47 protein-coding genes (1 of these 47 only partly in view) are annotated in these 57,671 nt (G+C 46.6%); 22 read left to right on the top strand and 25 right to left on the bottom strand.

Annotated elements, in window-relative coordinates:
* Positions 1-334: 334 nt before the first annotated feature.
* The 8 genes from H6F73_RS01350 to H6F73_RS01315 all read right to left on the bottom strand — a co-directional run bounded on the left by H6F73_RS01350 (position 335) and on the right by H6F73_RS01315 (position 8,015).
* Positions 335-478 (bottom strand): hypothetical protein, encoded by a 144-nt coding sequence (locus tag H6F73_RS01350; protein ID WP_190757023.1) that lies wholly within the window; start codon positions 476-478, stop codon positions 335-337.
* Positions 479-481: 3 nt separating this feature from the next.
* Entirely contained in the window at positions 482-3,583 is a 3,102-nt protein-coding gene (locus tag H6F73_RS01345) for a CHAT domain-containing protein (protein ID WP_190757022.1), read from the bottom strand.
* Positions 3,584-3,715: 132 nt separating this feature from the next.
* Positions 3,716-4,306 carry a hypothetical protein gene (locus H6F73_RS01340; RefSeq protein WP_190757021.1) on the bottom strand — a complete coding sequence of 197 codons (591 nt, stop codon included), beginning with the start codon at positions 4,304-4,306 and terminating at the stop codon, positions 3,716-3,718.
* Positions 4,303-4,686, bottom strand: a complete 384-nt coding sequence (locus H6F73_RS01335; RefSeq protein ID WP_190757020.1) for a hypothetical protein — start codon at positions 4,684-4,686, stop codon at positions 4,303-4,305. Before H6F73_RS01335 ends, H6F73_RS01340 begins: the two co-directional genes overlap by 4 nt.
* A gap of 59 nt (positions 4,687-4,745) precedes the next feature.
* Positions 4,746-5,498 (bottom strand): helix-turn-helix domain-containing protein, encoded by a 753-nt coding sequence (locus H6F73_RS01330; RefSeq protein ID WP_190757019.1) that lies wholly within the window; start codon positions 5,496-5,498, stop codon positions 4,746-4,748.
* Positions 5,498-5,902, bottom strand: a complete 405-nt coding sequence (locus tag H6F73_RS01325) for a type II toxin-antitoxin system RelE/ParE family toxin (RefSeq protein WP_190757018.1) — start codon at positions 5,900-5,902, stop codon at positions 5,498-5,500. Before H6F73_RS01325 ends, H6F73_RS01330 begins: the two co-directional genes overlap by 1 nt.
* 340 nt (positions 5,903-6,242) lie before the next feature.
* On the bottom strand, positions 6,243-6,650 hold the full coding sequence (gene cdd, locus H6F73_RS01320) for a cytidine deaminase (protein WP_190757017.1): 408 nt from the start codon (positions 6,648-6,650) through the stop codon (positions 6,243-6,245).
* Positions 6,651-6,689: 39 nt separating this feature from the next.
* Positions 6,690-8,015: a hemolysin family protein gene (locus tag H6F73_RS01315; protein ID WP_190757016.1), complete on the bottom strand. Its 1,326-nt coding sequence runs from the start codon at positions 8,013-8,015 to the stop codon at positions 6,690-6,692.
* Between the two features lie 369 nt (positions 8,016-8,384).
* On the opposite strand from H6F73_RS01315, the gene mfd reads away from it, so the two are divergent.
* A complete protein-coding gene (gene mfd / locus H6F73_RS01310; protein WP_190757015.1) occupies positions 8,385-11,861 on the top strand; it encodes a transcription-repair coupling factor in 3,477 nt (1,158 codons plus the stop codon).
* 48 nt (positions 11,862-11,909) lie between these two features.
* On the opposite strand, the gene H6F73_RS01305 is transcribed toward mfd, so the two are convergent.
* Positions 11,910-13,073 (bottom strand): carbonate dehydratase, encoded by a 1,164-nt coding sequence (locus H6F73_RS01305; RefSeq protein WP_190757014.1) that lies wholly within the window; start codon positions 13,071-13,073, stop codon positions 11,910-11,912.
* Between the two features lie 815 nt (positions 13,074-13,888).
* Here H6F73_RS01305 and H6F73_RS01300 point away from each other — a divergent pair.
* The 6 genes from H6F73_RS01300 (at position 13,889) to H6F73_RS01275 (ending at position 17,514) form a co-directional block, all read left to right on the top strand.
* The gene (locus H6F73_RS01300) at positions 13,889-14,251 is read left to right on the top strand and encodes a Mo-dependent nitrogenase C-terminal domain-containing protein (RefSeq protein ID WP_190757013.1); all 363 of its coding nucleotides are present in this window, start codon (positions 13,889-13,891) and stop codon (positions 14,249-14,251) included.
* A 477-nt stretch (positions 14,252-14,728) separates the two neighbouring features.
* Positions 14,729-15,370, top strand: a complete 642-nt coding sequence (locus H6F73_RS01295) for an S-layer homology domain-containing protein (RefSeq protein ID WP_190757012.1) — start codon at positions 14,729-14,731, stop codon at positions 15,368-15,370.
* A gap of 58 nt (positions 15,371-15,428) precedes the next feature.
* Entirely contained in the window at positions 15,429-15,713 is a 285-nt protein-coding gene (locus tag H6F73_RS01290; protein WP_347239444.1) for a cupin domain-containing protein, read from the top strand.
* A 233-nt stretch (positions 15,714-15,946) separates the two neighbouring features.
* Positions 15,947-16,831 carry a DUF1963 domain-containing protein gene (locus H6F73_RS01285; protein WP_190757011.1) on the top strand — a complete coding sequence of 295 codons (885 nt, stop codon included), beginning with the start codon at positions 15,947-15,949 and terminating at the stop codon, positions 16,829-16,831.
* 67 nt (positions 16,832-16,898) lie between these two features.
* Entirely contained in the window at positions 16,899-17,084 is a 186-nt protein-coding gene (locus H6F73_RS01280; protein WP_190757010.1) for a hypothetical protein, read from the top strand.
* A gap of 157 nt (positions 17,085-17,241) precedes the next feature.
* On the top strand, positions 17,242-17,514 hold the full coding sequence (locus H6F73_RS01275; protein ID WP_147683968.1) for a Mo-dependent nitrogenase C-terminal domain-containing protein: 273 nt from the start codon (positions 17,242-17,244) through the stop codon (positions 17,512-17,514).
* A gap of 113 nt (positions 17,515-17,627) precedes the next feature.
* On the opposite strand, the gene H6F73_RS01270 is transcribed toward H6F73_RS01275, so the two are convergent.
* Positions 17,628-18,344, bottom strand: coding sequence for a heme oxygenase (biliverdin-producing) (locus tag H6F73_RS01270; protein WP_190757009.1), 717 nt, complete (start codon positions 18,342-18,344; stop codon positions 17,628-17,630).
* Positions 18,345-18,470: 126 nt separating this feature from the next.
* On the opposite strand from H6F73_RS01270, the gene H6F73_RS01265 reads away from it, so the two are divergent.
* The gene (locus H6F73_RS01265; RefSeq protein ID WP_190757008.1) at positions 18,471-18,635 is read left to right on the top strand and encodes a hypothetical protein; all 165 of its coding nucleotides are present in this window, start codon (positions 18,471-18,473) and stop codon (positions 18,633-18,635) included.
* Between the two features lie 20 nt (positions 18,636-18,655).
* Here H6F73_RS01265 and H6F73_RS01260 read toward each other — a convergent pair whose 3' ends face one another.
* The 5 genes from H6F73_RS01260 to H6F73_RS01240 form a co-directional block, all read right to left on the bottom strand.
* Positions 18,656-19,837: a DUF4340 domain-containing protein gene (locus tag H6F73_RS01260; protein ID WP_190757007.1), complete on the bottom strand. Its 1,182-nt coding sequence runs from the start codon at positions 19,835-19,837 to the stop codon at positions 18,656-18,658.
* Between the two features lie 134 nt (positions 19,838-19,971).
* The gene (locus tag H6F73_RS01255) at positions 19,972-21,738 is read right to left on the bottom strand and encodes a Gldg family protein (protein ID WP_190757006.1); all 1,767 of its coding nucleotides are present in this window, start codon (positions 21,736-21,738) and stop codon (positions 19,972-19,974) included.
* A gap of 63 nt (positions 21,739-21,801) precedes the next feature.
* Positions 21,802-22,614: an ABC transporter permease gene (locus tag H6F73_RS01250; protein WP_190757005.1), complete on the bottom strand. Its 813-nt coding sequence runs from the start codon at positions 22,612-22,614 to the stop codon at positions 21,802-21,804.
* A 73-nt stretch (positions 22,615-22,687) separates the two neighbouring features.
* Positions 22,688-23,809 (bottom strand): ABC transporter ATP-binding protein, encoded by a 1,122-nt coding sequence (locus tag H6F73_RS01245; RefSeq protein WP_190757004.1) that lies wholly within the window; start codon positions 23,807-23,809, stop codon positions 22,688-22,690.
* An 81-nt stretch (positions 23,810-23,890) separates the two neighbouring features.
* On the bottom strand, positions 23,891-24,613 hold the full coding sequence (locus H6F73_RS01240) for a GDSL-type esterase/lipase family protein (RefSeq protein ID WP_190757003.1): 723 nt from the start codon (positions 24,611-24,613) through the stop codon (positions 23,891-23,893).
* A gap of 441 nt (positions 24,614-25,054) precedes the next feature.
* Here H6F73_RS01240 and H6F73_RS01235 point away from each other — a divergent pair, with 441 nt between their 5' ends.
* From H6F73_RS01235 to H6F73_RS01210, 6 genes are all read left to right on the top strand, one after another.
* Positions 25,055-25,327, top strand: a complete 273-nt coding sequence (locus H6F73_RS01235) for a DNA-directed RNA polymerase subunit omega (protein ID WP_190757002.1) — start codon at positions 25,055-25,057, stop codon at positions 25,325-25,327.
* Positions 25,328-25,347: 20 nt separating this feature from the next.
* Positions 25,348-26,007, top strand: a complete 660-nt coding sequence (locus H6F73_RS01230; RefSeq protein ID WP_347239443.1) for a hypothetical protein — start codon at positions 25,348-25,350, stop codon at positions 26,005-26,007.
* Between the two features lie 296 nt (positions 26,008-26,303).
* Positions 26,304-27,791 (top strand): DUF1565 domain-containing protein, encoded by a 1,488-nt coding sequence (locus tag H6F73_RS01225; RefSeq protein ID WP_190757001.1) that lies wholly within the window; start codon positions 26,304-26,306, stop codon positions 27,789-27,791.
* Between the two features lie 141 nt (positions 27,792-27,932).
* The gene (psb28, locus tag H6F73_RS01220; RefSeq protein WP_190670908.1) at positions 27,933-28,268 is read left to right on the top strand and encodes a photosystem II reaction center protein Psb28; all 336 of its coding nucleotides are present in this window, start codon (positions 27,933-27,935) and stop codon (positions 28,266-28,268) included.
* Between the two features lie 117 nt (positions 28,269-28,385).
* Complete coding sequence (locus H6F73_RS01215) at positions 28,386-28,895, top strand: MogA/MoaB family molybdenum cofactor biosynthesis protein (protein WP_190757000.1); 510 nt, start codon at positions 28,386-28,388, stop codon at positions 28,893-28,895.
* 285 nt (positions 28,896-29,180) lie between these two features.
* On the top strand, positions 29,181-30,248 hold the full coding sequence (locus H6F73_RS01210; RefSeq protein ID WP_190756999.1) for a CAP domain-containing protein: 1,068 nt from the start codon (positions 29,181-29,183) through the stop codon (positions 30,246-30,248).
* A 106-nt stretch (positions 30,249-30,354) separates the two neighbouring features.
* On the opposite strand, the gene mutY is transcribed toward H6F73_RS01210, so the two are convergent.
* From mutY to gor, 5 genes are all read right to left on the bottom strand, one after another.
* Complete coding sequence (mutY, locus tag H6F73_RS01205) at positions 30,355-31,509, bottom strand: A/G-specific adenine glycosylase (protein WP_347239442.1); 1,155 nt, start codon at positions 31,507-31,509, stop codon at positions 30,355-30,357.
* A 17-nt stretch (positions 31,510-31,526) separates the two neighbouring features.
* On the bottom strand, positions 31,527-31,871 hold the full coding sequence (locus H6F73_RS01200; RefSeq protein ID WP_190756997.1) for a DUF760 domain-containing protein: 345 nt from the start codon (positions 31,869-31,871) through the stop codon (positions 31,527-31,529).
* 247 nt (positions 31,872-32,118) lie between these two features.
* Complete coding sequence (locus H6F73_RS01195; protein ID WP_190756996.1) at positions 32,119-33,075, bottom strand: RNA polymerase sigma factor, RpoD/SigA family; 957 nt, start codon at positions 33,073-33,075, stop codon at positions 32,119-32,121.
* Between the two features lie 627 nt (positions 33,076-33,702).
* Positions 33,703-36,954: a carbamoyl-phosphate synthase large subunit gene (gene carB, locus H6F73_RS01190; RefSeq protein ID WP_190756995.1), complete on the bottom strand. Its 3,252-nt coding sequence runs from the start codon at positions 36,952-36,954 to the stop codon at positions 33,703-33,705.
* Positions 36,955-37,367: 413 nt separating this feature from the next.
* Complete coding sequence (gor, locus tag H6F73_RS01185; protein ID WP_190756994.1) at positions 37,368-38,720, bottom strand: glutathione-disulfide reductase; 1,353 nt, start codon at positions 38,718-38,720, stop codon at positions 37,368-37,370.
* 851 nt (positions 38,721-39,571) lie between these two features.
* On the opposite strand from gor, the gene H6F73_RS01180 reads away from it, so the two are divergent.
* From H6F73_RS01180 to H6F73_RS01170, 3 genes are all read left to right on the top strand, one after another.
* A complete protein-coding gene (locus H6F73_RS01180; RefSeq protein WP_190756993.1) occupies positions 39,572-40,069 on the top strand; it encodes a chemotaxis protein CheW in 498 nt (165 codons plus the stop codon).
* 189 nt (positions 40,070-40,258) lie between these two features.
* Positions 40,259-42,895, top strand: a complete 2,637-nt coding sequence (locus tag H6F73_RS01175; protein ID WP_190756992.1) for a methyl-accepting chemotaxis protein — start codon at positions 40,259-40,261, stop codon at positions 42,893-42,895.
* A gap of 25 nt (positions 42,896-42,920) precedes the next feature.
* Positions 42,921-45,440, top strand: a complete 2,520-nt coding sequence (locus H6F73_RS01170; protein ID WP_190756991.1) for a response regulator — start codon at positions 42,921-42,923, stop codon at positions 45,438-45,440.
* 144 nt (positions 45,441-45,584) lie between these two features.
* Here H6F73_RS01170 and H6F73_RS01165 read toward each other — a convergent pair whose 3' ends face one another.
* Positions 45,585-46,166, bottom strand: coding sequence for a Uma2 family endonuclease (locus H6F73_RS01165; protein WP_190756990.1), 582 nt, complete (start codon positions 46,164-46,166; stop codon positions 45,585-45,587).
* Positions 46,167-46,525: 359 nt separating this feature from the next.
* Here H6F73_RS01165 and H6F73_RS01160 point away from each other — a divergent pair, with 359 nt between their 5' ends.
* Together H6F73_RS01160 and H6F73_RS01155 are read left to right on the top strand one after the other, a co-directional pair.
* Complete coding sequence (locus tag H6F73_RS01160) at positions 46,526-46,693, top strand: hypothetical protein (RefSeq protein WP_190756989.1); 168 nt, start codon at positions 46,526-46,528, stop codon at positions 46,691-46,693.
* Positions 46,694-46,774: 81 nt separating this feature from the next.
* Positions 46,775-46,978 carry a hypothetical protein gene (locus H6F73_RS01155; protein WP_190756988.1) on the top strand — a complete coding sequence of 68 codons (204 nt, stop codon included), beginning with the start codon at positions 46,775-46,777 and terminating at the stop codon, positions 46,976-46,978.
* Between the two features lie 228 nt (positions 46,979-47,206).
* On the opposite strand, the gene H6F73_RS26300 is transcribed toward H6F73_RS01155, so the two are convergent.
* Positions 47,207-50,494 carry an EAL domain-containing protein gene (locus tag H6F73_RS26300; protein ID WP_242072293.1) on the bottom strand — a complete coding sequence of 1,096 codons (3,288 nt, stop codon included), beginning with the start codon at positions 50,492-50,494 and terminating at the stop codon, positions 47,207-47,209.
* Positions 50,495-51,142: 648 nt separating this feature from the next.
* Here H6F73_RS26300 and H6F73_RS01145 point away from each other — a divergent pair.
* From H6F73_RS01145 to H6F73_RS01135, 3 genes are all read left to right on the top strand, one after another.
* A complete protein-coding gene (locus H6F73_RS01145) occupies positions 51,143-51,787 on the top strand; it encodes a metalloregulator ArsR/SmtB family transcription factor (RefSeq protein WP_190756987.1) in 645 nt (214 codons plus the stop codon).
* Positions 51,788-52,068: 281 nt separating this feature from the next.
* The gene (locus tag H6F73_RS01140) at positions 52,069-53,481 is read left to right on the top strand and encodes a DUF2157 domain-containing protein (protein ID WP_190756986.1); all 1,413 of its coding nucleotides are present in this window, start codon (positions 52,069-52,071) and stop codon (positions 53,479-53,481) included.
* Positions 53,478-54,191 carry a GDYXXLXY domain-containing protein gene (locus H6F73_RS01135; protein ID WP_190756985.1) on the top strand — a complete coding sequence of 238 codons (714 nt, stop codon included), beginning with the start codon at positions 53,478-53,480 and terminating at the stop codon, positions 54,189-54,191. Before H6F73_RS01140 ends, H6F73_RS01135 begins: the two co-directional genes overlap by 4 nt.
* A gap of 117 nt (positions 54,192-54,308) precedes the next feature.
* Here H6F73_RS01135 and sppA read toward each other — a convergent pair whose 3' ends face one another.
* From sppA to pyrR, 3 genes are all read right to left on the bottom strand, one after another.
* Positions 54,309-56,123, bottom strand: a complete 1,815-nt coding sequence (sppA, locus tag H6F73_RS01130; protein WP_190756984.1) for a signal peptide peptidase SppA — start codon at positions 56,121-56,123, stop codon at positions 54,309-54,311.
* A gap of 118 nt (positions 56,124-56,241) precedes the next feature.
* Complete coding sequence (gene fni, locus H6F73_RS01125; protein ID WP_190757081.1) at positions 56,242-57,276, bottom strand: type 2 isopentenyl-diphosphate Delta-isomerase; 1,035 nt, start codon at positions 57,274-57,276, stop codon at positions 56,242-56,244.
* 88 nt (positions 57,277-57,364) lie between these two features.
* A protein-coding gene (gene pyrR / locus H6F73_RS01120; RefSeq protein ID WP_190756983.1) for a bifunctional pyr operon transcriptional regulator/uracil phosphoribosyltransferase PyrR crosses the window boundary here: on the bottom strand, positions 57,365-57,671 show its 3' portion. The gene runs 230 nt beyond the window's last position; 307 of the gene's 537 nt are visible here — the last part of the coding sequence; the start codon falls outside the window, past its right edge; the stop codon is at positions 57,365-57,367.

Below are 57,671 nucleotides of genomic sequence, written 5' to 3'. Positions count from 1 at the left end.
TTAGCGTTGCCTTTGCGTTTCTGCACAAATCAACCAGCCGGTTAATTTTGAGAAATGCCGCCCAGTCATCGCGCATCCCTGAAAAAGTACAACAAAAGTAACTGAGCTTTCAGTTCAGTAAGAGACAGCTTAGCTGAATCTACAGATGGCCGGCTGGTAAATCTTCTAAACTACTTGCTGGTAGGTTAACATCTGCCTTGCCCCGAATGCCAACCCTTTGTAGAGTTCGGTTTATCAGAGGGCCAGAAAATGGTCAAAGTGATGGCTAGCTTATTTGGCTGATTGTCGCTGTCATTATTCTTTCCACCGGCACTGCGCTCACAATCGAAATCCATCAGGCAACAACTCGGCTGCCGGTATTCTGCACAACGCCATCAAAGGGAAGCGCAAGGCTGCCGGTTATTGGGTGAGCAAGGATGAAAATGCCGGTTGACCCTTGTAACCAAATTGCCCAATCAAAATCGCTAGGTTCGTTCAATGCTCAGCGCAAGCCAGAACAGGTGAAAGCTGCCCAGTAGCGGGGATGTGAAAAGGGTTCAGAGTCGGGAGAATTTCTGAATTTCTGAATCTGAAGTGTCACTCCGGCGTACTTTTTATATTCACTATCCCATTTTAAATAGTCTGCTGACTCAGGCAGGTTTTGGTTGCGTTGTGTTCTAGCCTCTTTGCGCTTGGTTTCTAACATTTGGGAGAGTGTTCTGATATCTTCTTGGGTAAGGGATCGCAATTTTTTCTGTGCTTGTTGCAAAGCTTCCGGGCGAGTTTTACCTTCTTGCCGATGCTGATAGTAAAAAATAGAAAAGAGGGCTGTAGCCAAGTCATTCACTGACCAGAGCGTACTAATAACGCTTCTTGCCCCAGCACACAAAAAGCCCATCGAGAGCGTCAGAATCTCATCAGCCAGAGATTCAGGAACTCCCAAACCTGTCTCACAGCAGGAAAGAAATACATCCAATAGTTTTGGAAGTCGCCAACCTGGAGTAAACAGTTCTCCCAGTGTCACCGTCTCATCTGCTAGTTGCAGTATTGATTCTAGTGGTTTATCAAGACGAGATTTGGCATGGTGGCAGGAATGAAGCACCTGAACTTGGGAAGCTAATTGACGATAGTTGCTTTTTGTGGCTTGACTGCGACCTTTCAAATGCTGACTTTCAGGGATATTGAACAGATAAGCAATTTGCTCTGCTTCAAAACTGGCACAGGGTAGGTCTTCTGTGGCATCTGCAACGATACCGTAGTTGAAAAAATCTCCGATTGGATGTCGATTTTCGCGGTCTTGGCAGAATTCTAAAACTTGACAACTGGGGACATAGCGAATTAGGAATTTATCACCCAGATACGAGTGTTCAGTGTCTTGAATAGGCAAAGCTGCAAGAGGAATTTGGTGCAACAGCAAGTGAGGGACTAAAATTAGTTCTTCAATGCCTTGGAGATAGTGGTCAATCAGGTGATCAATTTGCAACCGTTGAGCGAGATCACTTAAGAAATCACTAACCTGAGACTGCCAAGTCTCTCCATCGTTAAGGTATGGTTGTAACCAGTTTTCATAAATCCAGTTTTGCAATGTTTCTATTCCTTCTACTGCACAGGTATGAAGATAGGGAGGTGACTGATTTTGCCGCAGGACGAAGATATAAGTGTTGTTGGTCGTTGTGTAGAAACTCACGATAGCGGTGGTAGGTTGATCAATGAGCTGCTGCATCTGGGCTAAACTTGGGGCGCTAACTTGAATTTCGCCAGCAAGTACAGGATCTAACCGCCTGATTTGTTCAAAGACTTGCTGCTTTTGGAATTCTAGGGTGGCAATCGCCTCATTGTAAGCTTGAAAAGCAGGACGATTTTGGATGAGACCTCCCGCTTTCATCAACCCTTGGTTCCTGTCAGAATCAATATGAGAACGTTCTGAGTCAATTTGATTTTGTAAGCTTTCATGTTGCTGCAATAATTCTTTAACGTTTGGAAGAATATTGCCCCCAGAGTAAAGGTCATTACTTGCCATCAAATCTACGAGGCGTTTGGAGCGCGAACGCTCAACAGTTTCAACCGCTCTATTTAGTTGACCAGCTTGAATGCAGACTTGCACCATACTTGCATAGACATTAAAGGCTTCTCCCATAATTTCTTGTCTACGAGCATCGGTGCTGGCCCAAGAGCGGCTGGTTTCTATGGCCTCAATAGCGATGCTATAAGTTTCAATTGCTTCAGTCCACTGCCCTTCAGCTAAGTATATGTCGCCCAAAGTGCTTGCTGTTTTGAAGCTCTTCTTCGGAAAGGCAGCAGGTTTGAAAATTTCTAATGCTAGTTGAAAACACCTGATTGCCTTGACAACCTTACCTTGGTTCTTGTAGGCAAAGCCCAAGTTGTTTTGAGCACTAGCCCATTGTTCGGGAAACGCTTCGCGTCTGTAGATTTTCAAGGATAACTTGAATGCTTCAACTGCTGCTTCCAGATTCTGCCCCCAGTTATCTTTCATCGAGCTGAAATATGCAGCACCAAGATTCGTGTGGGTATCTGCCCATTCTTTAGGAAAATTACGATAGGTAAAAACTTTTAAGGCTAACTGGAATGCTGCAACCGCGAATTTCATGTTTTCAGCTTGGTCGCCATGAGTGCATTTAAAGTAAGCAATCCCCAAAAAGTTTTGTAGCGCAGCCCATCTTGCAGGAGATTCCTCGTAAGTATGAATTTGCAACGCTGCTTCATACGCCTTGATCGCTGTCTCTAAGTTCTCTTTTTCGCTTCCTCGCATCAGCTCACTATAGGCAAGCCCTAAATTCGATTGGGTATCTGCCCAATCCTTTGGAAACTTTTCACGCGTATTAACTTTCAAGGCATTTTCACAGTGAATAATAGCCTTTTCCAGGTTGTATTCGCGATCCTCTTTTATTCTATCAATATATGTAGCGCCTAAATTAGTTTGGGCATCTGCCCATTCTTGAGGAAACTTTTCATCGCTATAAACTTGTAAGGCATTTGTGTAAAAAATAATCGCTTTTTCTAGATTTTCTGCCCTGTCTCCCCGAATCTTAAAACGGTAAGCACTTCCTAGATTGGCCTGAATTTTTGCCCATTCCTCTGAAAAAGCACTGCGAGTATGAACTTGTAAAGCTGCTTCAAAAAACTTGATCGCTGCATCCAAGTTATCAGATCGAGCGCCCCGAATCCGATCGCTGTATGCAATACCTAAATTGTTTTGTACACTAGCCCAGGCTTCTGGGAAGGCATCGCGAGTAGCAACAGTCTCGACAACCTTGTAGCCTGCAATAGCTATCTCAATATTATTAGCTACATCCCCTAGTGGAAAATTTTGAATAAATCTACTGAAATCATTGAGACTACTCGCAATGGCTTTTGCTTCTATGGAGGTTGCTTTAAACAACTTACTCATTGTCCAGCGTTGTAAGTCTTGAGCCAATTCTTCATTTTTCAGCTTGTCTAAGTTCTCTCGCAATAGCTTCTCTAAAACTTGCCAGTCGCTATCGCTATCTACAAATTCTTGTAAAATATTTAGGAGAAAATAGAGATTATTTTTTTTGCTTTTTTCACGTTTGTTTGATGAAATTTTGCCAAATCCTTTTGCCATAAATTTTGAGTTCTTTATTTATACAAATTTAAAGAAAATATAGGTAGTTGTGTGGCTTTCCCTAATAGATAAATTTTCATTGAATCGAAAAATGTGATTAACCCTTAACTTGAGATTAACAAAATACTAAAATCATGGTAATTGATAAAACTCTTCTAATTTCTCTAACAAGCTTTCTGCTAAATCTAGTAACTCTATTGCATCATTATTGCTACTTGAATCACGATTATTATTGGTAGCAGTCACGCCACCAGCTAAAATATTTTGTGCAGCACTGAGCCTGTCATATTCATCGGTAATATTAAAGCATTTTTCCAAATATGCAACAGTCTGAGGCAATCCCTCAGTTTCTAGTTGCTGTTGCACTCTAACGGCTAAAGGGCTATGACTTTCTCTTACCCACACAGCGGCTGGATAATCGCTTGCCAAAAATCCCTTCACAGCCTGGATTGCATCTAAATACCACCACCAACGTTGAGGAGGAATTACTTGAGCTTTTCGTCTCTCTGTTAAATTGACAAAGCGCGATAATTCCTGATAAAAATCCTTGGCTTTCTCAACTAATTGGCGGTCTGCTTTTGACAGGAAAGTTTTTTCTTCATGAGTGAGTTGAGATTCAATTTCTGTGACGCGATCACGCATTTGCAGCATCTCTAAATGCTCCGCACCACTAACATCAGGAAACTCAACACTCACGCAATAGTTTTTTAAGAGAGGATTCATAGCTCTAACTCCTTTGCTGAACCTAGATAGACAAACGCTGAATTAGCTAGATAGCCTTCGGGGTCATCAGGAGGAAAGGCAGTTTCTAAAACCCCATCCAAGCTAATCATCACTAGCCATAGTTTATCCTCCACAATGGCTACCAGTGTGGGATAAATCGTTTCTCCATAAACATAGAGATAAACATTGGCATCAAGATTAGTAACTACAAAAGTGATGAGCGCATTATATTGTTCAAGGGTAGCATCATCTGTTAAATGGCCTAAGCGAATCCTTTTGACCAAATGAAAGTCTGCTTTCTCAGGTTTCCAAATGATTTTATCTCTGATTTTTTCAATCGCTTGAACAACCGCTTTTCGCTTAAATTCATCAATAATCAATTGACTTTTACCTTTCTTAATCTCCTCTGTCTATATAGTTTTTAGGGAGCTTTTCTTGCTTAAACTTCCCCACTGCTAGCAAAATTGCCTAAAAAACCATCTAAAATAGAGGCTAATTTTTCTATCAGACTTTCGGCTAAATCCAGTAATTCGATTTCATCGTTTCTATTACTAGCATCGCGGTTATTGTCTCCACTTATAATTCCTCCCGCTAAAGCATTTTTTACGGCAAAAGTCCGGTCTTCTTCATCGGAAATACTGAGGCATTTTTCCAACTCAATCGCAATTTCTTCTGGCGATTTAGCTTTCAGCCTCTCCCGTACCTGCACAGCAACCGGGTCATCACTTTCCAAAAAAGTTGTCAGTGATTCTCTAACCGTTCTACCCTGCGGGGAGAAGCGCCTTATCGCTGTCTGAACATAATCGCGCAGACTCATCCCTTTTGAGGCAGCCAGTTCTTGGACTTTAATGGGTACGTCTACCAGCACCATCCCAGAATTGTCGCTGACCTGATAAAGTTCATCTTCCTGCTTGACAGCCACCAGCAAGTCTGCATCCAATTTATGCAAATAGTTCAGTACCGACTCTAACTCGTGGTTTTTAAGTGCCGACTCCAGCTTGGACACGGCTGCTTGTTGTACTCCCAACTTTTCGGCTAACTGTGCTTGAGTGAGTCCTGCTTTGGTGCGTAACTCCCGCATCGCGTCAGTCAGGTAAAGCCGCAGATACTCTAACTTACCAGCCAAAACTACTTCTGAGTCATCGCTTACCTTTGTTTGGAGCCAGTTTTGAAAGTTGTACTGCTTTTTCATTAGCTTTCTCGCGCCTTCAGTTCGCGGAGTCTTTGTCTCGCTGGTTCTTTGTCTTTATCTTTGATGGCACCGTCGTATTTCTTCATAAAAGCGTGCAGCACTACAAATCGCTGGGGAGTCACAGGAGTCAGGATGAACCGAGGGTTATGTTCGCTCTTGGTCATGCGGAACTCGTACAGGTCATCCTCTAATTTCTCGAAGATGTCGCTAGTTAGAGACGCTAAACCTTTGGAACACAGGTATCCGAGATTGACTTGGAGCCGCTTAGTTTCTGCCGGGGTTAGCACTGGCGACGGCGCGGCGCTTGGTAGTTCCTCCTCTGGCATCATTCTGATGAAAAAAGCTAGTAATTCCTTGGGGACTTCCCCGCCAGCATCCTGATACAGCTCCCAAGTCCACACCATGTCTTACCTCTTACGATAATATTCCTGCTGAGGAATGTCAATAAAAATATTCTCTCAAAAGAATGTAAGGCTGTGCCAACCATATCTCCAGTATTCTGCTTGCAAGTTAAGGCAAGGTAGCAAAACTTGTGTTATGGAGTATCCTTAGCCGGTGGAAGCAATTAATTTTCAATCCTAGCTCTCACGGTGGCTGAGGCATCAATCGGCAGGCACCCCACAAGGCGCAAACCCGTTTATTTTTTATATAGATTTGGGGAGCCGGCACATTGCAACCGGCTTTTGTTGTGGAGTTAATTAGTTTTGAATGTTTTTCTAGGCGATTAGCCTCTTGCCCCCCTCATCACAATCGAAATCCATCAGGCAACAACTCGGCTGCCGGCATTTCTGTGAAACCTTCCCGTCCTTGAAAAATGACAAGTGCATCTGCCCCAAACTCAAAAATAAATTGCCGGCACGCACCACAAGGAGAGCAAGGCACCTTTTGTTCATTAACCACAGCAATTGCCTGAATTTCCATTGCCTCACCTTCCGCCGCCACTGCTGAACAAATCGCCACTCGTTCCGCACAAATCGTTAAACCATAAGAAGCATTTTCAACATTGCAGCCGGCAAACAAATTCCCCTTTTTTGTCAGAACCGCCGCCCCAACCTTAAACTGAGAATAAGGAGCATAAGCCTGTTTAACCGCCTCCAACGCTGCCGGTAAAAGTCGAGAACGATCTTCATCCGAAAGACTAGAAGCCATCATCTTCCTGTTATTAACAAATATTTCCTAATCTCCAAAATCTCAATCACTGCTTTTGCGCTCAGGCGATCCTGCCGGCACCGGCATCACCAGCACCTTATCAACGCGGTTGCCATCCATATCCACCACTTCAACCCGTAGATTATGCCACACAAAATGATCAGCAGAATTGGGAATACGCCCCAACTGCGTAATTACAAACCCCCCCATTGTGTTATAATTTTCATCCTTCTCTTCCCGAACATCCTCAATTCCAAATAGTTCAAAAAACTCATCCACCGATAACATCCCATCCAGCAACCAAGAACCATCCTCACGTTGCACAATTTGCGGATCATCCGACTCATCAATAGAGGGAATATCCCCAACAATCTCTATTAAAATGTCATTAATCGTCACTAATCCCTGGATAATGCCGTATTCATCTACAACCAGCACGATGTGAGTGGCCGTTTGCTTGAATAACTCTAGAACTTTCAATCCTCGCGTGCTTTCTGGGACAAATAAAGGCCGGCGCAACAGCATGGTCAAATCGAGTGGTTCCCCGGCCAAACAACGAGATAATAAATCCGTCACTTGCACAACACCCAGCACATTGTCAAGCTCGCTCTGACACACCAGAAGCCGAGAATGGTTGCTGTGGATCATCTTTTGCCGGTTTGCTTCAGCCGAGTCTTCAAGGTTAAGCCAGACAATTTCTGGGCGCGGCGTCATCAGCGCACTGACAGGGCGATCCCCCAGGCGAAACACCCGTTCCACCATGTCTTGTTCCGCTTCCTCAAACGTTCCCGCCTCAGTGCCTTGCTCAATCAAAACTTTGATCTCTTCCTCTGTCACTTGTGGCTCTGTAGAGGGTCTGATGCCCAACATCCGCACCACAATATCGGTAGAAGCGCTTAACAGAAACACAATGGGAGAGGCTAATCTAGCCAACATCCGCATCGGAATGGCGACGGCAGCAGCCAGTGGTTCCGGGTTATTCAGTGCCAATCGCTTAGGCACGAGTTCACCAATAATCAGCGTCAGATAGGTGATGATCAACACTGAAATTAGGGTAGCGAGCAATTCCCTGTATGGATTCAGGAAGGGAACCTGACTGAGCAGCGGCCTGAGTATTTTAGAAAATGTCGTTTCACCGTAGGCACCGGAGACGATTGCCAGCAATGTGATCCCCACCTGAACAGTTGGCAAAAACTGATTCGGGGCATTTGCCAGGTCTAGCGCTGTACGGGCCTTAATATCACCTTGGTTGGCTATTTGTTGCAATCGCGCTTTGCGGGAAGAGACGATGGCCATCTCTGACATAACAAACAGGCCATTTGCCAAAATTAGCAGGAGAATAATCAGAATTTCAATGGTTGAGGACATTGCGAAAAGTGCTGGGGGTTAGGGGCTAGTTTGACGTGAAGAGTGTAGAGCCGGTCTTTAATTTCACTGTTTACTCGTTACTTTTCAGTCTCCAGACTTCTGACTTCTGAGCTTGCAACTAAATTAGCATCTTGTGCCCAACAGTAAATATGCCACAACCTCTGTTGAGCTGCGAACCGGCTTCTAAAATGAGGAAAGTAGGCAAATACACGCCTGCTGTCTTGTCCCTTACCCGCAAAACGATTGCACAACTGCTTTAATATCCGATTGATTCGGGGTAAAAAGCAAAACTTAAAAAGCTAAAACCCAGCGCTATCAAGGATCTCAACAATTCTCTTCATCTAGAATCTAAACTGTAAAATCGAGACTATGGCTTTCTCTTCTATTATTCGTGCCCTTGGGCGAACCCAGCTAAGTACAGAACTGCTGAACAAACTGCACCGGCAGCGTTCCCTTGCCCTCAATGGCTTCCCTCGCTTGCCCAAAGGCATGGTGGCTTCAGCCTTGGCACAGCAAGAAGGGCGCAATTTGTTGGTTGTGGCAGCAACCTTAGAAGAAGCCGGTCGCTGGGCTGCCCAGATCGAAGCAATGGGCTGGCAAACTGTGCATTTTTACCCCACCTCGGAAGCATCGCCTTACGAACCATTTGACCCTGAATCCGAGACAACTTGGGGACAATTGCAGGTACTCGCAGATTTGGTGCAGGGAGAAAAAAATTTAGCCATTGTCGCCACAGAACGGGCACTGCAACCTCATTTACCCCCTGTTGAGACGTTTAAACCCTACTGCCTCACCCTGAATAGAGGCATGACATGGGATTTAGCCACCTTCAGCGAGAAGCTAGCGCAGTTGGGCTATGAACGGGTTCCCCAGGTGGAAACAGAGGGACAGTGGAGCCGGCGCGGCGATATTATTGACATTTTTCCGGTTGCCGCTGAATTGCCGGTGCGCTTGGATTGGTTTGGCGACGACTTAGAGGATCTGCGAGAGTTTGACCCCGCAACCCAGCGATCACTCGATAAAGTTGACCGGCTGGTACTCACTCCCACGGATTTTGCGCCCATTGTTATTGAAGCGCTGCCCAGCAATTTTAAATTTTCCAGCGTAGATTTAGAATTGGAGGAATCAAACGGGCAATCGAAAAATTCAAAACCCTTAGAAGGGGTTCGCCGGCTCTTAGGTATGGCATTTGATGCGCCGGCATCCCTCCTCGACTATTTACCTGAAAATACTTTAGTTGCAATTGATGAGCCAGAACAGTGTCAAGCGCACGGTGATCGCTGGTATGAGCACGTCGAAGAACACTGGCAAACCGTAGGCGCACCCCTATCGCTGCCCAAAATTCACCGCTCTTTTACAGATTCCCTGGCAGCCGCCGGCAGCTTTGAGTATTTAACTTTATCGGAACTCGCAGAAACCTCAGCCAGTCAGCAATCCGCGCTCAACTTGGCCAGCCGGCCTGTTCCTGTCACGCCGCACCAATTTGCAAAAATCGCCGAAATTGTGCGGCAAGAGCGAGATCGTGGCTTTACCGTGTTCCTCGTCTCCGCACAGCCTTCGCGCTCAGTTTCTCTGCTGCAAGAGCACGACTGTCCTGCCCAGTTTGTCCCCAATCCCCGCGACTATCCCGCGATTGATAAGTTAGCGATCTCGCACACGCCGGTGGCGCTGAAATACAGTGGACTTGCAGAACTCGAAGGGTTTGTTTTACCAACGTTCCGCTTGGTTGTTGTTACCGATCGTGAGTTTTTCGGCCAGCATTCTTTAGCGACGCCCAGCTATGTTCGTAAGCGCCGGCGTGCCACATCCAAGCAAGTCGATCCCAACAAGCTCAGTCCCGGCGATTATGTGGTTCACCGGCATCACGGCGTCGGCAAATTCCTCAAGCTAGAAAGTCTCAGCATTAACAAAGACACCCGCGAGTATTTGGTGGTGAAGTATGCAGACGGCTTGCTGAGAGTTGCCGCCGATCAGTTGGGTTCCCTGTCGCGCTATCGCACTGCTGACGGTAGAGCACCGGAACTCAACAAATTAACCGGCAAAGCGTGGGAATCAACGAAAAACAAAGTTCGCAAAACTGTTAAAAAGCTGGCGGTTGACTTGCTCAATCTCTATGCCAAGCGATCGCAGCAGCAGGGAACCGCTTACCCGCCGGATATGCCTTGGCAGCAAGAATTAGAAGATTCTTTTCCCTATCAACCCACAACGGATCAGTTAAAAGCGACTCAAGATGTAAAGCGGGATATGGAAAGCGCTCGCCCGATGGATCGCTTAGTGTGTGGTGATGTCGGGTTTGGGAAAACAGAGGTGGCGATCCGAGCGATTTTTAAAGCCGTGACTGCCGGCAAACAAGTCGCCCTCCTGGCACCGACAACGATTCTGACGCAGCAGCACTATCACACCCTGAAAGAACGGTTTGCCCCTTACCCGATTCATATTGGCTTACTCAATCGCTTCCGTAGTGCTGAGGAACGCCGCGAAATTCAGCGCCGGCTGGCAACGGGCGAACTTGATGTGGTTGTCGGCACTCAGGCAATTTTAAGCAAGGGTGTCAGCTTCAAGGATTTGGGGCTGATGGTGGTGGATGAGGAACAGCGTTTTGGGGTGAATCAGAAGGAAAAAATTAAATCCCTGAAAACGCAAGTGGATGTGCTGACGCTTAGTGCTACGCCGATTCCCCGCACATTATATATGTCACTGTCGGGAATTCGGGAGATGAGTTTGATTACAACGCCGCCGGCATCTAGGCGTCCAATTCAAACCCATTTAGCCCCTTATGATGGGGAAACGGTGCGAACTGCGATTCGTCAGGAGTTGGATCGCGGGGGTCAGGTGTTTTATGTGGTGCCGCGTGTGGATGGCATTGAAGAGGTTGCCGGCCAGTTGCGGGAAATGCTGCCGGGAAGCCGGATTGCGATCGCACATGGGCAGTTGGATGAGTCGGAGTTGGAAGCGACGATGCTGGCGTTTAGTGCCGGCGAGGCGGATATTTTGCTCTGTACAACCATTATTGAATCGGGTTTAGATATTCCCCGCGTGAATACGATTCTGATCGAAGATGCTCAGAAGTTTGGTTTGGCGCAGTTGTACCAGTTGCGAGGACGGGTGGGGCGTGCCGGCATTCAAGCTCATGCCTGGTTGTTCTATCGCAAACAAAGTCAACTTACGGATAATGCGCGGCAGCGTTTGAGAGCGATTCAAGAGTTCACTCAGTTGGGTTCTGGCTATCAGTTGGCAATGCGGGATATGGAAATTCGAGGCGTTGGCAATCTCTTGGGTGCAGAACAATCTGGGCAGATGGATGTGATCGGCTTTGATCTGTATATGGAAATGCTGGAAGAGGCGATTCGCGAAATTCGCGGTCAAGAAATCCCGCAGGTGGACGATACGCAAATCGATCTGCACTTGACTGCGTTTATCCCGGCTGATTATATCCCGGATTTGGATCAGAAGATGAGTGCTTACCGGGCTGTGGCGTCTGCCGGCTCGAAGCAGGAGTTAAAGCAAATTGAGGCAGATTGGCGAGATCGCTATGGTGCCATGCCACGCGCTGCAGAGCAGTTGGTGCGGGTGGTGGAACTGAAACAGTGTGCCAAAAAGCTGGGCTTTTCTCGGATTAAACCGGAAGGATCTCAGCACGTTGTTTTGGAAACGCCTATGGAGGAACCGGCTTGGAATTTACTCAAGGCGAATTTGCCAGAACATTTGCAGTCACGATTTGTTTACAGTGCCGGTAAAGTGACGGTTCGAGGCTTGGGTATTTTAAATGCCGATAAGCAACTGGAACACTTGATCGATTGGTTGGGCAGAATGCAGGGGGCGCTGCCAGAACCGGCATTGGTTTAAATCTTGAGGTTGAAGCGGCAGTTTTTTTGCCGGCTTCAACCTTTGCCTTCAACTTTTTGCCACTTTCAAGGCGTCTGCTTGCTTCTGGGTTGTAATAATCGCTTTCTCTGGCACTTGCGCCCCGTCGCGCAGTTTCACGCCAACCACAACAGCCCCCGTCCCAATCGTCACACGGTTTCCCACGGTAGACTTAAACAGCACGGCATCATCGCCAATCGTCAGGTTATCACCCACTTCCAGCGGCCCGTGAAAGACAATATTATCATCGGTATCGAGATTGTTACCGATGCGGATGCTCGTCCCTTTGAGCGCGTGGAACGTCACCCGATCTTCTATTTCAGCATTGTTGCCAATAATAATGGGAGAACCTTCATCGGCGCGAATTGAAGTTCGCTCTCCGACAATGCTGTTACTGCCCAAGCGCACATCTCCAACCAGGCGAACAAACTCATCAAGCTGCACATTATCGCCAAGGGTGGGGCTAACGGGGGTAGGATTCCAAGAAGTCTTGGGTGCGATACTGGCACCTGTCACTGCTTGATATCCTTGTTCGTTATACAGTTCGCTATAGTGTTCGGCAAACTCCTCATTGACTTCCAGCACCTCGTTTTGGAATTGCGAGTTATCTTCAGTCTTCAAGGCTAAGGCGTCTGCTTGTTGCTGAGTCGTGATGACTGCCCCAATTGGTACGATCCGATCTTTGCCGATCCGCACATTGGAAACGGTTGCACCGTGCAGCACAAAGGCACCATCTTCTAAAACAACATTGTTGAGGCGGGCGTGGAAACCTATAAAGGTGAAGTTACCGATTTTTGAGTTCTTGATGCTGGCTTGGTGTGCGATGCTGACTCGTGTGCCGGTGCTGCTGGATGACGCACCACACTCTGTCTTGGGGGCTGGGCTATCCTGTCGTGCCACGAAATGGATATTGTCTTGGAAGTTGGTTTCGTTTCCAATACAAATTCGGCTGTCGGGATCTGCCCGTAAAATAGTATTGCTAGCAATAAAAACTTTTTTGCCTACCGAGACATCACCAAATAGCTCTACTAGGGGACTGATGTAGCTAGAGTTGACCACAACCTTCAGAGGATTTAACAAACTAACTAGCTCATTTTCTGAGATCGCGATTGTAACTGCCCCGAAAGTCAGAGCGCTCAAGAGGAAAACGAGGAGCAGAGGGACTTTCCACTGCTTTCTGGATTTATTGGCCATAATAAACTGCCGCACACTATTTTAAGAAAGTTGCAGTCATAACAAAACCGGCTGACAAGTGCTCCAGCCGGTGAGGGTAAAAAACGCTGCTTGCCGGCGCGAGCTAGATGCCGGTGTTGCCCTCTAGCGCCGGTGTTTAACGTTTAATTTGGTTTACTGCCGATCAAAATTCTATAACGTTCAGGTCATTCGCTCGTGTCTCTACACTGGGTTAGGTATCCGTTGTTATTTCGCCGGCACTTCTAAGCACTAAGAAATAACCTCCAAACCTCTTTGTCACCTTTGAAGTGATTGAGACGATTTCGATTGGTAGCAAAAATTACACTTTAAATTTATGAATTGATACTAATTATATTATAACTTAAATATTTTTAGGCTTCAAGGCAAGTCAATCTTAGGGTGTACTATTAATAGCTGCACTTTCAAAAAATCCGACTCTAGGTACTTCTGTTTTTAGGACAAAACGTTTTATATAAGATATAAAGCTTACTTCTATGCTCCCGACGCAGCAGCCAAGTTTGATAACGACTCCTTTAAGCTCGGCTCACAAATTCTAATCAATTGCCTTGATCGGAAAATCCAACTGATTTTTGGCACAATCTATATGCAAAATAATGGCTGAGTTTGCCAAGTTTTCTCGCTTGACTGACACAGCTCATGCTGTGGCTCGTCTTACGGTGCAATAACCTAAATTTATTAAAAGGTTCGGATTTTTCTGCATTAGTTTTAGGAACAATCTATTGGCGGGTGTGTCATGATAAAGAGGAATGTTACAGAACATTAAGCTAAATCCATAAAACCGATTAGGTGAAACTATGGGCACCATCTGGACAAACTCTCCCTCAGCCTCTTTCTCTAGTTTAAAGGGAGCTGGAAAACGCTTAAAAGCGGCCAAACGCGCAAAACTTTCCAAACTCAAAATCGATCTGCTGCAACCCGTGCGTCAGCGGCTTGATCAATGGGAAATTCGCGATCCTGAACTTGCTAAATTTCTGTATAAAGCGATTCCGGCGCAGTGTCCCTTTGAGCGAGATATCAAGTTATTTGGCCGTAAAGTTGGGCATATTCCTCCATTGTGCAAGCTCAATCCCCTGTACGATCAATTGGTTGGTTTGCGTTTTCGCGCTTTGTGCTATTTAGTTGATGAGTGCGGTGTAGATATTCAATCTTGCGCCTGAAACTACAGAACAAAACCGTGATCTCAAAACCAAAAACTGTTGCAACAGCTCAACTCATTAAGGATCGCCGGCATCCCAAAACATTTGCACTTTCTTTTCGCCCGTTACACAGCTAAATAGTCCATTGGGGAAAAGCGGGAGTGCCGGCATAACAATCGATAGAGTCTTTACGACGAGAAGGCTCTAAAAGTATAAATCACCGCGCGGCTGGCTCCAGAATCGCTCAAAACAGGCAACGCGCTTCACTGTCAAGAATTTCTACTAGCAATCATATTTCACCCAAATGGGTGATCCAAAAGCATGACTTCAAAATAAGGGAAGTCAAGATACAATCGTGGCAAAGGAAGTGAATCACATCACCCTACTTTACTTCTGCCATAAACCCTCTTCTGATATGGGAACTTCTTAAAAGCGATTCTCCTCAAATATAGAGAATCAATCGATAATTAGCCTTAACCTTTTGGAGTGATTTCAATCATGAAACGGTTTGCTAGCCTTCTCTCAGTTACAATGCTGTTGCAATTCTTGCCGGCTATCGCTCAAGCTCAAGAAACACTCGATCCCATCCAGCAAGTTGTGGCGGCTGGGTTAATGACTAACTTTCAAGATGGAAACTTTTACCCAGAAAAACCTTTAAGCCGCGCCGAACTCGCAACGATTTTGGTAAAAACCTTTAAGCTGGATAAACGCGCTTCCGCACAAAAAGAAACAGTGTTGGAAGTTCCTGATGTTCCCTCTTCTCACTGGGCATCTAACGATATTCAAGTTGTTTTAAAAACCGGCATTATGAACGGCTATCGGGATGGAATGTTTTTTCCCAACCAAAGAGTGAGTCGGGCAGAAGCCTTTGCAATTTTCGCGCAAGCTCATGGCGTCTTTCAGTTTCCCGATGAAAACGTTGCCGCGATTATGGATAAATATCCGGATTCCGCAACGATACCGGCTTGGGCAAAAAAATCGATGGCGACAGCTTTGTATGAGGGATTTGTAAATACTGATGCGGCAACTAACCGCATCAATCCTTTAAATCCGATGACACGGGCGGATATGGCTTACGCATTAAGCCAATATTTGGAACGGCAACAAAGACCGGCTTCTGTTCCCAGCGCAGAGAGTTAAAATGGTGCCGGTGGGGTGATATTCTTCCTAGGAAAGATCCGTAAAGGAGGCAGTGGAAGTGAACCAGACGATGGAAATTAAAGTTGATCGTCAACCCAGTGAAGAACACCTCAACCGGCTGGGTGTTTTTAGTTGGGGAATTTGGACGAAAGAAGTCTCTGAGTTTCCCTGGATGTATGACGAGGCGGAAACTTGTTACTTCTTAGAAGGAGATGTGGTGGTGACGCCGGCAGGAGGTGAGCCGGTTCAAATGGGCAAAGGAGATTTAGTCACATTTCCGGCTGGGATGTCTTGCACTTGGAACATTCGCAAAGATGTGAAAAAGCATTATCAATTTGGATAATTTGCTTTAAAATTTAGCACTCTGCCGGCCTCTGCTAAAAACAATAGTAGGCAGTGCCGGTTGAGTGCTTTAAAACTTCTGTACTGTTATAGTAATTCACAGGGAGAGGCGCAATCTTTCGCTTCACCAGACACTTCCTTGAGAATTATTCTGTGAGTGGAAATAGTATCTACTCCTAGACTACAGCATCTCAGTAATTTACAATTATCTTATCAATTTAGAAAATCTTCCAAGTGAGTGCAGAAATGAAAAATTTTGAACTTCCTCTTGGTTTAGAAAGATTTAGAAGTCAATTTGAAGCAACTATCAAGCCCTATATTGAAATTCAAACTCACGTGACAAGAGAAGTGAATCCTTGGCAAAGTAAATTTGCTGGATTTCCCTACTTGCCCAAAAACTTTGATTATCCCAAAACTCCAGAGGGTGAATATCTCTACCTCCTTGCCCAAATTAATTTTGAAAAGGTTCCTCACTTAGAAGGATTTCCAGAAAAGGGAATTCTCCAATTTTATATTTCTGAGCGAGGAGACGGCTTCGGTTGTGATTTTGAAAACCCGACAATTCAGACAGGGTTTCGCGTGCTTTATTTTCCCGAACCTGACTTGAACGAGGATCACCTACTCACAGACTTCAGTTTCTTACCAACTTTTTGGGCTAGAAACCATAATCCTTTCAGGATATCTCGGTCATCGCCACCAGATAAAAAAGATTGCTTTGCTTTAACTTTCAAATTAAAATATTCTCCAATTACAACTGCCGATTTTAAATTCGACAAATTAATCGGAGAAGAGATATGGGAAGCCTGTGAAGAGAATTTCTGTGAAGAGAATGACTGTGAAAATAATGGCTGCTTGTTATGGGAAGAATATCACAATAGATTTGAAAAGGGGCATCGGCTAGGAGGTTATCCTTTCTTTAGTCAAAACGACCCCAGAGAACTCTTAGCAGAAGAAGCAGATCAGTATATTCTCCTGTTACAAATTGACTCCGAAGGTAAGACCACAGACTCAATTCAGATCATATGGGGAGATGTGGGTAGATGCAACTTTTTTATCCAAGAATCAGCCTTGAGAAATCTTGATTTTTCTAGCGTTTTGTATAATTGGGATTGTGGATAAGCTAGGCTTTTATACAGGGAAAGGGGAAGAAGAATTCAAGATTTTGATTTTTTGCCTAAAATTGCGAATGGCGTTCGCCTTAGCTGTCGGCCAATTTCTGATCAAAACCAACAGGGGTGACTTAGACGTTCAAAACCCACACTTGTATGCGTTAGACGATCCTGCGTACCACACCCTCAAGAATACAGCCGCAGCAGCCATTCCAGCAATTTGCCAAAAGATGATCAGCGCAAAACCAGGGGCGCAATCGTGACGGCGGCTACCAAAAGAGAAATTGATTTCATCAAAGCTTCACAATCTCGGCGGGACTTTTCTTTGTTCCTTTACCAAACTATTTATTGAAATTTGTATCGTTGTAAATAGGAACAGTAAAGAAACAAGCGACAGCCCACTCACTGGTAGGTGAAGTTATGACTCAACATAGATTCGATCTCCTGCACCCCGTGCGTCAATGGCTTGATCATCTGGAGATTCACAATCCTGAAGTCGCTCAGTTTATTTATAAAGCGATTCCCGCTCAGTGTCCCTTCGAGCGAGATATCAAAATCTTGGGTCGCACCCTGTTTCACATTCCGCCGATGTGCAAGCTCAATCCCCTCTACGATCAACTGGTTGGCTTGCGGTTTCGGGCGATGTGTTATCTCGTGGATGAGTGTGGCATTGATTTACAAGTCTGGTCTTAATTTCAGATGGCTCTGATTTTAGATTTTAGATTTCAGATTTTAGACTCACCACAAAATCCAAAACCCAAAATCCAAAATCTAAAATCCAACATTCAACGAGCCTGATTCAGAATTTAATCGGCTGTTACTAATTCGGTGCTGCCACGAGCGCGGCGGCGAGTTAGAGAATTAAAGAGCATGAGACCAATTGCTTTGATCAAATTGCCTTCTAATTCTTGGAAAAGCTTCATGTTCATGCCAAAGGCATCATTCGCTTCAGTGACAATGCGATCTGCAGTGGCTTCATCAATAGGCAAATCGTTCATTGCCTGCCGGTAGGTGGCTTTGAAGGCTTTTTCGTCAGGAATTTCTGCAAACTCGTAGAAAGCGGTGCCTTCACCCTCTGTTAAGTTCATTCCCCGTTGGGCAATGCCTTTGAGGATTTGGCCACCTGATAAGTCACCCAGGTAGCGAGTGTAGGAGTGAGCGGCTAAGAGTTCAGGAGCAGAGTTAGAGACGTTGCGAATTTGCTGCACGTAAGCTTGAGCTGCCGGTGAGGGAGCTACTTGTTCGCGCCAATTCGGGCCGTAGTAGTATTGTAGATCCTGCTCTAAGCTGGCCTTGCGGTTCAACTCAGGGAAGTAAAATTTAGAGACAATCGGGTGCTGCCGGTTGCGTTCCATCTCTTCTTCCATTGCGGAGTAGACGAAGTAGAGGTTGCTGACGAGCTTCCGATAAGAGGTTTTCTCAACGGTGCCTTTTAAGAAGCACTTGATAAATCCGACATTTTCTGCCATCGTGTGGGACTTCTTAGTGCCCTCACGCAATTTGGTCGCTAGATTACTGCTCATGCTAAATTTCTCAACAAAATTGACGGTGCAGGACGTTTGATGCGGCCCAAAGTCAAAAAGCCACCCCAAATTGTTAGGTTAAAGCGATTTGATGAGAAATTTCATTAAGATTTCTGAAGCAAATGCTTGGGGAATCTGGAAAAGGCTGCCGGTGCTTGGAAAAGAGCTTTTTCTGCCGGTTTACAGTTACGAGCAAACTCGTCTGATGCTTGGTTCCACGCAGATCGAATAGGCCAAGCATTGCTAGCCTGTTATGGTGAGTTTTTGACTTGCGCCGGCACTTCTATTTAAAGCCAAACCTCAGCAAGTCCTTATTCGTTCGGCTGGGGTAAATCTGGCTGTGGCGACTCAACTGGAGGAGATTTTTCGGCATTCCCATCAGGATTTTTAACAGCGCCTTCAGCATTTTTAGGAGTGCTAGAAGCACCGGCAGGCGCTTTATCTTCAGAAGTGCCTTGAGGTTGCTTATCTTGAGCAGGATTCTGCGGTTTTTTATCCTTACGGGTGGTTTCAGGTGGTTTAGAGTCTTTGTCCTCCTTTTTCCATTCTAAGAGGGGTCGATCAATCGCAGTTTCCAAATGTGTAGGCACCAACAGCACCTCAATCGCTTCAAGCCGGTTCTCTGAGGGATTGGCTTGGGCATACAAGAAGCTTTGATTAAAATCCGGCTTGCCCAAAATTAGGCGATGGGTTTGCTGATTTTTGAGCTTGACTTCTACAGTCCCCACCGGCTCATCTAAACCAAACTCTTGGCGCTGCTTGGCTGGGTTCGTCATCACGATCGTGCGAGCGCTTTTACTACTGCTGAGTAAACTTAACAAGTAAGCCACTGATGCGTCACTTGCCGGCAATTTAGCCCCTGGCTTGGGTAAGACGGCAGGTGTGGGAGAGGCTGTTGGCTTGGGAGATGCTGTGGGTGAGGTTGTTGCTGCCGGTGTTGGTGAAGTTGTTGGTGTAGGTTCGGTTGTGGCTGCCGGCGTTGGTGAAGTTGTTGGCGTAGGTTCGGTTGTGGCTGCCGGCGTTGGTGAAGTTGTTGCTGCCGGCGTTGGTGATGCTGTTGTTGCCGGCGTGGGTGATGCTGCAAATACCCCGCCGCCAGCCGATGGCTCACAGGTGGCTGGATTTTGGCTAGTACCGGGTGTTTGAGTGGCGGCTGGAGTTTGTCCAGGTTTTGCGGCTGGGGTTAGAGCCGGTGGCAGGCAGGCTGCTGGAGCCGGCTGCGGTTGATCTGCCAAATCTACAACCGTCATCATCCAGATCGGTTCCCCTGGTTTTACCGGCTCTTTCTGACTCACTCGCTCAAACGCTAGGGTTTGTTTTGGGGTGTTTACCCTCAGAGATTGCACGTCATCTTCCCGAAAGGAAAAGATTTGCTGCTGCTTCGTCTTTGCCGCTTCCCGTTTAGGAGCCTCTTGAACCTCATAAACGTAAACAACCCCACCCAAAAGCACTGCCGAGAGCATCAGAATTAGAGTAGATCGCTGCAATTTCATGGTGAATTCTGACGGTTAAATTGTTAGGGTTTAGTAAGCTTTCTATGCACAAATATAGTTGAATGTCAAGTTCTGATTTTAGAATTTTAAATGGGATAAAAAGTCTCGCATCTAAAATCTAAAATCTAAACTTGTTAGCGCCGGCTCCACCATAAAGCGCCGGCTGAAAGCAAACCGACAGCCGGTAAAATCCTGCGAGACAACCAATCGAGTAAGGAGGCTTGCTCTGCAGTCATTGCGATTCTGCGGTTAGTTGTTTCTTTCGGACGAATGGAAAGCGTTTGTGCATCCTGCTTGCTCAACCAGCTAATGGAATTGAGGAAAACATCTCCATTTAACTGCTGCTCGAACACACCATCTGTGGCAAATTCAGAGTTACCGAAGACAACCATTCGAGCCTCTGTATTTGTCTGCGCCGGCTTACCGGCTGCCGGTGTTGGCGTTGGGGTTGGTGTTGGCGTTGGTGTTGCCGGCGATGCTGTTGGCGATGGGGATGCTTCCGTTGCCGGTGATTCTGTTGGCGTTGGCGATGGGGATGCTTCCGTTGCCGGTGATTCTGTTGGTGTTGGCGATGGGGACGCTTCCGCCTTTGGCTTGTCTGTTACTGCCGGCGAGGGTTTTGCTGCCGGCAACCCATCTTGTGCGATTTTTCGACTCAATGCCACTCCCAACGTGAGTGGGCCTTGGCGATCAGTTTCAGTATTAAACTTTAATGGCTGGTTCTTCGGGTTGCTTTCCGCCCAACTGCGCTCATTGGTGATGAGCAGGGGAGTTTCCTCAATCCCCGCCACCTCGTTCGTTTCAATGGATCGCGCCCCTCGATAGAACGAGTAACCCCCACTAAAATCTTTGGTGATGGGATGATTGCCATAATTCGTAATCAGAGGTTCAGCCGGCCCTAATCCCACCAACTGCCCCTGTCCCGAAGCATCGATGACCAAGCGATTATCGAGGGTGACGCCCCAATCTTGCAACAGTGCGGTTAACTTGGGATCGGTCGAGGGATCTACCATGACCAACACACTGCCACCTAGTTGCAGATATTGCCGCAAGGCTTTTACCTCACCTTCAAATAGCGCCCGTTTTGGGCCGGCGATCACGATCACGCCTGCATCTGCCGGCACATCTGGTTGCTCAGCTAAATTGAGCGATTCAATAATAAAATTTCTGTTTTCTAAAGACTTAACCGCTTGGTAAATTCCCCCATCTGCCGGCTTTAGAGAGCGCTCTCCGTGGCCTTGAAGGAAATAAACTTTAGTTTTTTCATCGCTGATAATTTGGGCGATCCCATTGGTCAGTTTTACTTCGGTTAAGCGACTCTGTGAGTCAACATTTCCCAGAAACTGCTGCCGTTCGTTTGATTTGAGATGCACCTCTCCAAAGCGCGTCACCCCATACTCTTGCGCTATCGCCGGCTGCAGTTGCGGATCAACATACTCATAACTAAACTTCGAGCCTCCCGAACGTTGGTAATTTTGCAGCAATAATTGGTCTGAAGGATTGGGCACCCGATCAAAGATCGAAACCTTCACAGGTTGCTCTAAATTACTCACCAATTGCTGAGTTTGAGGGGCTAAGCTAAACAGTTGATTTTCTGTTAAATCCACTCGCGCTAAATAGCGATTGGCTAAAAAATTAATGATCCCCAAAATCACTAGCACTGACAGCGTAGCCGCCACAGCATTCGTACCGGCTTGGGTGGAGCGTTTACCCAAAAAGCCCAGTACCAAACGGGCTTGAGACAACAGCCACAACCCTAAAATTACAATGCCGGCAATTGCCAGTGCTGCCGGCACAGGCAGCCAACTGCCTGAAACAAAGGCAGCCGTTAAGCCCATTACAATCAAAAACGGGCCTATCCAAAAACCGCCATTTTTCCAAAAATTTTTCAACTGTTTCATCGGGTGTCAATCCACCTAAAGTTCCAACTGCCCCATCCCAAATCCCCTAATTCTGGGGCAAAACTAAGAGCGCTGAAATCTCAACGTTTCAATCGATTGAGCCGTTAGAAATACGCCTAGAATAATGTAACTTGCAAATAGAACCAAATTGCTCGTATCAACGACCCCTCGCACTAAATTCGAGTAGGGTTTAAGCAAGGATAGCGATCCTAGTACCTGCCAAACGGGGCCACCTACTCCGCTTGCGAGTAGATCTATAACGGATAGGAATACAACCACGACAAATGTAATAATTGCCGCCAAAATCGTGCTGTCTGTTAGAGAAGAAATAAACATTCCCAAGGATAAAACACTGGCGGCTAGCAACAGCAACCCTAAGTGGCCCAACAGGGGAACGCTCAGTGGCATGGGTGGGTTTGCAGCACTTAGGGCGATTAACTCGCACGCCAACACCGGCAGCATCATGGTGGCAAAAAAGGTTAGCACTCCCAATAATTTACCTACTGCTACCGCCCAGTTTGTAATCGGTGAAGTTGCTAGCAGTTCTAAGGTACGGCTTTTGCGTTCCTCTGCATACAAGCCCATTGACAGAATCGGCAAGATATACAGTGATAACTGCCCCATAAATCCTAAAAAGAACTGCAAAAATTGATAAGGCACATCCACTGGCGGCATCACAACGCCGGTTTGCTGTACCTGAATATCCATTAAAGCCGCTTGCCGAATTACGCCTTCTTCCCCCAGCAAAATCGCTGTAAAAAATACACCGGCGATCAGCCAAAAGAAGCCGGCGATCGCATAAGCGACCGGCGAGACAAAATAGTTCTGTAACTCTTTGCGGTAAATCGCGATAATATTTCCGAGCATTACTTTCATTTACAGCCCCGCTTCCACAGTCAAAATGCAGCTGGGCAAAATCAATTACCCTTGTCTGAGCTTTACACCAGCATCACGCCCACAAGTCTGAGCGGACATCGTCATCTTTATTTTCTGGTGTCTTGGGCGCTGCTTCAACACCGGCAGATTCACTTGCTGGCGTTTCTTCAGCGATTTCCCCACCCAAATCTCGGACAGACGACTCCTCGCCCCTCTCTACGACTTCTGACGTTTCTGACACTTGTTCACCGCCGGCATCTTCAATTTCCGGTGGTTCTTCTTCTCTGGTCACTTCTAAAAATACATCTTCTAGGCTGGTGCGGGTGCGTCGCATTTCGTATAAATTCTGCCCTGCCGCCACCAACGCCGCTACAATATCGGGTGCCGGTTCAATGCCAGATCGGGATAATACCCGCAGCCGGTGGCGATTTTCCAAGGCGCGTTCAGTGCGGATCGGTTCGACCGAAATCACGCCTGGTATGGCTTGCAGCCGCTGCTGAGCTTCCGCGATATCTCCTTCTAACTCCAATTCATAACCGGCAGCGCTATCTGAGGTATCAGTCGCCACGACGCGCCCACGATTGATAATGGCCCACCGGCTGCACGTCATGCTGACTTCCGGCAAGATATGGGTGGAAAGAATAATCGTATGTTGGCCGGCCAGACTTTTGATCAAATTCCGCATATCGATAATTTGGCGGGGATCAAGTCCGACTGTGGGTTCATCTAAAATAATCACTGGCGGATCATGAACAATGGCTTGGGCGATGCCAACTCGCTGCTTGAAGCCTTTAGAAAGCTTGCGAATCAAAACTCTGCGCTTTTCGCCAAGATTGCAACGCTGCAAGGCTGATTCTACTTGCCGATCCCGATCCCCTGCCGGCACTTGCTTAAGTCTTGCAACCAAATACAAATATCCCTCAACTGTCATTTGCGGGTAAAGCGGCGGCAGTTCGGGCAGATAACCGATCCGCTGCCGCACTGCCATTGAATCTTCATGCACTTCAAAGCCGGCAATTCGAGCGGTTCCGGTTGTAGCCGGCAGATATCCAGCCAAAATCCGCATCGTTGTTGTTTTTCCGGCTCCATTTGGCCCTAAAAACCCTAAAATTTCCCCTTGCGGCACGGCAAATGTGACATCTTGAATTGCCGGTGTCGAGCCGTAGATTTTGCTTAAATGCTCAACTTCAATCATTTAGAGTCTAGCTTTTAAATTGTCATTTGTTTGCGGCTAATGACTCTACGCTAATGGTGATCAACGATGAGTGGTTCGCCTTTAAAAATTAACGAAATGAGGTTCTTGTTTTTTTGCCGCCAGTTCAGCAATCGGTTTCCAGTTAAGAACATCTTGCAGTAAGGATTGATAGCCGGCGACATTTGGATGCAGTCCATCCGCACCTAAACGCGATCTCTGCCATTCTTCGCCACGAGCCATCCACTGATCGAAAATGTCTAGATAGGGAATTTGACGCTCTAAACAAGCTTGCCGCGTGGCTTCTTTGTAACGGTACTGATCGGTGTGATTGAAGTAGAAACAATTTAAAAATGGCATCTTTGTTTCATCCACCGGCACCATGCCAACAAACAATACTGGACACAATCTTTGTGACAAGTCTAGCAAGTTGGCCAAATCTGCTTGAAACATATCAAACTCAACATAATTTCGCCCATTAGGTCGAGATAACCGAGCGGAATCATTCAAGCCGACAGATAAAAGCAGCACATCCGGTAATCGATTGCGGAGTTCGCCGCGATGCCGGAACTCCATTTCTAACCGTCCAGCGACTTGACGGACGCTATCACCGCGCACGCCTAGATTATAAAGCACGTGGCCGGCGCTGTCGGGGAACATCCATCGCCGGCGTAACCGCTCTACCCAGCCGCCCCCTTCCGGATCGCCGAATCCATAGACTATACTATCCCCCAAGGCAACGATCTTGAGTGGGTGGGGATTGGCTTGCTGTAAGGGTTTAGAAACAGGAATTTCTAGGGTTTGCATGAAAAAACTACAACTTTAACGTAACAACCATTTAAACTAGACTCTAACGTTGGATTGTATCGTTTTCAAATCTTCATTTAACTATAAAAATCTACATAAAACCTGGCGAAAAAAGAGATCTATCGCACAAATGTCCCTCGATTTGGTCTTTCATCGGCTGTTCCCTAAAAGTATATGCACCTAAATTGCATTGTAACTTTACAATTACAAAGAAATGCGCTCATTGCATTGTAGTTATGCAAGGATAGCATGGGATGGGCTGTGATTTATAAAATGCAAACTAAGTGTCTGGGGTAAAGCGGTTTTTATAAGGGTTTCATAAGAAATTCAAATTGACAGAGCAAATCAGAGTGAGAATGGGGCGGTGATGTCAGGAAGCCTCAAAATCTTCTTGAAAACACCTGATAATATAGATTGGGCGTCCAACAACTCAAAATTTTTATGCTTAAGCGTTCTCCTTTTGATACCACTCAACTGATGCGGCGGGCTGAAGAGCTGATTGGTGCGGCATCCAATCGCTACCGGATTACCGTGCAGGTGGCGAACCGCGCCAAACGCCGGCGCTATGAAGACTTTGATAATCCAGATGATCCGATGATGAAGCCGGTGCTTCGAGCGATTATAGAGATGTCGGATGAGCTGACTCAACCGGAAATTATTGGCGACGAGCCTGATTCAACCGCCATGATTGGACGACGAGAAGGCACACGTTAGAACCGGAAAGTGGGGATCGAGTGAGGAAAAGCATCAGGAAGCAATGGACTGAAACCAAATGGCTGCCGGCTTTCAGCACTCAGCAGCGAAGGTGGCGTTGGGCGGTTATGGCAGTGCTTGCTGTCGCTCTAACTGTTGCGACACCGGCCCTGAAAGAGGTGGGAAACTTTGGGATGCTGCGTCCCCAGCCGGTTTTTGCTCAGCAAGCAACAGCAGTTCAGGCGGGGGCGCAAGTATACCAGCGCTTGCCAGATTTTCCCCTAGAAAACGATTATGTCAACCAGGAGACAGGAAAAGTCGATCCGGATAACACGCTCGTCAGTCGCTTGATCCGGTATCACATATATGTAAAAGGGCGTCCTCCTAACTATCGGTTGGATTGGAAACTCACGCTGGCAGACTATTTAGGCGCAAATGAGTTAATAGATGAGACGGTGTATCCAGGGCGCGATGTTTTGCGAGAAAACCCGATGGAGAAGGATCGCGCGGTGATTAGCCGGTTGGATCGCACCCAGCGCGATGCGTTGATTCAAGCTCTCGTGACGATCTTCAATCCCAATTATGAAAATATCGCGGAACCGGAACCGGCTCCGAATCCAGCACCCGATATCCCACAAACACCGAACCGCAAACCCTTGCCTCAAGCGGGAGATGCGGATCTGCTCAAGCATCAAAAGTGATCGGTAGGGGCATAGAATCTCTGGTTTGAGATAAACATTGATACGCTGATGCTCTGCCCTTTCTTCTTTGCTACAGAGGTTCGCCGCCTTACTCTTCCGGATGGGCTGAGAAATCGATTGAAATCAATACAGATTTGACGGGACACCGGCATCTTAATGATTAAACCCTCAACATCTCTTAGCTATAAGTAAATTTAATTTCTACAGATGAGAGCAGGGTGCCCCGGATAATAGATCCTTAATTTGTCGCCTTAACCCGGTGATTTTCGTCTACCCATTCTGTAGCAAGCAAAATTATGCCCACGCTTTACGTCAACCCAGCCGGCGGGAACGATTCGGCTGCCGGCACACAGTCTGCCCCTTTGAAAACGCTTTCTAAAGCACTTAAGCAAGCAGCAACCGGCACCACCATTCAGTTAGCAGCCGGCACTTACAGGGCTGCCGGTGGTGAAGTGTTTCCCCTTCTTATCCCATCGGGGGTTACAGTTGCCGGCAACGAAGCTAAAAAAGGCAGCGATATTTTAATTGAAGGCAGTGGAGTTTATAAAAGCCCGACATTTTCAGATCAAAACGTCACACTTCGGCTAGAAAATCAAGCCCAACTGCGGGGAGTAACCGTAACAAATAGCGCCTCTCGCGGCACCGGCGTCTGGGTTGAATCGACAAATCCCACCATTGCTAACAATACCTTTACCAATTGCGCCCGTGAAGGCATCTATGCCACCGGCACAGCGCAGCCCCTCGTTATTGATAATATTTTTGTCCAGAATACCGGCAATGGCATTTCCTTTGTACGAACCGCCAAGGGGGAAGTACGGCGCAACGTCTTTAAAAAAACAGGTTACGGGCTAGCGATCGGTGAAAATGCAGCCCCTTTAGTGGCAGATAACCAAATATTCGAGAATCGCATCGGGTTGGTACTCAATGGTGAAGCAAAGCCGGTACTCCGCAAAAATTTAATCGAGAAAAATCAGCAAGATGGTGTCAATGTCTCGGTTAAATCCTTCCCTGACTTAGGCAACAGTCAAGATCCTGGTGGCAATATCTTGCGCGGTAATGGCCAGTACGATTTGCAAAATGCCACATCAACCCAGCTCATTTCTGTGGGAAATCAGCTAAATCCGACGCGAGTTAAGGGATTGGTGGATTTTGTATCTAATACTGTACCTACCCCGACTCCAACCCCAGCGCCGGCACCGGCACCTGTCAGCTTAAAAGATATTGCCGGTCACTGGGCGCAAGCTTTCATCGAAGCAATGGTTGCCAAAGGGTTTATCAGCGGGTTTCCCGATGGCACTTACAAGCCAGAAGCGAATATAACTCGCGCCCAATATGCCGCCTTGATTGCTAAGACTTTTAACCTGCCGGCGCAGAAACCGGCAATCACATTCTCAGATATCGGGATTGATTTTTGGGGCTACTCAGCGATTAAAAAGGCAAGTGAGATGGGCTTTATCGCTGGTTTCCCAGATGGGACGTTTCGCCCCAATGATAATTTGACTCGCGTGCAGGCAATTGTATCTTTGATGAGTGGTTTGCAACTAGGCGGAGGTAATCCGAATTCGTTGTTAGTTTATAGTGATCGCGCCCAGATTCCCAGCTACGCCACAGACAAAGTGGCATCTGCGACTGAAAAACGCATTGTGGTTAATTATCCGCAAGTGAAGCAACTCAACCCAATGCGGGATATAACTCGCGCTGAGGTTGCAGCACTTGCTTATCAAGCGTTGGTTGCCACCGGCAAGGCTACTGCAATCAACTCTAGCTATATCGTCACCGCTTAATTAAGGGGTGGGACTTCTCACTCATGTTGATCCCGCTGAATCGGGGATCAAGAAATGAAGGGCGTACTGCTGTGTGCGCCCTTGAGTTTTATGATGGAAAGATACTTACATTGCCCTTCTATAAAGTTCGATTGCGGAATTATGGCTCACATACAATTTTCAAAGGGAATTACAGAAGACGCGGTGCCTGATGTGCGGCTGACTCGTTCTCGTGATGGCAGCAATGGGGCCGCTACCTTTTATTTTCAAAATCCGAAGGCGCTCAGTCAAGATAGCACCGATGAGATTACGGGGATGTACTTGATTGATGAAGAAGGCGAACTTTACACGCGGGAAGTCAAAGCCACATTTGTCAATGGCAAACCTGAAGCCTTAGAAGCGATTTATGTGATGAGATCGCCGGCTGATTGGGAGCGGTTTATGCGCTTCATGGAACGCTATGCTGAAGAAAATGATTTAGGTTTCACAAAATCTTGATTTCCCGGCGAACTTAAGGGCTACTCGCCCCAGTTCCCAGGACAATCAAGAATGACGAAAAAATTCTCAATTCTTACGTCTCAACGTTTTATTCTGGCTTAGCGCTGGTGATATACGATGGTGGAAATTCCTCACCCCGACTCAGATAAAATGACAGTGAATTGTGCTGTCATTACGGTTAGTGACACGCGCTCCCTAGAAACTGACAAAAGTGGCCAGTTGATTCAGCAGTTGCTGATTGATGCCGGTCATACAGTGGGAGCGTACACCATCGTTAAAGATGAGCCTGAGCAAATTCAAGCACGGCTGCAAGCGTTAAGCGCTCGTGCTGATTTGGATGTTGTCATTTTTAATGGTGGCACCGGCATCGCTAAGCGAGATACAACCTATGATGCGATTGCCGGCTTATTAGAAAAAACTTTGCCTGGATTTGGCGAGATATTTCGCTGGTTAAGCTATCAAGAAATAGGGTCGCGTGCCATCGCTTCGCGTGCGATTGCTGGAGTTTTTCAATCTAAATTAGTGTTTTCGATTCCCGGTTCGTCGGGTGCAGTGAAGCTCGCTGTTGAGAAGATAATTATACCTGAATTAATTCATTTAGTCAAACAATTGCGGCAACCTTCTTGAGTGTTCAAGCAATTAAAAATCGCCGCGATAGAATAGTAAGAGATCCCCCATCGATTCTGCAGACTGATTTAGAAATTTGGCTTACCGGCTAAACTCTGCAATTTTATAGAATTAGTAAAATTTGCAAGTTTTATATAGAGTGCTATAATTAGTATATAAATTAATTTTCAGAAACCTTTAAAATTGCCGGCGCTTCGAGAGCGGTAATGATTTCTGAATAATTAATGACAGTGTGCGTCTGCCTTTGAAAAACTAATTGTTTGTAGGCAGAAAAGGTCATTTCTTATGAGTCAAGCGTTTATTGATCGAATTGTAGAACTCACCAACATTGAGCGCAGTAAAGCAGGGTTGCCGGCACTACAATTAAACAGCCAGTTGGCAGCTTCCGCTCAAAGCCACAGCCAGGATATGGCGCTGCAAGACTATTTCAATCATGCAGGATTAGATGGTTCTACAGCATCGACTCGCAATCAAGCAGCAGGGTATCAAGGTTTCTCTGGTTGGGAAAATATTGGGGTCGGCTACTCTACACCCGAAGCAGCGATAGAAGGTTGGATAAATAGTTCGGGACATCGGGAAAACATTCTCAATCCTAATATTAACGAAATTGGGGTTGGTTTCTACTATCTTGCCAATGATACCGGCAGCACAAATTGGAACTACTACTGGACACAAGTTTTTGGGCAAGGCGTCGGGGTTTCTCCAACACCATCGCCTACTCCGACACCCATTCAAAGCATCGGGACTGATGGCAGTGATGTGCTTACAGGCGGCACCGGCAATGACATCATTTTAGGATTAGGTGGCAATGATACGGTGAGTGGTGCTGCCGGCGATGACTATGCAAACGGCAATATTGGCAACGATATTGTTAATGGCGATGCCGGCAACGACATAATTCTTGGGGGTCAAAATGAAGATTTTGTGATGGGAGGTGCCGGTGATGATCGGATGGTAAACGGCAACAAAGGGAACGATCAAGTCTATGGCGGAGATGGCAACGACACCGTACGTGGAGGACAAGACAATGACTCGCTTTTTGGAGAAGCCGGTAATGACTACCTCTATGGAGACTTGGGTGCAGATACTTTAATTGGGGGTGCCGGTGCTGATGTCTATGTTTTGCGAGAGGATGCCCCTGATATTATTTACTACACCGATGGAGAAGATTTTATCGGGTTGCCGGCAGGCGTATCTTTTGCTAATCTTCAGTTGATTCAAGGCTTCGATGAATACGTTCAAGATAGCCAATTAGAAACACAGATTCTCAATGGAACGACGGGTCAATTGTTGGCTGTACTACCCGGTGTTGAAGCTTCCTTACTGAATTCGAGTGATTTTCTAGGAGTTTAAACTGCATTTCTCCTGCTGCCAGGGCGAACTTAAGCTTCGCCCTTAATTAATTAAATCATCTGAAAATTTTGTCGCTATTGTGGCGCTTCTAGACTAATTTTATTGCTCACTTCCCTCGCTTCCCCACATACTGACGCAGTGCCTCAATAATTTTCACATTCGCTGTGGGAAACGGATATTGATCAATTTCATCCAGTGTTACCCAGCGAATTTCATCACACTCCAACGGCTGAGGAATACCACTAAGGTGCCGGCAGTGATAAACATTTAGCGTCACCCGAAAATGAGTGTACGCGTGTTCAATAGTAATTAAATGTTCGCCTACTTCAATATCAATCGCCAACTCTTCCTGAATCTCGCGCTGAATACAGGCTTCCAGCGTTTCCCCTTCTTCTAATTTACCGCCCGGAAATTCCCACAAGCCTCCCAGCAGTCCAGTTTGCCGGCGCTTGTCAATCAAAATCTTTCTTTCGTCATTCCAGATGACGGCAACACCAATAATTTTATGGGGGATGGGGGCAGAAACTTCTCGCATGGGTAGCTCAGATTGCATCCCTAAATTATAAGCCTCACAGTGAGGCTGCCAAGGGCAAAGCAGGCAAGCTGGATTGTGCGGCGTACAGATCGTTGCCCCTAAATCCATCAATGCTTGGTTGAAGTCTCGCGGATTTTGGGGATCAAGAAGCGTTTCCGACATCTGCCATAATTGCTTGCTTGCCTTCGCCGGCGGCACCGGCAGCGCCATCAATCTCGCCAAAACTCGCTTCACATTCCCATCCAGAATTGCCACCGGCAGATTAAATGCCAAGCTGAGAATGCCGCCGGCAGTCGTGCGCCCAATTCCAGGTAAAGCTAAGACTTCCTCAAGCCGGTGGGGAAATAAACCCCCGTGACGCTCTACAATCTCCTGCGATGCCTTGTGGAGATTCCGCGCACGGGCATAATAACCCAAACCTTGCCAAGCCTTCAAAACATCTTGCAAGTCTGCGGCTGCCAGATGTTCAATGTTGGGAAACTTTGCCAGCCAACGCTCATAGTAAGGGATCACCGTCTTTACCTGCGTCTGCTGGAGCATAATCTCCGACACCCAGATTTTGTAGGGTTCTGGGCTGCGCCGCCAAGGTAAATTTCGATGGCTATAATTATACCATGAAAGTAGCGATTTTCGCAATTCTAAAACAATAGAATTCGGCAGACTCTCTTGCGTGTCTGCCGAATCTTTAGGGGAATAGAATTTTAATGGGGCTTTTGGCAAGCGCACCTTACCCTGAAATGTAGTTACTCTTCGTCAGGAATACTGGTTTCAGCATATTGTAATGACTTTTCAAACGTCATTCTTTGCTCAGCGTTGCGGATAAAGTAGCCGCTCATCATTGCTGAAGCCAAAAGTCTACCCAGGTGCTCACGGCTTGTCGTTATGTTCACATCGAAGTGTTCTGAAGGTAAGTTCCCCAACAACCCGATAATGTTTCGTTCCATCACCTGAAACACTTCAGTAGAGCTAGGTTTAGACAGCTGAGCAACGATTTCAGGATTCATCGATTGAACATAGTGCCACAGCAAATTGCCAACTTCAGGTTCGCCGGTGTAATTTTCGGGAGTGCGATTGGATTGGTTATTCACCTTAAGTACCTCCTAGCATCAGAAGCTCCCGTTTCTCTCAGTAAAGTCGTTGATGTCAGGAACTTCAATTACGTTAACTTTACTTTTCTACATACTAATTTAGCAGTCTGATAGAAGTTGGGCAGTGGGTGCAACCGAACCTAAAGAGACGGGTTCCTCACCGATTTTTAAATTTTAGATGGGAGGGCTTTAAAAGAGCGATCCCCCCTCGCTCGGTGCTAGGGGGGATCTACAACCTAAAATCAATTTAACTGGCTACATATTCGCCCATATCGGCTTTGCGCTTGCGAAGCTTAGTCAACGCCTCACGTTCGATCTGGCGCACCCGTTCTCGGCTAATATTGAGCCGGTCGCCAATTTTTGCCAGCGTCATCGCTTGTCCATCTTCTAACCCAAAGCGCATTGACAAAACTTGCCGCTGCTGGGGTGTCAGATCGGCCATAATCGACTCTAGATCAGCCCGCAAAGAAGACTGTACCGCGAAATCTTCTGGAGAAGGGCCGGTGTCTTCCAATAAGTCGCCAAGTTCGGTATCTTGGTTATCGCCAACGCGCAAATCTAAGGATAGCGGCTGGCGTGCCCGTTCCAGGTATTCTCGAATTTGCTTAGGCGTTAATTCAAGTTCCTGGGCAAGCTCAGTAACTGTTGCGGCGCGTCCTAAATTTTGGGCGAGATAGCGCTGCGCCTTTTTAATTTTATTGAGTTTTTCGGTAATGTGGATGGGTAAGCGAATGGTGCGGCCTTTTTCCGCAATGGCGCGGGTAATGGCCTGACGAATCCACCAGTAAGCGTAGGTGGAAAAGCGATATCCTTTAGTCGGATCAAATTTTTCCACACCCCGCTGCATTCCGATCGTGCCTTCCTGTATCAAGTCCAGGAGATCCACATTGCGCTTAATATATTTCTTAGCAACGGACACTACCAAACGCAAATTAGCCTCTACCATCTTGCGTTTTGCGACTTCACCAACTGCTATCGTCTGCTGCAACTCTGCCTCAGACACTCCTGCGTACTGCGCCCACTCAGCCTCTGTAGGCTCAACACCCAGGTTAGCAGCCAGTTCTTCTCTTTTTTCTTGCAGTGCCGTGGAGCGCTGAACCTGCTTCCCCAGCAAAATTTCCTGCTCGTGAGTCAGCAGCGGCACGCGGCCAATTTCTCGCAGGTAAGTGCGGACTAAATCCGTGGAAGTCTGAGCAGTCTTCATGGCAGTATGTCGGAGTGTAGATAACGAGGGGGTTGGAGTCATGATGCTAGTGTAGCCAGCCGATTGGGGGTATTGGCAAGCTTTCCGACAGCTAAGGAATATCCGGCAACCCATCCGCTGAGTCAGGGGCGCTGAACTCCAGCTGACATTACGACCGTTCGTGGATCTTAACAGGAATTGGAACGAGTTCTGATTGAGATTGAGCCTGGGCTTGAGTCACTGACTGGATTACAAGCGCAGCCAGAGCAACTGCAGCGACCAGGATAATTGCGAATGTCATATAGTTTCTTAACTTGAATTGTACTATGTTAACTATTGTAACATTTCTGAAAGGATTGTCTACTCCCCCGGATCAATTTTCCGGATCGACCCTTTAAAAGGGCGTGTAAAGAATTTATTTGTAGAGATTAGCCAAAATTTTTTTTTCTGAGTGCATCAAGGGAAACAAAATAGTAGCAATTTTCTCCAGGCGGCTGTATCTGCCTAAAGATCGGTTATGTTAATTTTTCTAAAAATCTACCTATCTCCAAAAAAAAAATCCCCTGCTATGGATGGCAGGGGAGAGAAGTTTGGGAAGCTTTTGAAGAATTAATTAAGAAATTCTTCATTCACAATATTTTGTGCTAGTTAAATGTAGTCTTGCAGAGCTTTGACTTCTAGCGGTTGAGATTTGAGAGAGCGGATGCCAGAGGCGGTTGCTTTGGCACCGGCAATCGTGGTGACGATAGGAATTTTGTAACTCAAAGCAGTGCGGCGGATTAACCGGCCCTCGGCTTGGGCATCTTCCCCAGAAGGCGTGTTAATAATTAGCTGAATCTGCTGGTTTTTAATCGCATCCAGCACATTGGGCCGGCCTTCATAAAGCTTAAGCACCAATTCCACCTCTTTCAGCCCGTGTTCTTGCAAAACGCGACGGGTGCCGGTGGTTGCCAAAACTTTAAAGCCCAACTCCATTAAATCCTTAACAACCGGCACAACGGCAGCTTTCTCCCGATCCGTCATTGATACAAACACAGTGCCAGACAGGGGCAAACGCTGGCCGGCTCCTAATTCCGCCTTCGCAAACGCCGTACCAAAATCGGTGTCAATGCCCATCACCTCGCCGGTGGAGCGCATTTCTGGCCCTAAAATTGTATCCGAACCGGCAAACTTATCAAACGGCAGCACCGCTTCTTTCACAGAAATATGCTGGGGAATAATCTCCTCAGTAAACCCTAAAGACTCTAGAGTTTCACCAGACATCACACGCGATGCCATCTTCGCCAAAGGAACGCCAATCGCCTTAGAGACAAACGGCACAGTCCGAGAGGCGCGGGGGTTGGCTTCCAGAATGTAAACCTGTTCGCCCTGTACGGCATACTGGATATTCATCAAACCCACCACCTTCAGTTCCTTCGCCAGTTCCACTGTCCAAGTCCGAATGGTGTCTAAGACATCCGAGGAGAGGGTTATATAAGGAATTGAGCAAGCCGAGTCCCCAGAGTGAATGCCGGCCTCCTCAATGTGTTCCATGATGCCACCGATGACCACACGCCCTGTATGATCTGCGATCGCATCCACATCAACCTCAATCGCATTCTCCAAGAACTTATCAATTAAAATCGGGTGATCTGGCTCCACCTGAACCGCAAAAATCATGTAGCGTTCCAGCTCAAGGTCAGAATAGACAATTTCCATTGCCCGTCCACCTAACACATAGCTAGGACGCACCACCACCGGATAGCCAATCCGCTTAGCCACCACCAAAGCATCCTCAAAATTTCGGGCCATCCCATTTGCGGGCTGTTTAATATCGAGGTGGCGCAAAATTTTCTCAAACCGTTCCCGATCTTCGGCAGTGTCGATTGAGTCTGGAGAGGTGCCCCAGATTTTAGTCTTCACTCCTGAATCCGGGTTGCTGAGTGCTTGAGTCAGAAACTTTTGTAAGGGAACCGCCAGTTTCAGGGGCGTTTGGCCGCCGAATTGGATGATGATGCCTTCGGGGTTTTCTGCCTCGATGATGTTAAGTACATCTTCTTTGGTCAGGGGTTCAAAGTAGAGGCGATCACTGGTGTCGTAGTCGGTGGAAACGGTTTCTGGATTGGAGTTGACCATAATCGTCTCAAACCCTTGCTCCCGTAGGGAGTAGGAGGCATGACAGCAACAGTAGTCAAACTCAATTCCTTGGCCGATGCGGTTAGGGCCACCACCGAGGATCATGACTTTGCGTTTGTCAGAGGGGATGATCTCGGTTTCTTCTTCGTAGGTGGAGTAGTAGTAAGGCGTTTTGGCTTCAAACTCGGCGGCGCAAGTGTCTACCAGTTTGTACGCCGGCTTGATCCCGAACTGTTGCCGATAGGCGCGGACTTCGTCTTCATGGGTTTTGGTGGCGTAGGCGATTTGCCGATCACTGAATCCTTTCCGCTTAATATCATAAACTTGCTCTTTTGTCAAGCTCTTTAGCTGAGTCCGCTTCAGGAATTTCTCAGTTTGCAGCAAATCCTCCAACTTGTCTAAGAACCAGGGATCAATGCCGGTGAGTTCGTAGATTTCCTCAACCGTCATGCCCATCTGCATAGCGTGGCGAACGGTGAAAATGCGTTCCGGATTGGGGGTTCGCAAACCGGCCCGAATTTGCTCTAAGCTGGGCAAGACCTCTTGCCGGTCGCAACCCCAGCCGGCGCGTCCAGTTTCCAGGGATCGCAGGGCTTTTTGCAGAGATTCTTGGAAGGTGCGACCCATTGCCATCGCTTCTCCCACGGACTTCATCTGGGTTGTGAGGGTCGATGTGGTTCCGGGGAATTTTTCAAAGGCAAACCGGGGGACTTTTGTTACCACATAGTCAATGGTGGGTTCAAAGCTTGCCGGGGTTTTCTTGGTGATGTCGTTGGGAATTTCATTGAGGGTGTAACCGACGGCGAGTTTAGCCGCAAACTTGGCGATCGGGAAGCCGGTGGCTTTGGATGCCAAAGCAGAGGAACGGGAAACGCGGGGGTTCATCTCAATGACGATGAACTCGCCGCTGGCGGGGTTAACGGCAAATTGAATGTTTGAGCCGCCGGTTTCGACGCCAATCTCGCGGATAATTTTAATCGAAGCGTCTCGCAGCCGTTGGTATTCCTTATCGGTCAGCGTTTGCGCCGGCGCAACGGTAATCGAGTCGCCGGTGTGAATCCCCATCGGGTCGATGTTTTCGATGGAGCAGATAATGACCACATTATCCGCCAAGTCCCGCATCACTTCCAGCTCGTATTCTTTCCATCCCAAGAGCGACTGCTCAATCAAGATTTGTGACGTCGGCGACGCATCAAGGCCGGCTTGGGCCATTTCTTCAAATTCTTCTTTGTTGTAGGCAATGCCGCCGCCACTGCCGCCGAGGGTAAAGGCCGGTCGAATAATAATGGGATAGTAGCCGATTTGTTTGGCAACCGCCTTAGATTCGTCCAGCGTCTTGGCGATTCCGGAAGGACAGACGGCTACGCCTATCCGCGCCATCGCCTCTTTAAACAGCAGCCGGTCTTCAGCCATCTCAATAGCCGGCAACTTCGCACCAATTAACTCTACGCCGTACTTTTCCAGAACTCCATTCTTAGACAAAGTCACCGCGAGGTTCAGCGCCGTTTGGCCTCCCATCGTTGGCAGAAGGGCGTCAGGTCGCTCTTTGGCGATGACTTTTTCCACCATTTCTGGTGTCAGCGGCTCAATGTAGGTGCGGTCGGCTGTTTGCGGGTCTGTCATAATGGTGGCCGGGTTAGAATTAACCAGTACCACCTCATATCCTTCTTCGCGCAGCGCTTTGCAAGCTTGGGTGCCTGAGTAATCAAACTCACAAGATTGGCCAATCACAATAGGGCCAGAACCAAGCAGCAGAATTTTGTGAATGTCGTCGCGGCGGGGCATACCTGATTTTAGATTTTAGATTTTAGATTTTAGATTAGCAGTTGCAACTGAGGACTCCGCACTCCCACAAGATCAGGGAAGACGTGACCGCTGATTGCTAAATCCAGTTTATTTTAAGAGGTTTCTACTAGGAGTTGCCGGATTTTATCTGCGAGTTTGCCAATTTTTGATGACATGGTGCATAGGGAAGAATCCAGCCGGTTCCCCTAATCCCTGTGTTGCCGGCTCGAACTTCTGAATTTTCAAAGCCCAAAATAGAAGCCACCGCAGCTAATGAGTTGCAGTGATATCGGGAATCTTTGAGCAAGCGCTTAGTTTTTCCATAACCGGCCCTGGCATCGGCATTTTTCGGGAATTGTTTTACCAGGGCTAGTTTATGGCAGGCAAGATGCCGACAACAGACAGATGAATATCTATCGCAAAGTGACGAACTCCTCTGCCGTTGAGGGATGGATACCAATAGTGGCATCGAAGTCTTTTTTAGTGGCTCCCATATTAATCGCAATTGCCAGACCTTGCATGACTTCAGCGCTGTCTTTGCCAACCATGTGAGCGCCCAGTACACGCTCAGTGGTACTATCGACGACTAATTTCACCATTGTTTTCTCATCAGCGCCGGTGAGACTGTGAAACATAGGGCGGAAACTGGCGCGATAAATCTTCACCGCATCCCCTAATTTTTCCCGTGCTTCGGCTTCCGTTAAACCAACTGTGCCGCCTTCCGGTTGAGAAAACACTGCAGTCGCCACATTGGAATGACTGATATGGCGCGGGGTATGTCCGAATTCGGTATCTGCAAACGCCCGCCCTTCGGCAATGGCAACCGGCGTTAGATTCAGCCGATCAGTGCAGTCACCGACGGCAAAGATATTGGGTTGGCTGGTGCTGCTGTCGGATTTGACGGCAATGGCATCGTTGATGATTTCCACACCGGCATTTTCTAAACCCAGCTTACTGATATTTGGCTTGCGTCCGGTGGCACACAAAATCGCGTCTGCCATGACTGTCTGTTCTTGACCGCCGACTGATACAGTTACCTTCAGCCCGTCTGGTTGCTTTTCGATACTGAGTGTGTGATCTTCTAAACCAGAGATAAAGCGAATCCCGTGTTTGCTCATGCCATCCTGAATGCCGGTGCGAAGATCCTCATCAAACCCGCGCAATATTTTTTCTTGCCGGTTGATCAGAGTAACTTCTGAACCTAGACCGTTCATAATACAAGCGAATTCCACCGCGATATAGCCGGCACCAATGGCGACAAAACGTTTGGGTTGTTCCGGCAAGTGGAACATACCATCAGAGCTGATTGTATACTCCATGCCCGGTCTGTCAGGCTTGACAGGGTGTCCCCCCACGGCAATCAGAATTTTGTCAGCCGTGAATTTGCGATCGCCCACTTCTACGGTATGGGCGTCTAAGAGTTTGCCATAGCCTGGAAATAGCTCTACGCCGGCTTTTTCTAGGAAACTAATATGCAGTTGGCTTAACCGACGAACTTCTTTGTCTACCACTTCAGTCAGTTTTTTCCAGTCGAAACTGGGTTCAACTTTCCCCCAGCCGTAACCCAGCGCATCTTCATAGAGATGGGAGAAGCTTGAGGCATACACCATCAGTTTTTTCGGAACGCAACCTCGAATCACACAGGTTCCGCCCACTAAATCGCCTTCTGCAATCGCTACCTTAGCTCCATAGGAGGCTGCTCGTTTGGAAGCTGCCAGCCCCCCAGAACCCGCACCAATCACAAATAGGTCGTAATCGAAGGTCATAATTAAATTTGCTCCCTTTGTGAGCACTCACAATAACAGCGTGACACACTCTCAATGTTAAGGAGAGCGTTTCCAGTATCTTAGCTGGGAGACCTGCGCGTTTCCCACTGCCGGTGGCAAGGCTTCTGGTTGCTGGGTAAATACTTAAAACGTTTCACCCTCCTTTGACATTGGCCGTGTTTACACTGAAACCTCAGTTCGTATTTCTACTGCCTTTTCAATCTCCTCAATTCGTATTTATACAGATCCATTCAGTGTTCTCATTTCTCGATGTGTACTGATGTGCCGGCGAGAAATCGTTCTTAAGGCTTGTAAAATTAAAAAATACTAAGGAACCTTTTTTCATCGGTATTTTACGGGTTTAAATTATTTAGTGGATAAAGAAAATGGGCAAAACTTGCCGGTAGCGACTTTTACCGATAAACCGATCTACTGATTTTTGGTATTTTAATGATTGAAGAACATTTAGGGACGTTCAATACTTTTTTAGAAAATAGTTGCTTGCAATACAAATAATTGATGACTATCATGATAAAACAACTAAAATTAGATGACAGCGTCGGACAAAATACAACTTGAGTTTAAGCTTATAATAATTTACAAAAAAATAATAGTTTACAAAAATAAATAATTTAATCACGAATAAATTACAAATTAATAGAAACCTAACATAAACAACTGAATTGTGATAAAAAAGTGCAATAACTCATGCCGGTAGCTGCAATGCCTTATACAAATACCCAGCCAGCCGAAATGCCGAGAAAAATTGTGCCGGTGCTTAAAGAGAAGAGAGCGGGAGAAAAGTAAAGAAAAATTTAGCTTTTACTTTATTTCATTCTTTCTATCTAATTATGGTAAAAGACTATTTTCGTATTCAACTACGGCAATCCGTACAATTAGCCTTGCCCTTAGAGAGTGTTTCCGAAGTTATGACTTTAGCCGTGAGCGATATTTGTCCGGTTCCCGGAGTCACATCGGCTTTATTAGGCGTGGTAAATCAGCGCGGACAGTTACTATGGGTGCTAGAGTTAGCAGATTTACTGACTGATTTACTCGGACTTGTGCCCTCATCCATTCAGTATCGAAAGCGTGATCGTTTAACGCTGTTGGTGATCAACCCGAACCCTGCCGGTGCCAAGGCAGATCACGCCTCCCCCAGGCTGGCTTGTGTGGTATCGACGCTTAAAGGCATCGTGTCGCTTAACCCAGAAAAACTTGACCCGATACCAGCCAGCTTTTCACCGGCTTTTAGTTCATTTTTAACAGGTCTCATTGAAATCGAGGATTTACCTGTTGCCGTGCTGAATGTGTCAGCACTTTTCGCGGCTTTGCGTATCGTAGAGAGTTAATCGTAAATTCTAAGCCCTATGTAGGGTCAGGGTTCGATAAAGTCACGCTTCCCTTGCTTAAAAAAAGAAGTAATAGGCACAAACTCAGTATAAATTGTTGAGCGAATCAGTTAGGGATATTTACTACTAGCCAAGCGGCGTTAAAAAATCTAAAATTTAGAATCTAAAATCTAAAATTTAAAATCTAACATGACCCAAAAAAATGGCGATAGTCCTACTCCAATTCTGCAAAGGGCTGAGATACTCGAAGCGCAAGCAGAACGTGACCGGATAGATTGGGCCGCTAAAATACAACTGGCTGAAGCTTTGGATCAAGAAGGTCGCTTTGAGGAAGCCCGGACGCTTTATCAGGAAGTGGTGGCTGCCGATCCTGGGGGTGTATTTGGCAGCATTACCGGCTGCCAAGGGGAGCAGAAGAACAAGGGTCATAGGGACGTGGGTGGAGCTTTTTTAGATGACGTAACGGTGTCTTCGTCTGAATCAATAGAGGCGGGGAACGGGGGAACACAGGAGCATTCTTGGTTAGCGCTTCGCCATTCTTCCTTAAAAATTAAAAATTTTAGATTTAAAATCCCTAAATGGTTTTATAATCAGCCCATTCGCCGCAAGCAACTCATTGCATTACTATTTTCAGAGTTTGTAACCGTATCGGCAGTAGTGGGAATCACGACTTTTTTACTTAATTCACAGTTGCGTCATCAGCTCGTTAACCAAGCCGAATCAGAGCTAGCTGTGACGCAAATGGCTTATGAGATGAAAAATAACCAAATCCTGCTTAGGTTGCAAGGACTATCAGAAACGAGTGCAGTCATGGCGGCTGCCGGCGGCAATTTAACTCCGGCAATTCGCGAGCAAGTTCGGGCAGCTTTAGTCAATGAACTTAAAGGTTTAGATATTGAATCTGCTACGTTAGTTGGGCTAGATTTTCGCATAATCGCGAATGCAAATGCTGACCTGCGAGCAGAACTCTTTAATTTTAACCAGATGGTCAGTCCCGTGTTTGCAAGTGGCCAACCACTGCAAGCCATTGAAATTGTTTCGAGTGGAAAATTAAATGCAGAAAATATTCAGGTAATAGGAAATCAAAGAAATCAAGAGACTTTAATTCACTATACAGTAGCGCCTATTTACTCAAACACAAAAAATGTTACAGGAGCGTTGATTGCCGGAAAAGTTATTCATCAAAATTATTTTCTAATCCAAGAAGTAATGAAGACGTATAATAGCGGATATAGTGCAATTTACTCAACCAAAAATTCGGAACAATTTACGCTAGTAGATTCTCAAGAAAAAATTAAAGATAGCATTCATTCAGGGGGTGCCCTTCCTAAGAACACCTTGCTCACCAAAGCGGTTGAGGCGGATGGTAAAACAGTAAGCGAACGCGTAGCAGTTGGGGGTAAAACTTACACAATGGCTGCTAAGGCAGTGTCAAATTATAACGGTGAGCCGGCAGCAATTTTGGTGCGGGGTATTGAGGAAGCTGGTAAAAATCAGCTTTTAAGTAACAGTTTATTTTGGCAACTCATTTTAATATTGCTGGCTTTAGCGATTAATATTTGGCTAGCAATGTTACTTGATAAAACAATTGCCGATCCAATCAACCGGCTGCAGCAAGCTGTGCGGCAGTTTGCACAGGGAGATCGCACCGCTCAAGCGCCGGTGTTGGCGCAAGATGAGGTGGGGGAATTAGCCCGTACATTCAATCAGTTAACCTCTAGCATTGGTGCAACTGCCGCTGAAATGGAAGAACAAGTGCGCCGGTATGGAAGCGAAGCAGCTTTTCAACAGCGCGAAAAAGAACGACTCCAACAAGGAGTGAACCAGCTATTGCGAGAAATTGAAGGGGCAAAACGGGGGGATTTAACCGTAAACGTGCCGGTGGAGGCAGATATAGAAGCAAGCAACTGTGCGCCTCTGCGCGAACTCGCCGTTTCGATTAACGCCACCATCGGCAGCTTGCGCGAGATTGTCACTCAAGTTCAAGTTGCTGCAAACCGGCTGCACGGATCGGCTTGTAACAGCACCCAAAAGGTGGAAACCCTCTCCCAGGGGGCGAATAACCAAGCAAAAGCAATCGCGGCAACCCTAAAGTCAGTGGCAGACTTGGGGCGTTCGATGCAGTCGATAGCCAGTGCTACCCTGAAAGCCGCTGTGATTGCCCGTCAAGGCGTTGTGGCAGCACAAGATGGTAACCGATCTATGAATCAAACGGTTAATAGCATTGAGCGGATTCATGATAGCGTCAACGAGGCTTCTAAAAAGATGAAACGCCTTGCGGAGTCGTCGCAGGAAATTTATAAAATTGTTAATATTATTTCTGGAATTTCCGAAAAAACAAATCTTTTAGCGTTTAATGCTTCGATTGCTGCCGCCCGTGCCGGCGAACACGGTCAAGTTTTTCGGGTGGTTGCGGATGAAGTGCAGCGCTTGGCAGAACGAGTGACAGATTCAGCAAAAGAAATTGAGCAACTCATTACTACCATTCAACAAGAAACCGCTGAAGCTCTGCAAACAATGGAAGGAAGCCAGCGAAGTGTGGAAACCGGCACACATTTAGTGATTAAAACCCAGCAAACTCTCCGTAAACTAGCCGGGATTAGCCACAATACCAACCAGCTTTTACAATCGATTTCAACGAGTACCGTATCTCAGGCGCAATCCTCACAACGAGTTAACCAAACCATGCAATCAGCAGCCGCTATTGCTCATACGACATCAGGCGAATGTCAAGCGGTTGCCAGCACCCTTCAAGAACTCGTCGAAGTTGCACAAGCCTTGCAAGATTCAGTCTCTCGCTTTCGGGTTGAGGACACCACCCTGTGAGGAAAAAATACATAAAGCGTTAACAATGGAACCTGCAAAAGCAATTTTTAATTCTCAAATTTCATCAATTAATAACTCTACAGACAATAAAGAACGGAAAAAAGCAGCAAGATTTCTATTAAGAAATCAAGAAAAAAGTCTTGATTTTAACGCTACAGACAGATACTTACAAACGGATTTTGCAAAAATTGCGCTCTTGGTTGACTTAGAAGAGTCTCTACAAAACGTTGACAAACTGCTGAATTTAAAACACAATTTTCAAGAAACGAGCAAATGCGTTTCCGAAGAAATTAAGGAGTCACTCACGAGCTTAGTACAAGAATGTCTTCTGTTAGGAAAAGTGTTGAACTTAGTTTGGTTGAAAGACACGGCTGAATTACTTGAGCAGGCGCTAAAAGAGCAGAAGATCCCACTCAATGAGTTGGGAATGACTGCGGTTGCACACATCCGACAGATGAGAGAGGAATTTCTTGGGGAGATGCCGGCACAACGGGAAAGAGAGGAAGAAATTTTGCAACCCTCAACTTCCACGTCCTCACCAGAAATTCCAGAGCGATTTTTGAAATATTTGGTTGTCAATGATAGCAATTTAACTGGAACACCTAGTTTAAATTTGCGGATGCCGGTGGCGCGACTGGATCGAATGTGCAACACGGTTGGCGAGTTATTTATTAATTATGAACAGTTGACTGTCTATCAGCAACAACTGGATCAAGCAAGTCGAAAGCTTAAACAACATTTTCAAAAACTTACTCCTATTTCTGAGCAAACAAGGGCTTTCTTAGATCAGCATTCATCGAAGCGAATAAACCAGGAAGAATTAAACTTAGAGGATGAAGAAATTAATTTAACTTCTCAATCAGCGGCTTTTAATTTTCAAACGCCTACTCAGATACGAGGGTTTCAAGAACTGCTCGTGCAGGTGCGTGAAACCAGAGCTGATGTGGATTTGATTGCCCATGAACTGCAGGAAACTCTGGAGCAGCTACACACCTCTATCGAACGGTTACATGAAGATTTAACCGAGTCGCGTTTGGTTCCTTTTGGGCTGCTGGCAGAGCGGTTTAAGGCTTCTTTGCAAATGCTGAGACAGCAATATCACAAGTCTGTGGAATTGGTAGTTGAAGGTCAAGAAACGTTGGTGGATCAGGCAGTTTTGCAACAATTGCAAGCACCTTTAACACAGCTATTTCGTAATGCTTTTGTCTACGGCATTGAGCTGCCGGCAGAACGAAAAGCTAAAGGCAAATTGCCGATGGCTAAAATCACTTTGTCAGCTGCAATTCAAGGCAGTCATGTTCTTATTTCCCTCGCTGATGATGGGCACGGAATTGATTCTCAAAAAGTATATCAGCGGGCAGTAGAAATGGGGCTAATTTCACCTCTTGATTTAGAATTTGGCGATCAAGAGCCGGCTTTGACGAGTGGTGAAATTCTTGAGTTTCTATTTGCACCTGGATTCTCAACGGCAGCAACGGTGAGCGATCTATCAGGGTGGGGCGTGGGTTTAGATATTGTTCGACATCAGGTTGGGCATCTGCGGGGATCGGTACAGGTTGAAACTGCTGTAAGTCAAGGCACAAAATTTACGATAACGATTCCTTTGACTTTAAGTATTTTGACTTTATTACTTTGCCGGTGTGGGCAACAAACGCTAGCGATTCCATCAATTGATGTTTTAGAGGTTATTAGCTTATCGGAAAGTACGGCACCGACTAAAGATCATTTTAATGCTTTACCATCTCTTCTTTTAGAAGCAGATGAAAGCGGGATGATTCATTGGCATGATCGATCCGTACCGCTATTTTCGTTAATCGAATTACTTCCCTACCGGCGCGTAGATTTACTGCCGGCAGCACCTGCTTTGTCATCTAAATTAGGAATCGTTCTGGATGTATGCGGTGAGCCGGTTGTGGTGGCAGTAGACGCACTTTTAGGAGAGCGAGAACTGGTTTTGAAACCGTTTGATTCAACGGTGCCGGTGCCGATTTATATTGCCGGCTGCACGGTACTCGGAACCGGCGAAGTTGTGCCGGTGTTGTCGCCCAATCAGTTAAATGAGTTAATGAACCAGGCGAAACAAGCAAGACTTACTGACAATTTAATCGGCTCTAACAATTATGAAAAATTTAAAATAAAAAATCAAGATAATCTTTTATATTCTCAAACGATAAACCCTTCGGTTTTAATTGTAGATGATTCGATAACCGTGTGCCGAGCTTTAGATAAATTGCTAAGTGAAGCGGGATATCAAGTGGTGCAGTGCCGCAACGGAAAAGAGGCTTTGGAACAACTTCACCAGTTAGGTGAGAGTTTTGATTTAGTGATTTCAGATATTGAAATGCCTCGTTTAGATGGGTTCGCCTTACTGGCAGAAATTCGCGCTCATCCTAACACCAGGAACTTGCCGGTTGCCATTTTAACCTCCCGTGAAAGTGATTCCCTCCGGCAACAAGCCATGAGTTTAGGTGCGACGGCTTATTTCACTAAACCTTGGGAGCCGGCACAGTTACTCGATGCAATTGCCGTGCTAATCACATCTTGAAATTCCTAATAACGGTGATTCGCTTAATTGTTTTTTTACTAAAGTTAATTTTCAGGTTTTTACAAAACCTGCCGATTAGTCTAAATATTTGTGAAATAAGGCTGTCAGCCTTATTTTTGATATACCTAATAATTTTATCAGAGTTTAATCTTCACCATCTGCAAAATTGACTTTTTCATAAATGTCATGCAAATTAATTTGAAATTTCAAAGAATTTAATTCTAAAACTGCGGTTTCAGATTCATAGTCAGTTAAGATCCATTTGCCATCATTCGTTTGATTGTGCTGCATGACATGATATTTCGTTTGATCAATTAAAATATATTCCTTAAATTCAGGAATTGAGCGATAGTAAATAAACTTATCTCCTAAATCATAATTTTTAGTAGATTTAGATAAGACTTCAACAATTAGCAAAGGATTGGTTACAGTCGTTGTATTGGTTCCCGTATAGATGGGTTCTCCCTGGATTACCATCACGTCAGGATAGGTGTACTGACGATAACGAGGTATCCACAAGCGCACATCACCAATATAAGTATCGTAGTTCTGTCCTCTTAAAGCAAACTTCAAGTTTGCATAAAAGTTGCCGGCAATCTTATTATGATTAGTTGTTCCACCTGTCATCGGGATAATTTCTCCATCTCGGTATTCATTTTTATATTCAGCCTTCTCTTCAAGTGCTAAATATTCTTCTGGGGTGTAGTAGCGTGTTTGAGTTTGCATAACGTATCTAATTAATTTACTGCTAAAATTGGTGTCTTTAACGGTTGGGACGAGAACATAGTTTTTTCTTGCTTGCTAAAAAACTTGTTGAAAAAGTCGAAATTCCGAGCTTTTATGCCTAAGTTTCCAAGCTTTTTGCGTCAATTATGATTTCATCGGCTCCAACATGGAAATGTTCTATTTTTACCAATAACTTCCAATCCAATTTTACTCGATCTTGAATTAGATGGGTTTCTGGCGCTATGTCATGAAGCGTCTATTTGTAAAGAAATATGAAGCAATAGCTTTATTTAATTTATCCGGATGGCAAACCTGAGAGCCGGTATTAGAAAGAGGAAGCATTGAGTGGGAAATCTCTTATGCGCGTTAACGCCTGTATCCTCTTGTCAAGTTTGTTAATCACCGGCTTTGCCGTCAACCTTCTGGAAATTCAATACAACTCAACCGGCTTAGATCAAGCGTATGCCGGCCATGTTGGAGTCGAGCAAGGAAATGACCGACCTAAAAGCGGTGGAAGACGAGCTTAAGTATAATCAACAATTTTTTTCCTGATGGCATAGGCGGGGTGCTGAATCAAGAAGTGGAAGCTCTGACACAGGACACCCCTTATGTCTTATTTTCTCCCAGTTGTTGTGTTATGTCCACTCTTTTTAGGTTTGGCTGTTAATTTTCAAGGAATAGAGCGGAGTTCAACGCAACAGCAACGCTTTGATGCGTCTCAAAATTTGCTGTTAGTCGTTCACCCGACAGAGCCTGATTGCGATCGTCCGGGTAGTAAAGACTGCCGCCGAGACGTGGTTCGGCACACTTAAGCCGGCCAATATCCAGACCTTTAAGATAAAACTCTCATCCTTCAATCTGTTCCAGACGAAATCGATTCAACTTCTTGAAAAGCAATAACTGATGAGTGGCAAAAAAAATGCTTGTCACTCATCATTTTTTCGATCCTTACAGTATTTCAGCAAATCATTCTTTAGTTGACTTTTAGAAGCCGGCGAGGATGCTTGCGCCACAATTTTGCAAATTCAAAAATTATTAGCTTACCACTGTGGCTCAGATACCATTAACGCCTCAGCCGCTTCACTCGGTAACGGCTTAGAAAAAAAATAGCCCTGCCCGTATTCACATTGCAGTGCCCAGAGTTGCACCAGTTGCTTCTCGGTTTCCACGCCTTCTGCTACCACATACATTCCCAAATTATGCGCCAGCATAACAATGGCCCGCACAATTTCTGAGTTTTCGTCATCGCCGGCCATCTCACTGACAAAAGAGCGATCAATCTTTAAGGTATTAATCGGAAAGCGATGCAAATAACTCAAAGAAGAATAGCCGGTGCCGAAGTCATCAATACACAATCCAATATTTCGATTTCTTAGCTGCTCCAGCACCTCAGCCGCTGCTGCGGCATTTTCCATCAGCACACTTTCAGTAATCTCCAGCTTTAAACAAAGAGGATTGATGCCGGTTTGTTGCAAAATTTCATCGATTTGCCCTAATAAATTGGGTTGCGAGAGCTGTTTACCCGAAAGATTAACTGTCATTGTCAAGTCGCGTGCGGAGGGAAACAGTTCTTGCCAGTGACGCAACTGCCGGCACGCTTCTAGGAGCACCCACGCCCCCAAAGGAACAATCAAACCCGTTTCTTCGGCCACCGGAATAAATTCTGCCGGTGAAATCAGACCTCGCTCTGGGTGCTGCCAGCGCACCAGCGCCTCGAAGCCAGCAATTCTGCCTGTATCCAGAGCAACAATTGGCTGGTAATGTAATAGAAATTCACATAAAAAAGAAGAGACTGGAATTTCTTTTCCTTCACTTTTAACCTGTAATTTTTCACTTTGAACGGCTCGTCGCAAGTCATTTTCTAACTCCAATAGAGCCAAGGCGTGTTTGTGCATGGCAGAGTCAAATACCACATACCGCGCCTTACCCAAAGCCTTCGCACGATACATGGCGAGATCGGCATCGCGTAGAAAGTATTCGGGTTGCTCGTAAGGGCGTCCATTGACTTCATCAAGTCCGGGCTTTTGGTGATATGAGCCGATCGCAATCCCAATACTGCCGGTGGTAAACACATCATGTCCGTTCAAATTAACCGGCAGCATCAGTTGTTGTTGAATGCGTTCGGCAAAACTGGTGGCATCATTTAAGTCACGGATCGTAGCCAGCAAAATGGTAAACTCATCTCCTCCCAGTCTGGCGACCACATCACCGCGACGCAAGCACGCTTCTATTCGCCGCGCGATCGCTATCAGAAACTGATCTCCCAACATATGCCCCAAACTGTCGTTAACCACCTTGAAGCGATCAAGATCCAGAAACAGCACGGCAAATAAACCATCTTGGCTCTGTTTCGCCCGCGCCACTGCCTGTTCTAGCCGGTGGATAAAGAGGGTTCGGTTCGGCAGCCCTGTGAGTTCGTCGTGCCATGCCGCTTGCAATAATTGCTCCTCAGCCCACTGGCGCTCTGTAATATCAAGTGCATACAGATGTACAACATTGAGCTGGGCCAGGGGATGATAACTCCAAGAGTAGATGCGCTCTTGAACTTTCACTTCAATGTGCCGCTCGCTTTGGTTAGTGTCCAGACAGCTACGCACGAGCTGGCGGTGGTTTGCCGGCAAAAAACCCGCTGGTTTGTCGAGATTCAGCTTGTCCAGCACGCGCCGTGCGGCTGGATTGAGGTAAATTAAGTTGCCTTCCCCATCGGATGCCAGAACAGGATTCGGGTCATTTCTGGGAAACGCCGCCAAACGCAGATTCTCTTGCTCAAGGGTCTTGCGTTCGGTCATGTCGCTAATCGCACCAGCCATTGCAAATGCCTTGCCGGCAGCATTCCGAATGGCCATTCCCTGCGCTCGCACCCATCGGTAGTTGCCGTCTTGATGTAAGATGCGATGTTCGTTGTAAAAATAAGCGGTGAGACCGGCTAAATGAACGGTAATCTCTGCCTTAACTCGCTCCATCTCGTCTGGATGCACCCGCTTGAACCATTCATCTGGATGAGTGCCAATTTCGCTTTCTTCATAACCCAGCAAGGCTTTCCACTGGGAAGAAAAATCAAGCTCGTTTGTTTCTAAATTCCACTCCCACACAGCCTCAGCGCCACCGGCATCTGTGAAGCGATACCGCTGCCTGGAGGGTAAAGCGGCTTGTGCCAAAGTGCTTTGACGATTGGCTGGCAAGGGTAATGTTTTTTGCCGCACAAGTCGCTCTAAGTCGCCGGCGTGAAGAATGGTTGCGTTGGCAAGCGGACGCAGGCATAGGATTGTGCCGGTGGTGCCGGCCAAAATCAACAGAACGAGCGCACTGCCGAGGGAAACAATCTGGCGGTTAGCCGGCGCATATAGTTGGCCAGAAGGCATAATCACCGCTAAACCCCAATCGCTGCCTTGAATAGGGCTGTAGGCGATGACCTGCGGCTCTTTGCCTAGGTGAGAAATGAACAGGCCGGTATCTTGATGAACCGCTTTTTCTAAAGCTTGCGCCACCGCAGAAGTTTTGGAAAAAATTAAGGATGAGCGATCTTGAATCAATAAATTTTTAGAGTTTTGTATATCTGGGCAGGTTGGAATTAGCCAGCAACTCCAAATTCCCACAATATTATTTTTAAAATTTGCCTCTACTATCTGTGGGGAAGAGTCAGTGTTTTTGGGGTTTCTCAAGGAGAAAAACACCTCGACTCCATCGGGATGAAGCCTTCCGATGACTGTTTGGCCGGCTTCACCGAACCCCGTGTTGTTTGATAAAATTTGCTGCTGTAAACGGTCAAGCTTGAACACAACAATGTCTGTGCCGGCTCGCTGTGATAATTCATTCAAAATTGGAACACCGACAGCTAAATAGGCAGTCCCGCTTAGAATGACTGGAGCGTGAACCCTAACTGTTTGAGAACCGGCAGCCGGGACGGGCCAAAATTCTGCGGGAATTGGCAATCCCACACTCACCACTTGCTTGCCGGTTCGATCAAGCCGGCTGATGCCTGCCACGTCTGGGGATGTTTTGAGCGCTTCTCGCAGTTTTGGCGTACTGAGGTTTTGTAAGGCATTTAAGCTGAGCTTCTGCCGGTTGTAAGCCTCTAGGTTCTCACGAAGTTGAGTTTCCCTGGCGATTCGCAAAGCAGTATCTTTTGTTTGCTCAACATAGTCTTCAACGGCTACAGCTTTACTTCTGACGGCAATGAGCAAATTTTTGTGTTCGTCTTGTTTGAGATGTTGGTATAGAGGCAAAATACTTACAACAGCAATCACTGCGCCGGTGGCCAAAATCCCCAGTGCACAATAGGCAACAATCAATCTATGTAAGCGTCCTAAAAAGCTCTTGCCACCCATGCTTGATTCCTGTGGTTCGGCCCATGATTGGCTCTGGAACTTCATCTACTAGATAACCGCGCTGCCGGCTAAAGTTCAAGGACACCTTTACCAGACCGACGCACCCTTAAAGGGACGGGGTCACACGATTACACCTATCTTTTGAGTCTACCCTCGATTCTCATCTGCACCCATAACAAAGAAAAGGTCATCAGGAAAAGTTTTGTTGCTGTCAATTGTGTCAGAACGTACTAGAGTTGAAGTTTGGATGCCTTGAAGCCAAAAAGCTCTCGTAAAATCTTGCTAATTTGGGTTTTCTTTTAGATTTTATTCCCCAAGCGCCGGCTGCAATGCGCTGCATTTTTTGCCGGCATTTAGCGCATTACTCTCTTTTTTCTCCTACCCTTATATCACTGACTCAGTGCACCCGGAAGCAACAAGTTTTTTCATTTCAAGTTAGCTAAAAGGGTTCTTACTTCCATTTTGTTTTGCTTTTGTACTGCTTTATAAAGCGCTAAAGCTCTATAATTAAGAGTCTTTGAAGTTAAGCTGGAAGTACAGAATGCGCGATTTTAGTTGAGTTAACTTAGCATATCTTAAAAAAATCCGCAACTATCGTGAGTCGGGCAAGTTAAGGTTAAAGAGTGGTTTCTTAAACTTCTGTTAATTATGGAGGATAAACAAAAAGCGAAAAATCAAATTTTGCATCGATTGAAAATGCACGGAGCGCAAACTGCCGCAACCTTAGCGGAACAATTGCAGGTTTCTCCGATGGCAATACGCCAGCATTTACAAACGCTGCAAGCCGAGGGATGGGTGACTTACCGAGAAGAACGGCGTCCCCAAGGCCGGCCTGTGAAGTTGTGGCAGTTGACCGAGCGTTCTGGCAATTTCTTTCCCGATAGCCATGCAGACTTGATGGTTGACCTACTGAGGGGCGTTGAGACAGTTTTTGGAGCGGCAGGTTTGGAAAAACTGCTAGCAGAACGCACCAACCGGCAAGTACAAAGCTACACCCCTCGCTTGGCGGAAGTAGCCGGCAGCAGTGATTGGCGGCAGCGAGTTGTTGTACTCGCCCAGTGTCGCAGCCAAGAAGGCTACATGGCGGAAGTAATCGAACAGCCGGATCACAGCTTGCTTTTAGTGGAAAATCACTGTCCCATCAATGCAGCCGCCCGCACGTGTCAGATGTTGTGCCAATCTGAACTAGAGGTTTTTAAAACCTTGTTAGGGCCGGCAGTCAGCATTGAACGAATTGAACATATTATGCAGGGTGATCGCCGGTGCGCTTATAGAGTGATGAGTGAAACGTAAAAAGAAACCGCAATAAAAGTAAATAAGTTTTTACGTTTCCTTTTTAAAATTTGTCTTCGCCGGCAGCAGTCTAGAAAAAACCCTTGTCCAAATCAAATTTGGACGCTTTTACAAAATGGCTGCTATTCCCTGAAACTATTGTTTAAAAACTTAAACTCTCAAGCCGCATCAGGGTGCCAGTGAAACGGGTGTCACAACTTTAGCCGCTAGTAAGATAATTCATGCGAAGTTAGAACGTAGATTACAGACCAAATCTTTAGAAAGAGACGAGGCCATTCGAGATGGTTTCAGATAAGTTTCGTCACCAGCTACGCCACGAAACAGAACAGTGGCAAGCTGAGGGATTAATTAATGCCGAGTTGTATCAGCAAATATCAGAACGCTATCAATTTGATAGCCTTGAAACTTCCGCTCGCAATCGCTTTATTGCAATTGTCATTGGCTTAGGAGGAATTCTTTTAGGCTTAGCCGTCATCACCTTTGTGGCGGCCAACTGGCAAGCCTGGTCGCGAGAGGTGAGAGTTATGCTGCTGCTGAGTTTATTTATTGGGGTGAATGCAGCCGGCTTCTATCTGTGGCGAACTCCTCCAACCTCTGCGGCACAACGAAAGGAAAACGGAGGCAAGCAGCGGCTAGGTCAGGCATTATTGCTTTTAGGGGCAATCATTCTGGGCGCGAATATGGCCCTGATGGCTCAGATGTTCCACATTGGCGGTTCCCCCTATGGGTTGTATTTAGCTTGGGGGCTGGGCGTGCTGGCAATGGCTTACAGCCTGCGTTTGACTTCCTTAGGCGTCTTAGCGATTCTGTTAATTGGGTGTGGTTATTGGCTAGGCGTGTTCACTTGGGGAGCGAAAGAGTCTTCTTGGCTGGCGCTGCTGGTGCAACATATGCCGGTGGTTGCTAGCTTGCTGTTTGTGCCACTTGCTTATTGGTGCCGGTCTCGCGCGATTTTTGCCTTAGCTGCGATTTTAGTGGTTTTTTCCCTAGAAACGTCTCTCGCTCAAGGGTCGAGTGGGGCACCGGCTTTAATGACCGCCCTCATGTGTGCGATGCCGCCAGCTCTGTTATGGGGTTATGATGACACGCTTTGGCCTCATATACATCGCAAACTATTTCAGCCGCTTGCTCGCAATTTAGCCCTGCTGTGCCTCGCTATTACGTTTTATATATTAGCCTTTCAGTGGCTTTGGCAGTCTTCGCCGAGACAGCCGGTTGATGCCCAAACGCTGATGGGTTGGAGTTCCCTGCTGGATGTTGCGCTTTTAGGTGCTTTGATTGTCTGGCAATGGCTTCGCTTAGGGCGTCAAGGTAGAAACCACCCGACTCGCCGAGGAGTGGATCTGACGACTAATGTTATTGCCTGTTTTATTGCGATCAGTGCCTTAATTCCTTTATTTCATAACAGTTTCAGCCCGATTTCTGAGCTAGCAATATTTCTGTTTAATGTGCTGCTGTTTCTTTTAGCCGGCGGCTTGATTCGGGAAGGACTCGCACTCGGAAATCGTCCAACTTTCTGGGGTGGGATTACGCTATTGGCGCTGCAAATTGTGAGCCGGCTGCTAGAGTACGAGACCGGCTTATTATTTAAAGCATTTGTCTTCTTCTTATGCGGGATAGGGGTAATTGCTGCCGGACTTTTGTTTGAGCGCTACTCTTCTGTGTTAACGCCTTCTCAGGAGAATTCCCAATGACTTCTAACTTCGATGAAAACGTTGAAAATCAGCAAATGACCAGTTGGGAGGCACCGAAAAAGCCGTTACGTGGTTGGCGGCTGTGGGTTCCCTTACTATTACAAACTGTGATAATTGGTTCTGTGCCGGCTCAAGCAGTTTACACTCACCTCACCGGCACCACTGTAATTTTGCAAACTGCGCCGGTTGATCCCTACGATCTTTTGCGCGGTTACTATCAAACGCTTAGCTACGACATTTCCAATCAAAGTAATCTGAAAACTCTTCCCGGCTGGAACGATTTACCGGGTGGTACAACAACTTGCCCGACGGTTAAACCCCCTGCTAAAAGCACTTGCAAGCCAGAGAAATATCTAAACCCAGAAACCGAGCTTTATGTAATTTTAGAGGCACCCAAAACGGCTGCAACTTCCGGACGCCCCCAACCTTGGAAGCCGATGCGCGTCAGTCAGGAACTTCCAAATCAGTTGCCGGCCAATCAGGTAGCACTCAAAGGGAAATATAGCGGCGGAATTCAGTACGGCTTGGAACAGTATTTTATGCCGGAAGACCAAAGGGAGCAGATTAACAATGACATTAATCAAGCTCAGGCAAGGCAACCGGGACAAACTAGACAAGCGCAACCTTTTGTGGTTGAAGTTAAGGTCAACGCTCAAGGTCATGCCGTGCCGGTGAGCCTTTGGGTGCGGGAACGGAATTATCGGTTTTAGGGCATTGGGGATGGGGCATGGGGGATTGGGCAGGGGGCATTGGGGATGGGGCATGGGGCATGGGGGATTTCTCCGCCTCTTAATTCTTCCCTAGCCCCTAGTCCCTAGTCCCTCAAATTAGTCAATGCGAAAGTTGTATGGTAAACGAGCGTAAATGCCGCGAGGATCGTTGAGGCTGGTGAAAATGGCTAGTTCTTGCTGGAGTTTCTTCCATTCTAGAGTGAGTGGATCGGGCTTGACTGCCGGCGAGAAAACCTGAGCGCCAATCAGTTTTTGCACAATGCGCTGTTCAAAAGTGCGAGTTTTAGGATACTCTTCCACTTGCCAGTTATCTTCTAGCTTGGCAAGTTTAGCCGCCTCAGTAATCGCATCTTGGATGCCACCCATTTGATCGACTAAGCCAATTCTTTTCGCTTCTAAACCTGACCAAACGCGCCCTTGAGCAATTTCATTAACGGTTTGTTTGGGGATTTTCCGCGACTCGGCTACTTTAGTGAGAAATTGATCGTAAACTTGCTGCACCATCTTGCGATAAACCGCGAGTTCTTGTTCGGTTTTAGGACGGGCGTTAGTTTTAGCATCAGCATAGCGTGCGGTTTTTACAACATCCCAAGTGATGCCATTGTTATTAGCAAGTTCTTGAACATTTAGCAGCATTCCAAATACGCCGATTGAGCCGGTGATCGTTGTCGGTTCGGCAAAAATCTTGTCGGCATCGGTTGAAATCCAGTAGCCACCAGAGGCAGCAACGTTCCCCATAGAAACGACAACCGGCTTTTCTTTGCCGGTGAGTTTGACTTCTCGCTGAATGACTTCGGATGCTGTGGCGCTGCCACCGGGACTGTTTACCCGCAGCACAACGGCTTTGACATCTTTATCAAGTCGCAACTGCCGCAATTGTTTTGCTAAGCGATCGCCGCCAACTTCTCTAACTCCGCCTTGTCCATCGACGATCTCACCTTCAGCGTAGACGATGGCAATGGTATTTTTAGAGGTGTTTGTGAGTTCTTTACGGGTTTCGTTTGCTTTCGCGTAGGTCGTTAGGTTAATTTGACGAAAGGTTTTGTCTTCTTTGTCTGCGCTACCCAGTTCCTTGAGTTCTGCGACGACTTCATCAAAGTAAGCAACTTTATCAACAAGTTTACGTTGTTGGGCTTCCTTTGGCATGAATAAGCCTTGGGTGTCGGCAAGGGTTTGTATTTGGTTTGGCGTTAATTGCCGGTTTTTACCGACACTCGTGCGAAACTCGCCCCAAAAGTCGTTCAAGAATTTTTGCGTTTGCTGTTTGTTTTCTGGACTCATCTGGGTGCGCTCAACTGGTTCAACAGCCGCTTTATATTTGCCAACCCGCACCACTTGCACGCCAACGCCGTATTTATTTAAGGCACCCGTTAGGAACATGGTTTGGGAACTAAACCCGTTGAGTTCCATTGTGCCGAGGGGATTGACGACAACTTTATTAGCCACGGAGGCGAGGTAGTATTCGCCTTCTGTCCAGTCGTCGTCATAGGCAATAATTTGTTTACCGGCAGCGCGAAATTTTTCTAAGGCTTCTCGCACTTCTTTGAGGGTGGCTAAGCCGTTGCTATTGCCGGTGCTGCTGCCTTGCAAATAAAGCGCGACGATGCGTTTGTCCTTGGTTGCTTGATCTAAACCGTCGAGAACGGTACGCAGGGTAAGCGCGTCGCTTTCTTCATCAGAAAGTGCTTGTTGAATGGCTTGGCTGGTGGAGGAACCGGGTTTGGTATCTCTAATCTCTGTAGATAAGTCGAAAACTAACACGGATTTGTCTTCGATTTTTGGCCCGGAGTCTTGGGAGGCGGCGGCGATGATTAAAAATATCAGTCCCCCGATCCCCAAACTGGAGAGCAGCACAAGTCCTAGGAGGCTTCCTAATAAACTCGCAAAGGTGTACTTGAGGAAATCGCGCATTATTGAGGTGTGAGGTTTGAAGTGAAAGGTGAGTGTGGGAGATGGGAGAAAATTAAGAATTCAGAAAATTTTCAATTCTCAATTCTTATTTCTCCTTGCGCCATTCGCTATTACCTTTCTATCCTAATCGCTGCAAAGCCCCAGAGTGTTTCAAATCGAATAAGGTGGCGTTGCCGGTGCAAAAAAGTACGGTGGTAATTTCTGCGATTAAGATATCTACAAGGCTGTAAAGGGCGTTTTCTGATTCGGCTGCTGCCTGTAGGAAAGGCCATGCTAAACCGGCTAAATCTGCACCGAGTGCGATCGCTTTGGCGACTTCTAACCCGTTACGCAATCCTCCAGAGGCGATCAAGGGGATGTCTGGGGTAATCGCTCGAATGCCGGTGATGCACTCAGCCGTTGGCAACCCCCAGTCAGCAAAGGTGTTGCCTAACCGGCGCTGTTTGGCATCTGTGGCGCGTTCCCCTTCTACCTTCGCCCAAGATGTCCCGCCGGCACCGGCAACGTCAATGGCAGAAACACCGGCTTCCATGAGTTTCCTGGCCATTGCTGCTGAGATGCCGTTCCCAACTTCCTTGGCAATTACAGGAATTGATAAATCAGCGCACAATTCATTGATTTTGTCAAGTAAGCCTCTAAAGTTCGTATCGCCTTGACTTTGAACGCACTCTTGCAGGGGATTGATGTGCAGAATTAGCGCATCTGCCTCTAATAAGTCGATGACACGCCGGCATTCATCAATGCCGTAGGTGTAATTAAGTTGTACTGCGCCTAAATTGGCAAACAGAAGAATATCCGGGGCAAGCGATCGCACGGCAAACGTATCTGCTACTTGGGGATTTTCCACCGCCACCCGCTGAGAACCCACGCCCATTGCAATGTTATAATGCTGAGCGACCTCAGCTAAGCGATAATTAATGGTTTTTGCCAACTCTGTGCCGCCGGTCATGGAAGAAATCAGTAGCGGCGCACTCAGTTGTTTACCCAGAAATGTGGTTGTTAAATCAATTTCACTGCGGTCAAGTTCTGGTAAACAACAGTGAGTGAAACGGTAACGTTCCAGTCCGGTTGTTTGGTGAAATTGTACGTCTTCCTCTAAACAGATCCGCAGGTGATCTGCCTTGCGATTTTGAGTTTCTGCCGGCACATTCATCAGATTTGGAATTGGGGATTCTATGTTTTCGATGGTTAAGTCACTCATTAGATGCCTAGATTCTGGATTTTAATTAGTATCGCCTAATCTAATATCGAATGAGTTCCACGCCGTCCCGTCCATCCATCTCTTGCAGATAAACTTTAACTTGTTCTTCCTTGGCAGTGGGGAGTTTTTTGCCGGTGAAGTCTGGCTGAATCGGCAATTCACGATGACCGCGATCTACTAATACCGCAAACCAAATCGCTGCCGGCCTACCATATTCACTCACTGCATTTAAAGCAGCTCGCACGGTGCGGCCTTTATAAATCACATCATCCACCAATACCACAGTCTTGCCGGTGAGATCGAAGGGAATTTCTGTTTTCGCTGGCGTCCTCATGCCAATTTGATCT

It is taken from the genome of Microcoleus sp. FACHB-68 (genome assembly GCF_014695715.1).
Lineage (GTDB): Bacteria > Cyanobacteriota > Cyanobacteriia > Cyanobacteriales > Oscillatoriaceae > FACHB-68.
Note: the sequence above shows the minus strand (reverse complement) of the source record. Positions and strands in the feature narration are given on the sequence as shown.

Coding starts and splice junctions, on each gene's coding strand:
- H6F73_RS01210 (WP_190756999.1), top strand. CDS start 29,181: ATGAGTCAAGCGTTTATTGATCGAATTGTAGAACTCACCAACATTGAG.
- H6F73_RS01225 (WP_190757001.1), top strand. CDS start 26,304: ATGCCCACGCTTTACGTCAACCCAGCCGGCGGGAACGATTCGGCTGCC.
- H6F73_RS01315 (WP_190757016.1), bottom strand. CDS start 8,015: ATGTCCTCAACCATTGAAATTCTGATTATTCTCCTGCTAATTTTGGCA.
- cdd (WP_190757017.1), bottom strand. CDS start 6,650: ATGATGGCTTCTAGTCTTTCGGATGAAGATCGTTCTCGACTTTTACCG.
- H6F73_RS01340 (WP_190757021.1), bottom strand. CDS start 4,306: ATGAATCCTCTCTTAAAAAACTATTGCGTGAGTGTTGAGTTTCCTGAT.
- mfd (WP_190757015.1), top strand. CDS start 8,385: ATGGCTTTCTCTTCTATTATTCGTGCCCTTGGGCGAACCCAGCTAAGT.
- H6F73_RS01170 (WP_190756991.1), top strand. CDS start 42,921: ATGGAACCTGCAAAAGCAATTTTTAATTCTCAAATTTCATCAATTAAT.
- H6F73_RS01275 (WP_147683968.1), top strand. CDS start 17,242: ATGACTCAACATAGATTCGATCTCCTGCACCCCGTGCGTCAATGGCTT.
- gor (WP_190756994.1), bottom strand. CDS start 38,720: ATGACCTTCGATTACGACCTATTTGTGATTGGTGCGGGTTCTGGGGGG.
- H6F73_RS01195 (WP_190756996.1), bottom strand. CDS start 33,075: ATGAAGACTGCTCAGACTTCCACGGATTTAGTCCGCACTTACCTGCGA.
- H6F73_RS01135 (WP_190756985.1), top strand. CDS start 53,478: ATGACTTCTAACTTCGATGAAAACGTTGAAAATCAGCAAATGACCAGT.
- H6F73_RS01240 (WP_190757003.1), bottom strand. CDS start 24,613: ATGCAAACCCTAGAAATTCCTGTTTCTAAACCCTTACAGCAAGCCAAT.
- H6F73_RS01145 (WP_190756987.1), top strand. CDS start 51,143: ATGGAGGATAAACAAAAAGCGAAAAATCAAATTTTGCATCGATTGAAA.
- H6F73_RS01250 (WP_190757005.1), bottom strand. CDS start 22,614: ATGAAAGTAATGCTCGGAAATATTATCGCGATTTACCGCAAAGAGTTA.
- sppA (WP_190756984.1), bottom strand. CDS start 56,123: ATGCGCGATTTCCTCAAGTACACCTTTGCGAGTTTATTAGGAAGCCTC.
- H6F73_RS01260 (WP_190757007.1), bottom strand. CDS start 19,837: ATGAAATTGCAGCGATCTACTCTAATTCTGATGCTCTCGGCAGTGCTT.
- H6F73_RS01155 (WP_190756988.1), top strand. CDS start 46,775: ATGTCTTATTTTCTCCCAGTTGTTGTGTTATGTCCACTCTTTTTAGGT.
- H6F73_RS01305 (WP_190757014.1), bottom strand. CDS start 13,073: ATGGCCAATAAATCCAGAAAGCAGTGGAAAGTCCCTCTGCTCCTCGTT.
- H6F73_RS01325 (WP_190757018.1), bottom strand. CDS start 5,902: ATGGTGTGGACTTGGGAGCTGTATCAGGATGCTGGCGGGGAAGTCCCC.
- H6F73_RS01245 (WP_190757004.1), bottom strand. CDS start 23,809: ATGATTGAAGTTGAGCATTTAAGCAAAATCTACGGCTCGACACCGGCA.
- H6F73_RS01175 (WP_190756992.1), top strand. CDS start 40,259: ATGACCCAAAAAAATGGCGATAGTCCTACTCCAATTCTGCAAAGGGCT.
- H6F73_RS01160 (WP_190756989.1), top strand. CDS start 46,526: ATGCGCGTTAACGCCTGTATCCTCTTGTCAAGTTTGTTAATCACCGGC.
- H6F73_RS26300 (WP_242072293.1), bottom strand. CDS start 50,494: ATGGGTGGCAAGAGCTTTTTAGGACGCTTACATAGATTGATTGTTGCC.
- H6F73_RS01330 (WP_190757019.1), bottom strand. CDS start 5,498: ATGAAAAAGCAGTACAACTTTCAAAACTGGCTCCAAACAAAGGTAAGC.
- psb28 (WP_190670908.1), top strand. CDS start 27,933: ATGGCTCACATACAATTTTCAAAGGGAATTACAGAAGACGCGGTGCCT.
- H6F73_RS01255 (WP_190757006.1), bottom strand. CDS start 21,738: ATGAAACAGTTGAAAAATTTTTGGAAAAATGGCGGTTTTTGGATAGGC.
- H6F73_RS01180 (WP_190756993.1), top strand. CDS start 39,572: ATGGTAAAAGACTATTTTCGTATTCAACTACGGCAATCCGTACAATTA.
- H6F73_RS01295 (WP_190757012.1), top strand. CDS start 14,729: ATGAAACGGTTTGCTAGCCTTCTCTCAGTTACAATGCTGTTGCAATTC.
- H6F73_RS01345 (WP_190757022.1), bottom strand. CDS start 3,583: ATGGCAAAAGGATTTGGCAAAATTTCATCAAACAAACGTGAAAAAAGC.
- carB (WP_190756995.1), bottom strand. CDS start 36,954: ATGCCCCGCCGCGACGACATTCACAAAATTCTGCTGCTTGGTTCTGGC.
- fni (WP_190757081.1), bottom strand. CDS start 57,276: ATGAATGTGCCGGCAGAAACTCAAAATCGCAAGGCAGATCACCTGCGG.
- H6F73_RS01270 (WP_190757009.1), bottom strand. CDS start 18,344: ATGAGCAGTAATCTAGCGACCAAATTGCGTGAGGGCACTAAGAAGTCC.
- H6F73_RS01280 (WP_190757010.1), top strand. CDS start 16,899: ATGGCGTTCGCCTTAGCTGTCGGCCAATTTCTGATCAAAACCAACAGG.
- H6F73_RS01300 (WP_190757013.1), top strand. CDS start 13,889: ATGGGCACCATCTGGACAAACTCTCCCTCAGCCTCTTTCTCTAGTTTA.
- H6F73_RS01235 (WP_190757002.1), top strand. CDS start 25,055: ATGCTTAAGCGTTCTCCTTTTGATACCACTCAACTGATGCGGCGGGCT.
- H6F73_RS01165 (WP_190756990.1), bottom strand. CDS start 46,166: ATGCAAACTCAAACACGCTACTACACCCCAGAAGAATATTTAGCACTT.
- H6F73_RS01215 (WP_190757000.1), top strand. CDS start 28,386: ATGGTGGAAATTCCTCACCCCGACTCAGATAAAATGACAGTGAATTGT.
- H6F73_RS01140 (WP_190756986.1), top strand. CDS start 52,069: ATGGTTTCAGATAAGTTTCGTCACCAGCTACGCCACGAAACAGAACAG.